Below are 57671 nucleotides of genomic sequence, written 5' to 3'. Positions count from 1 at the left end.
TTTATGGACATCCCGAGCCCGCTAAATTTACCAGGGAGCATGAACAGTTGGTATCGGGTGTGGCTACACAGGCAGCCATTGCGCTGGATAACACCAAACTATACGAGGAAATAAGAAAGCTTAATGATAAAAAAGAAGAATTTATAGGTTTGGCTAGCCACGAGTTAAAAACACCGGTTACCAGTTTGAGTGGTTATTTACAGATACTGAACCGCTCTCTTCCGGATACAGACCGTAATAAACCTTTCTTGCAAAAAGCACTGCTGCAGGTTAAAAAACTGTCGGAACTGATATCTGATCTGCTGGATGTTTCTAAAATAGAGACCGGTCAATTGCCTCTTTCTTTCAGTAACTTCAACATCACGCAGATTGTACAGGAAACTATTGAATTGATCCAGTATTCGACCAAAACACACCAGATCGTATTACAACAGCCAGAACAGGAAATCATCATTTCGGCCGACAAACAGCGGATAGAACAGGTTATTGTTAACCTGCTTTCTAACGCCATTAAATACTCTCCAAATGAAAAGCTGGTTAATGTAATCATTTCTATCCTGACAAATAAAGTTAGGGTTACTGTACAGGACTATGGTATGGGGATTCTAAAAGAGCACCAGGAACGGATATTCTCCCGTTTTTATCGTGTAGAGGAACTGGCTTCCCATATATCGGGTTTGGGGATAGGGTTATACATCAGCAAGGAAATTATAGGTCGCCACCATGGCCGGCTATGGCTGGAAAGCGAACCTGGAAAAGGCTCTTCATTCTTCTTTGAAATACCGCTGAATATATAGCTGTAAAAATAAATTTAATTTTTTTTCGAATAATGTCCAATTTCTAAGATCTCATTCATCATTGGAATATAAATCAAATATTCAATAATCATTAGAGATCAAAAAAATGGAAAAACGACTTAATGTACATCAAAAAGGCCAGGCCGCAATGAAAGCTATTTATGGTTTGGCTATTTACCTGGCTAAATCTCCGGTTGAGGAAACACTGTTACATTTAATTGAATTCCGGGTATCACAAATTAACGGATGTGCTTTTTGTTTGGATATGCACTCCAAAGACCTGCGTGCCGAAGGCGAAACCGAACAACGTCTGTATCTGCTGAGTGCCTGGCGCGAAGCTCCTTTTTATACCGATCGGGAACGCGCCGCATTGGCCTGGGCCGAAGCCCTAACCAAAGTGGCCGACGGGCCTGTATCTGATGAGCTTTATCAGCAGGCCAACAAGAATTTTTCGGAACAGGAGCTGATAGACCTCACTATGGCGGTTATCACCATCAACAGTTATAATCGTCTTAATATCGCATTCCCGGCGCAGGTTGGTACCTATCAGCCCGGAGCTTATAAGGTACAGGCATCATAAAATATTTGTTGAAAGAAGGGGTGTCACCCTGAGCCCCGGGTCGAAGGGTAGAGCGCAGAGGCCTGCCCATCATGCTTCGACGGTGCTCAGTATGACACCCTTTTGAGTAAATCCAACTTGCGCTCGTCTGTGACTAGTGCTTAACATCGGTTGGCGATTATATCGCCTCGTCAGCTTTTCATTATTTCCTGGGACGGTTACTGCTAAAAGAATCCCTGAACATTTTCCAGCCTTTAACTGTTTTTTTCCAAAGCACCAGGAATTTTCCATTATCAAAAAGCCGGTGCCGCGCATCAAATGATCGCCACACCCCTTCTTCCGTAACAAATATTCCTCCATCGCCATAAACAGCGGTGGTAATGAATTGGCCGTCACGTAAGCCAAACTGCTCATACGCCATTTTGAAAAACCGGCGCGCGCCGGCTGCACCATGCATTGGCTCCATATTGGGAGGCATGATCACGCAATTATCGGCATACCGGTTAATGAATATAGCAGGATCGTTTTTTACAAAGGCCTGAAAATAAATTTGATTACTTGCTGCTATAGCTCTTTTAGCTTCCGCTAAGTTTAATGATGTTTCGGGCTTTGGACTTTGAATGTTGAAACACATCATGAATATGGCCCATATGGGCATGGCGCTTAAAAAGTGGTTCATCTGTTTTTGAATTAATTTTACTGATCTGTTAAATAAGGTGATTCAAAAATAATAGCCTGCAGAATCCATAAATTGTACAAAACGGAACAGGTATGCCTGTAGTTAAATATTTTAATTCTTAGCGTAATTGCAGCAATTACCTGCGCTTTTTAAACAAGCGGGTTGTTAATTGCCCCCTCGTCTGCCAAAATGTTAATTATTTACGCCTCTTAACATATTTTGAGCTTTTTATTTACCTTCATAGTTCCATTTATATTAACTGAAGCATGAGGAAAGCACTTTTAACATTAGTACTGTTATTTGTTTTTTTACTAACATATTCCCAAAGTCTTACACCCCGGCAATTGTATCCGGGGTTATTTGAGGCTGTGCAGCTTACCGACATATTTCCGGATAACAAGATATTTGTTGATGCCACACCCAAGCGCGACCCCAAACTAATTATGGCAGATTATGAGGTGCAAAAAAGTAAACCCGGTTTTGACCTGAAGCAATTTGTAAACGATAATTTTTTTATTCCCGGCACGCATAATGATGTTTTTAAAAGCGATGTAACAGCGGGTATACGCAAACATATTGATACCCTTTGGGAGGTGCTTTATCGTAAGCATGACACAGTTTCTAAATACTCATCATTGTTACCATTACCGCATGATTTTATAGTTCCCGGCGGTCGTTTTCGCGAAACTTATTATTGGGACTCTTACTTTACCATGCTGGGTTTGCAGGAGAGCCATAAAACGCAAATTATTGAAAATATGATCGATAATTTTGCCTACATGATTGATAAATACGGTTTTATACCAAACGGTACCCGTACTTATTATTTAACACGGTCGCAACCGCCGTTTTTTTCGCTGATGCTTAATATACTGGCAAAGGATAAAGGCAAAAAGGTGCTGGTAAAATATCAGCCGGAGCTTTTAAAAGAATACGCGTTTTGGATGGAAGGATCCGAAAAATTGAAAATAGGACAGGCTCACCGTATGGTGGTGCGTATGCCTGGCGGCGAGATACTGAACCGTTACTGGGACGATTCCGATCAGCCACGCGAGGAATCCTATAAAAAAGATGTGGATGCCGCTAAAACCACCAAACAGAAACCGGGCGATTTTTATCGTAACATCCGTGCCGCGGCCGAATCTGGCTGGGATTTCAGCACACGATGGTTTGATACCTCGGGCAACCTGGCAAGCATTCAAACCACCAGCATCATCCCGGTCGACCTAAATTGTTTGCTTTATCACCTGGAGCTATCCATTGCCCAATCTTATCAATTAGCCGGAGACGGCAGCCACTACCGGGTTTATTTAGCCAAAGCCCAGCAACGTAAAAAAGCCATCCAGAAATACAGCTGGAGCGAAAGCACGGGCTGGTTTATGGATTATAACTGGCAGCAAAACAAAATCACCCCTCATCATACCCTGGCCGGTGTATTTCCGCTTGAGTTTAAAATTGCCGACGAGCGGCAGGCAAATATAGTGGCTAAAGCCCTGCGGATAAAATTCTTTAAATCGGGCGGTTTGGTAACCACATTTAACCGGTCGGGCCAGCAATGGGATAGTCCCAATGCCTGGGCTCCACTGCAATATATGGCTATAGATGGTTTAAGGAATTATGGTCAGAACGATTTGGCCCGTTCCTTTGCCGAAGCCTGGATACGTACCAATATTCGTGTTTTTGATGCTACCGGAAAGCTGATGGAAAAGTATAATGTATTGGATACAGGATCAAAAGCAGGAGGGGGTGAATATCCGCTGCAGGATGGCTTCGGATGGACTAACGGCGTACTGCTTAATTTGTTAAACCATTACCAGGTTGATCAGTTATAATAATTTTAACACCATTACCCCCTTTTAATGGTGTTGTAAGTAAACTACAGCACCAGTTTTTTTAAGACAAATTTTAAGCTATTGCAGTACACCATATCAGTTAATCGATTTACTATGAGAGTTTATATACTAATTTTATTTCTTGTGCTTTTTGGATATAGGGCCACCTACGCATCTTCAAAAACAGATAGTCTGCTGGCTGTGCTAAAACGGGAACTTACAAGGAAAAAAATTTACGACGATAAAAAAGAAGCCGACATACAAAAACTCAAAACAGTATTATCAACTACACCGTTAACCGATCAAAACAGCAGGTACAAACTGTGCAGCAATATATACGAAGAGTATAAAGTTTATCAATTCGATTCGGCCTTTGTTTATATCCATAAAATGCAGGATATAAGCGATGCGCTAAAGGACGCATCAAAGCAAAATGATTGCAAAATTAAGCTGGGTTTCATCTTGCTTTCGGCAGGCATGTTCAAGGAGGCTTTTGATTGCTTTAATGGCATCAATACGCAATTATTAAGTAACGATGGTAAAATTGAATATTACTCATTAAAAGCCCGGGCCCATTCAGACCTGGCAGATTATGACGATAATGCCTTTTACAGCCAGTATAATAACTCCTTATCCATTAAATACCTCGACTCTACCATTGCCCTTTGCAAACCAAACACCTACGAGTGGTTAAGGCATCAGGGCGATAAACAGGTAAGGTTGGGCGATATTAAAAAGCCATCGGAGTATTATATGCATTTATTTTATCAGTACCCGTTAACCACCCATCAACGGGCTATGATAGCTACGGGGCTTTCACAGTTTTACCGTGATCCTTCGCAAACACAGGAGCGTACCAACTTATTGATCATTGGGGCTATTAACGATATCCGCTCATCAACCAAAGAAACCCTGGCCAGTTTTGAGTTAGGCAATTTGTTGTACCGCACCGGGAATATTATAGATGGTTATACGTTTGTTGACCAGGCAATGAACGATGCGGAATACTACGGCGCCCGGCTCCGGAAAATAAAGATAGGGGCGGTATTACCCGTAGTAGCTGCTCAAAAATTGGTTATAATGGAAAAGGAAAAGAATAAATTCCTGGTATACCTTTTATCCATTACTGCGGTTTCTCTTTTAGTGCTCATGGTGGCATTTATTATATTTAACCAGCTCAAGCGCTTAAAAGCAAAAGAAAAGATCATCGAAGAAAAAAATCAGCAGTTGGAAAGCATCAACGATAAGCTGATAGAGGATACACACATTAAGGAAGAGTATATCGGCTATTTTTTTAATGTGATATCGGGCTATATCCTCAAGCTCGAGAAATTAAAAAGAAATATTGACAGAAAGCTGTTGGCCAGAAAATATGACGATATACAGCTGGCGGTTAATGAAATAAATATTAAAAAGGAACGCGAATTATTATTCTATACTTTCGATCATATCTTCCTGAAGATATTCCCCAATTTTATTACTGTTTTTAACTCTTTGTTTAAACAGGAAGACCAGATATGGCCTCGTGACCATGAAGTGCTGAATACCGATCTCCGGATATTTGCGCTGATACGCATGGGCATAAGCGATAATGAAACTATTGCTAATATTTTGGAATATTCTGTAAATACGATATACGTGTATAAAATGCGTATCAAGGCAAAATCCATACTTCCCGGCGAACAGTTCGATCAAAAAATAATGGCTATTAAAGCAATTGAGGTATTAAACAAAATGTAACCCATAAATAGCCGATTTAAGTATAATATGAGTATAAAATGAACTTAAAAATGCTTAAATTTTATTTATACTTTTTGAAGGTTATGCTTTTTTAAGTATCTTATTATCAATTTTTTACATTTTAAAAAAGCTATATATTTTTATATTTTAACAAAAAAAATAGGTAATACCCCCATCTGCATATTACTTTGTATGAGGTGATCTTATATCCTGTAAAATAATTTAAATATTATCAGGATGAATGATCCTTTCCTGATAATAAAATATAAACCCATAATAAATTAAATTTTCATGTGTGCAGCTTTTAAACTGCCAGCGTAGCAAGGGATATTGATCTTTTGTAATAAACCGGATGAAGTGCTTTTGCCTGTTTTTGGCATTTGGCTTTGACGTAATTTTTGATTTAAAACTAACCTGAATATGAATATAAAACTTACTAAAACCTCTAATTCCCCGTAATGCTGAAACTGTAACTGATGTAATAAATTAATTGTCAGTTACTTGATATTTATTAGTACAAAATAACATTTACGGTTATTTTATTTGATAAATTAATAGTTTACATTTATAACAAACCAATTAAACACTAAATCTAAATTTATGCAGCTAAAAAATTTACTTAAAGTAAGCTGTCTTGCCATTTTTTGCTTCTTTGCTGTGCCTGCACTGGCACAAAACAAAGTAATAACCGGCAAGGTTACAGACTCTCACGATGGTTCGCCAATGCCTGGTGTATCTATCGTAGCCAAAGGCTCAACCATTGGTACCAATACAGGGCCCAACGGCGATTTTAAACTCTCCTTACCCGCTTCAAATAATACACTGGTGGTGTCATTTATTGGTTATGCCAAGCAGGAAGTTGATATAACCGGCAAAACAACGGTAGATATTGCACTTGTGGGCAGTGCAACTGCCTTGAGCGAAGTGCAGATAGTGAGTGTGGGTTACGGTTCTCAACGCAAAAAAGATTTGACGGGTGCCGTATCAAACATTAGCGCTAAAGACTTTAACCAGGGAGCCGTTATTAACCCGCTTCAACAGATCCAGGGTAAAGTTTCGGGTGTGGTTATTACCGAAGGTAGTGGCGACCCGAACCAGAACATCAGTATCCGCCTGCGTGGTCAAACTTCCATTTCGGGAGATCAGTCGCCCTTATTTGTGGTGGATGGTGTACAACTGAATGATCCAAGTCAGTTTCAAAATATCGCGCCGGGTGATATCGAATCTTATGACGTATTGAAAGATGCATCAGCAACCGCTATTTATGGTTCAAGAGGTGCTAATGGTGTTATCATTGTAAATACCAAAAAAGGGAAAGCCGGCCGTGCAGAAGTAACCTACAATGGTTATGTAAGTATGGCCAAACAGGCCAATTACTATGACCTGCTAAACACTGCCGAATATCTGGCTACGCCACAGGCCAAAGCCAACCCGCAAACCCAACAGGGCGAAAGGGATGATGTTAATACTGATTGGCAAAGAGCCATGAACCGTACGGCAGCTATTCAGAGTCATAACCTGGCTATCTCTGGTGGTAGCGGCAGCTTTAATTACCGTGCATCGTTAAACTACCAAAATCAGCCGGGTATTATCATTAACAGCGGTAAACAACAATTAGGTTTAAGGTTTAATGCCGAACAAAAAGCGTTAGACAATAAACTGGATATAGTAATGGGTATATCAAACGTGAATACCAACAGGAGCCTAACCAACCTGGCTAACCTGGGCTATGTATTTAATGCGTTACCTACTATCCCGATTAGACTGGCCGATGGTTCATTTAATGATTTTGGCGCCGGCTATAATGCTTACAACCCGGTGTTATACCAAACGGAAATCTATAACAGGCATAATGAGTACCTGACCAATATCAATGGTACTGTTAATTACAATCTTTTACCAGAGCTTAAGATCGGGGTTACCGGTTCAACTGTTCGTAACAATGTGCAAACGCACTATTTTCAGCCGGCATTTAAGGCGCAAAACAGTGTGAGCAATGCCAATGATTATAATTACAATACCAACTCCTACAGCGGCGACATACACGCAAGCTATGATAAAAGCTTTGGCAAACACAACATTTCAGTTGTAGCCGTAGCAGAAAAAGATGTGTTTTATTATGATTATTTCTTCGCAGCAGCACAAAACCTGCTGGTTGAACAAGGTTTGGATAATAACTTAGGTACCGGTATTTCCCCGGTTTCTGTGCCTATCGGTTCATATAAAGAAGAGTATCAGTTAAGCTCATTACTGGCCCGTGTAAATTACAACTACGATAGCCGCTTTTACGCAACAGTATCCGTACGTAATGACCGCTCAAGTAAATTTGGTGCTAATTTTCAATCAGCCTATTTCCCGGCAGTTGCCTTGTCATATCGCCTTAAACGCGATTTATTTAAAAGCGTGGATTGGGTAGATGATTTTAAATTGAGAGCTGGATTTGGTGAAACCGGTAACCAGACCCCAATTGGCGACTACAGCAGCCTGGCACTGGTAGCACCAGGTAACAGATATTATGATGGCGCAACCGGTAACTATCCGGCAAGTTACGCACCTAACCAAAATGCTAACCCATACTTAAAATGGGAAACAAGGGTAGGCCGAAACATTGGTGTTGATTTCTCTTTATTTAACAACCGTTTAACAGGCGATATCAACTATTACAACGATAAAACAAAAAACCTGCTCTTTAACAGTACCGTGGCAACACCTCCAAATTTGGTTAACACCACTTTTGCCAACGTAGGTACAATGACTAATAAAGGTTTGGAAATTGCCCTTACCGGTCAGATATTAAAAGGCGATGGTCTTAACTGGACCGCGTCTGGAAATATCAACTTTGTTAAAACCAGAATAGCCAATCTTTCCGGAACTTTGGCCGACGGACAAAAAGTGAATACCAGCTTTCTGGATGTAGGCTTTGCACAGGGACAGGGCTTAAGCTCAACAGCTATTACGCGTTTTGTGCCAGGATACGCTCCTTATGTATTTTATTTGCCGCATTACACAGGTATCAATGCACAGGGTGTAGAGCAGTTTGATGGTAAAACAGTTAGTGAATACACTGGCAATATTCCGCCAAGTCATTATGTTGATCCAAGTGCCAAGTTTAATTATGGTATTACCAACAACTTTAATTATAAAAACTGGAGCCTTGGTTTCTTCTTCCGTGGTGTTTATGGTAATAAAGTATTTAACAACACTTTGTTAGATTATGAAACGGTTACCCGTTTACCATCTACAAACACTACCCGTGCTGCTTTAACCAACGGAGTAACCAGCGCGCCAACAGCATCTGACAGATGGCTGGAAGGTGCATCTTTCCTGAGATTGGATAATGCGTCATTAGGATATACATTTAACCATATTAAAGGGCTTAACTCTTTAAGGCTTTATGTAGCTGCCAATAACGTTTTTGTAATTACCAAATACAGAGGTCTGGATCCGGAAGTTGACGTTGCTCCGAATAACAACCCTAATCAAAATTATATTGATGCCGATTATGGTGGTTATGCTTATTATCCAAAAGCAAGAACATTCACATTTGGCGCAAGTGTTTCATTAAAATAGTGGCTGTTATAATTAAATTAAAAGAGATGAAAAAAAGAAATATATTATGCCTGCTCGCATCTGTAGTGGCGGGAAGCATACTTACCCAATCCTGCAAAAAGCTTGATCAGAACACTTATAGTGTGGTGCCGATAGAAAACTTTTACAAAACCCCGGCACAAATAGCTGCGGGTTTAGCACCGGCTTATGCGGCTTTGACCCCTTTGCAAACTGAAAATGTTTTTCAGCTGAATGAGGCCTCAACCGACGAAATGATCATCCCCACCCGTGGTAACGACTGGTATGATGGTGGTGTGCATACACAGTTATGGCAACATACCGTGGATGCCAACAACTCTAACGATAACGGCGGCTGGCAGGATCTGAGCAATGGTATAACCAAGTGTAATTTTGTGATAAACATTATCAATGGTTTATCAGATAAGCCTGCAAATGCGCCTGCGCTTATTGCGGAGATCAGCGTTTTAAGAGATTACTATTTATTTTTAATGATGGACCTTTATGGTAACATACCTGTAGTTACATCATATAGCACAAGCGCAAGTTTGGCCCCTGTAAAAAGAGCAGATGTTTATGCCTACTTGGAGTCGGATCTTTTGAAAAACGTTCCGTTGTTATCTACAGATAATGCTACAAGCAACCCGGCAGTGTATGGACACTTTAATCAATGGGCCGGTGACATGTTATTAGCCAAGCTTTATTTAAATGCACAGGTATATACAGGTACACCGCAATGGGCAAATGCAGCCAAATATGCTCAAATGGTTATCGACTCTAAAAAATATAGCTTACAGCCCAACTTTTTAGATAATTTCACCTACAGTAACCGCGGCTCAGTCGAAAATATATTCTGTATACCCTTCAACTATCCGTTAATTAAAGGCAACGTAATTCAGATGTATACGCTGAACTACAACAATAACCTGACCTTTAATTTAACCAATCAGCCTTATAACGGATTTTGCGCACCAACCGTATTCTATCGTTCATTTACAGCAGCCGATGTTCGTAAAAAAATGTGGCTTACCGGGCAGCAATTTACTGCAGCTGGAGCGCCTATTGTTGGTACTGTGTTGAGTATTTATGTTAATGAATTAAGTAACCCTGCTGATAGCTTTAAATATGCGGGCGCCCGTAGCGTGAAGTATCAGCCACAACCTGGCACCGGTAGTGATGGTACCAGTAATGACGGAGTTAGGTTCCGCCTGGCCGATGCCTATATGATGGTGGCCGAAGCTCAATTGCGTATGGGCGATATGGCTAATGCTTTAATCAATGTAAATTTAATAAGAGCAAGAGCCGGAGTTCCTAATTTTACCAGTTTATCCAATGACGATCTGCTGGCCGAACGTGGCCGTGAGTTTGCCTGGGAAGGCTGGCGCAGGAATGACCTGATCAGATTTGAAGTGGCAACCGGCACCAAATATTATACCGGTCCGCGCTCACCAAGCAAGGCGCAGGATGCTGCCGATAATCATACGTTTTTGTTCCCGATACCTCAACCTCAAATTAATACTAACCCATTGCTAAAACAAAACCCGGGGTATTAATTAATACATTTGATTTATGCTAATACAACAATGGAACAGCTCAAAACTGTTCCATTGTTTTTATAAAAAAACGCTGAATAAGATTGCAGGTCAATCCAAATAATATTGTAATTTCAGTGTGGTTCCTAAAACATGAAAATAACATTTACTGTAATCGTTCTACTCATTATTGCGGTCTTTATACCCTTTCACCAACAAGCCAGTGTGAGTATTAAGACTAGTTATTTTGAGGTATGTCAGCAGTTGATATCGGCCAATAATTGGAAACGCTGGCAACCAGATATCCGGAATGAGTTGGCTAATGCTAGGCAAATCAAATTAACTGCCGATGGTCGTACTTTTTTGATTAGTATCCCCGGACAATCTTTTGAAGTGGAAAATTTGAGCGCTAATAGTTTTAAGATTACAAAAACACGAAATCATATAGCGCATCAGTATAATTATACCGTAATGCCGGATGGGGCAGATAATAACACCACCATAGTTGTTGATGTTAAAAATAATGTGGGTAAATGGCTGCTTTCTAAATTTGATTCTGCCGGAAACATACTTGATGATCTTAATGCATTAAAAAAATTTATGGGCGATGCCAAGTTGTACTACGGATTTAACATTAATGAAAAAAACGTAGATGAAAGTTATTTAGCGATAAAAAAGGAAACGATACTTACTCAGAACAAATATGCCGCAATAGCCCGGGCGGCAAAAGATGTACATGATTTTATTGTTCAGAATAATCTGCAGGCTCAACAACCCTTAACTGGTGCTTACTATCCCCAAAAAACAGATTCGTTACAAATACTGATCGGGATACCTGTAAATAAACAGGTAAACTCAACGGGCGGCATTACTTTTATGCATATGCCAGGTGGGAAATGGCTTATAGGTGATTATAAAGGTAAATACAGCAACAGACAGCAGTTGTACAACGCTATGGAAAAATACATGCAGGATCATGCTTTATTAAAACAAATAGCACCAGTTGAAAGATATTTAGATAATAAACCTCCTGCGAATGATGATGATGTTATAAGCATGCAGGTTAATTACCCGGTGCTTTAATACAGTTAAAATAGGGAGGTACGGATGGCTTTATTAACAAAAGACAATAGATTGAAGTTTAACCCCTTCAATACTTGGCTTGTATGATACTCCGGTTTTTAAATAGGATAATTGATATGAACAGAATATATATATTGTTGATCGGCTTTTGTTGTTTAGATGCAACCATATTAAAGGCTCAGGATGCCTGGAAAATAAAAGCGGATAAGATAGACCCAGCCAATTATTATGGCATTACCGTGGCCAATGGCATGATCGGCATTGTGTCGTCGCCCGAGCCGTTTAAGGTGAAAAATGTAGTGCTTGCAGGGGCGTATGATTTGTATGGGCGCGGCCGGGTAAGCAATTTCCTGAACAGTTTTAACCTGTTAAACAGCTATCTTGAAATAAATGGCAAACGTGTAGAAACTAAAAACATCAGTAACTTTAAGCAGGAGTTGGATATGCAGCATGCAGCCTTCACCACCACATTTGATTATGGCGATATTGCTTCTGTTAAATACACTTACTACTCGTTAAGGCAGCTACCTTTTACGGTGCTGATGGATATCAGTATCACGGCTAAAAAAGCCATCAATGTTACGGCTGCCAGTGTAATGGAAGCACCCGATGCATTAAAGGAAGTGCAGAACTATTATAACGAGATTGACAGGCCGCACGTAACCATCAGTCTGCTGACGTCAACCGCTAAAAGTCCTACGGGTAAATTGCAGCTTTGCGCCTCTAACACTTTTTTGTTTAACGAGCAACATGGTCAGGAACCGCGTGTGATCCATGAGATGTGGGATAACAACATGCACCTGATGAAGTTTAGCAAAAGCATCACCGCTGGGCAAACCTATCAGTATGCTTTGGCTGGTTCGTCCATTACCTCGGCACACGACGCCGACCCGCTAAACCAGGCCGAGCGCCTCACCATGTTTGCCAAGCTCGAAGGTCGTGAGCGGTTAGTAAAATACCATGAACAGGCCTGGGACGAACTTTGGAAAAGCGACATTAAAATTGATGGTGACGCGCAGGCCCAGCAGGATGTACATAGCATGCTGTATCATCTATACTCGTTTTCGCGCGCGGGTACAGCCTACTCGCCATCGCCTATGGGCTTGTCGGGTTTAGGCTATAATGGTCACGTTTTTTGGGATGCCGATTTGTGGATGTACCCCGCTTTGCTGGTGATGCACCCCGATATCGCTAAATCACTGGTTGAATACCGTTTTCAGCGATTGGCTGCCGCAAAACAGAATGCCTTTTCGCATGGCTATAAAGGCGCCATGTTCCCTTGGGAGAGCGCCGACAGCGGAGTGGAAGAAACCCCGGTTTGGGCCTTGAGCGGTCCGTTTGAACATCATATTACCGCGGATGTAGCCATGGCGGCTTGGAGTTATTATTGTGTTACCCAGAATAAGCAATGGCTACAGGAGAAAGGCTGGCCGATACTATCGGCAACCGCCGATTTTTGGGCAAGTCGAGTAGAACGCAATGGCGACGGTCATTACGATATTAAAGATGTGGTGGCCGCAGATGAGTGGGCCGAAAATGTAGATAATAACGCCTACACCAATGCTGCCGCGAAAGCCAATTTGCAAGCCGCTGCAGCCGCTGCCAAAATATTGGGTATCACTGCCGATCCGGATTGGCAGCAGGTAGAAAAGAATATCCCGATCCTGCAATTTCCAGACGGTGTTACCAAAGAGTTTGCCAGCTATAAAGGCGAAGGTATTAAACAGGCTGATGTAAACTTGCTGGCTTACCCGCTAAAAACGATCACCGACCCGGCGCAGATTAAAAAAGACCTGGAATATTACGAAACCCGCGTGCCTAATGAAGGTACACCCGCCATGACGCAGGGCATATTTACTTTGCTATACGCCCGTTTGGGGAATGGCGATAAAGCGTATCATTTTTTTAAGGATGCTTATGAGCCCAACTTGTTGCCGCCATTCCGGGTTATTGCCGAAACTAAGGGTGGTACAAATCCCTATTTTGCAACAGGAGCAGGAGGCATTATTCAAAGTTTACTGATGGGTTTTGGCGGGCTGGATATTACCCCCGAAGGCATCGTGCAAATTAAAAGTAAGCTGCCTAAAAACTGGAAATCGTTAACCATAACCGGTGTGGGAACGGATAAAAAAACATATGTGGTAAAGTGATGTTGAAAAAGAGGGCGCATATTGGAATTATGCCATTGATCAAGCTCCCCTCTTGAGAGGGGGCGCGTGAGGTTGCGTAGTAGCAGGGGTGTGTTCATAAAGTAGCAGAACACACCCCTACACCCCTCTCAAGAGGGGAATCGCACAGCTCCTCTGCTTTTTGATCATCCTGCTAACAGTTATAATCAAGATCGGGTGACCACATAAAAGATTATTAAAGGCAAAGAACTTTACGATCAATCTTTTTGTTTACTATCTTGAACCTTGATTCTAATATCTTGATTCTTATCATCTATGAAACTGAATTTTATTGTCATTTCATGTATTGCTGGTGCCCTAACGTTGGGAGGCTGCCAAAGCAATCAAAAAAAAGCCGCAGTTAAGGTTGATACGGCCAATAACTGGGCTATCTTACCCTTTACAAAGCTCGATAGCGTTAATCCTGTTTTAGGTCCTGGCCGGGGCAATTTTATCGATCCGATATTAAAAACTAAAGTTTTATGGGAATCAAAAGATGTGTTTAACCCGGCTATCGTGAATCGTGGAGGCAAAATCTGGATGCTTTACCGGGCGCAGGATAGTACCGGCAAACCGGCAGGTACATCGCGCATTGGTTTGGCCGTAAGTACCGATGCTATACATTTTGTGCGCAAGCCAACACCGGTATTGTATCCAGATAAGGATGATTACCAAAATCTGGAATGGCAGGGCGGCTGCGAAGACCCGCGGGTGGTAGAGGATGGTCATGGAACTTATTACATGACCTATACTGCTTTTGACGGCACAACTGCCCGTTTGCTGATAGCTACCTCCACCGATCTCATCAACTGGAAGAAACACGGCAGCGTGTTTGCCAAATCTGATAGTGGTAAATACGCCGGTAAATGGAGCAAATCAGGTTCTATCGTATCTACCTATAAAAAAAGCGGGAAGGTGATCGCCACCAAAATTAACGGCAAGTATTGGATGTATTGGGGCGATACCCAGATATGGGCGGCAACATCAACCGACCTGATCAACTGGACACCTGTAAAAATGCAGGCAGGCGAAAAGCCCCCGGTAAAATTACGGTCGCAGGCACTCAACATGCCCGAGCTCAAGATTGCCCTGCCTACCCGCGAAGGTAAGTTCGACAGTGACCTGGTAGAATCCGGTCCGCCGGCTATCTTGACCGATAACGGGATTGTGCTGATTTATAACAGTCGTAACATGCCTTCTTTTGGCGATAAAACGTTGGCCGAGGGTACGTATACCGCCTCGCAGGCTTTGTTTGATAAGAACGATCCTACCAAACTGCTCAAACGCCTGGATCATTATTTTATGAAACCCGAAAAGCCATACGAGCGATCGGGCCAGGTGAACCAGGTTTGCTTTGTGGAGGGTTTGGCTATATTTGACAATCAATGGTACTTGTATTATGGTACTGCCGACTCAAAAATTGCCGTGGCCACAAGCCCTGTTAAATAACATGAAAACATTAGCCGAGCTGTTACTCCTGGGCGACCCCAGGTTATATGAAAAATGCGAACCCGTTTTGCAAACCGAACTCCCTCTGTTAGCCGATTGGGTGGCCGATATGGATAATGTGATGCGGGAGATCCGCGCTAAATACAATTTTGGGCGAGCCATAGCGGCTCCGCAGTTAGGCATAATGAAGAGGCTGATCTATATGAATATTGACCGACCAATCGTTTTTATCAACCCCAAATTTACCTGGTTAAGCGACGAAAAGTTTGAGCTTTGGGACGATTGCATGAGCTTCCCTAACCTGCTGGTAAAAGTGGCGCGCCACAAAAAACTCACCATCAACTATCTTGATGAAAACTGGCAACCCCGGGAGTGGCACATGCAAGATGACCTGGCCGAGTTACTGCAACACGAATACGACCACCTGGAAGGCATCCTGTGCATCAGCCGGGCTGTTGATCCCCGGGCATTCAAATGGCGGCTTTGAGCATGGCTTATAAAGGCCTGTCAGTCTGAGCTTGTCGAAGACACGCGTGTAGAGGCCTGCCCACCATGGTTCGACGGGGCTCACCATGACATCTCTCCCTCATGTCATTGCGAGGAGGAACGACGAAGCAATCTCCTCGCGTTCTCATGGATAGAGTAGCTACGAGATTGCCACGCTGCGCTCGCAATGACATATTTTCTTTGCAATCGCAAGGGGACGAGCAACTGTGTGGCGGCGGCGAAAACCTTAATTTGCCTTCTTCACCACATCCTGTATATCCCTGATGGCCCAGTGATCGGTGTATACGCCGTCTTTTAAATAAAGAATGTCCATAGTAGGTATCACCACTTGTTTGCCGCTGCCTTTTATGCCCATAAACTCACCGATATGCGTGCCATGCATTATTTTGTGGGTAAATACTTTATTGCCTTCAGCTACCATGTGTTTGATCTCCATCCTAAGATCCGGAAACGCTTTTCTAACCACCTGGTCTATAAAATCAAAAGTGGCCTGAAAACCATTGTCGGTACCTGCGGGAGCGCTGTGGTTTATAAAATCGGGGCTTACAATTTCCTGGTAAGCATTAAAATCACCTTGCTCCAAAACCTCGCGGTTAAAACGGGTTACTACCGCTTTGTTCAATTCCTGTTCTGTCATATTTTATTTTTTTAAGTAGTGGCAAAATTATCTGGAACGGCTTAAGGGATATGGTACAAAACTATGCATTAACGGTAAATTTCGAGGATGGATCTGCGATACTCGGTCGGAGTTAAATTTTCCAGCCGTTTAAAAAAACGGTTAAAATAGGCATCATCTTCAAAGCCAAGCTCAAAGGCAATTTCCTTAACGGATTGTCCGGTATGAAAAAGCAGGCGTTTGGCTTCAATCATCAATCGTTCATGGATATGTTGAATCGGTGTTTTGCCACTTTGTGCCTTCACAACGGAAGTTAGGTGCCCTGTCGAAATATTTAGCAATTGGGCATAGGGGGCTACTTCATGTAACTGTAAATAATGTTCGGCTATCAGGGTGGTAAACTGGCAGAGTAATTGGCGGTCGGTATTTTGCCCGTTAACCGTAAATTGCTGCTCATAAAGGCGACTAAGATAAATGAGCAGGTTATGCAGGTAAGCCTGCAAAGCAGCGTTTTTCCAGCTTTGATGCTGATGTTGCTCTTCCAGCATCAGGTCGATAATACGGCGTATAAAATCATGATCGGCGGCTTGCAGTTTCAATTCATGACCGTTTTGCGGATTGGTGATGATGGGCAGGTTCCGGAACAGGCGGTTACTTTCCAGTTCAATAAATTCGCGGGTAAAGCAAATGTTTACACCCATAAAAGGCTTGGCCTGCTCCTTGATATGTACCTGCTGCGGAGTAGAAAAATAAAAACAGTTGGGATCAAGCTGATATAAGGTAGAATCAACCCAATGCCTTCCATCGCCTTCATCAACCAGTCCTAGCTGGTAATAATTGCGCCGGTGAGGTGCCAGGAACATCGCTTTGTGTTTATTAAACTGACCATTGGCTTCAATCAGCTCAAACATGCCATTGCCCGCCGGAAACATTTCCTGGAAGGAGTACTGGGGTATGATATGATCTTTTGAGGGTGATGCCATGATGCAAATTAAAGAATAACGGGCATTAACACCAAGAGCCTGTCATTCTGAGCTTGTCGAAGGGTGTGTGCAGAGGCCTGCCCACCATGCTTCGACGGAGCTCAGCATGACACCCGATTCTTTTATCACCAATTATTTTCAAATCACAGTAAGGGTAAAAGCCTCTGTGCATGTTCTATAGGTGATAAGGTTTAATTTTTAATTTGTGTGAAGCAAACAGCCCGGCCCCCAACAAGGTTGGGCTGTTGCGTTTTTATCAGAACAGTTAAATCCAACCCGAAGTGTAAGCTATTTAGCAGTGGTATAATTGCATTAAATAATAATACACATATGAATAGCCAGGAAATTATCTGCTTAAATTTTAATGAAATAAGACGCCGGAGTATCAAGGTATGGCTCGGGATACCCGAAGATAAATACGATTGGAAACCCGATGGCGGTGCGATGACCTGTATTGAAACTATCCGTCATATCACCGAAAGCCAGTATATTTATCAGCAGATTGTGATTAACCGGGGAGATCTGGGAGAATTAATTACACCATGGCAGGATAAGCCATATAGGAGCGTTGAAGAGGAAATAGCGTTTGCAGCACCTCATCATGCTGCTTTTTTAGAAGTGATCCGCGGGTTTTCGGAAAAAGAACTGCAGGAGATAGAGATTGTAAGGCCTAAATCAAACTTGCGACGTAAACTGGGCGATTATTTATTGAGGATTGCCTATCACGAAGCTATACATACCGGGCAACTGTTATCCTATTTAAGAACAATGAATGTAGACCGTCCCCAAATTTGGGATTAATTGATAAAGTATGACTAACCTGAGTAGTTTTAAACAAGCGGCGGCACTGTTTGGGGAACCGGCCCGTGCCGCCATGATCTGGGAACTGTTTGACGGCAAACCTGTATCTGCCGGCGACCTGGCCATCGCGGCGAATATTACCCCGCAGTCGGCCAGTAGTCACCTCAAAAAACTGGTGGAGGCGGGGATACTCCAGGTGCAGAAACAGGGGAAACATAAATACTTTGTATATGCCAATCCCGAAATAGCGGTGGCTGTAGAAACGCTGAGCAATGTTTTTTCGACACCAAGGGAGATAAATCTTAGCCATGCTCAGCGGGAAGTAAGGGCGGCACGTAGTTGTTATGATCATCTGGCGGGACTAGCCGGGGTGCAGGTAACTGAAGCGTTATTGAGGAAAGGATTGATCACCGATCACCCTGACTATCTTAAACAATTTAGCGTTACACCACAAGGACTTAATTGGTTCAAAGCGCTGGGGATAGATATTCCACAGCTAACCGTTGCCAAAAGGCCGCTTGCCTTGAAATGTATCGACTGGACCGAGAAAACCCCGCATCTTGCCGGCGGTCTTGGCGCGGCCATGCTGCAATATTTTCTGAAGGAGGGCTGGTTCCGAAAAGTTTATCAAAAAAGGAGCCTGCTCATTACTTCCAAAGGCGAATTTGAACTAAAGCAACAATTAAACATCGATTTAAAGGGGTAGTAGCTCTAGCTTCTTAATATGCTCTGCCGCGTTGTTATTCTTAGGGTTTAGCTCCAGTGAACGTTTGTAATTTTTAAGGGCCAATTCCCGCTCGTCCAAGGCTTCATATGCTTCGGCCAGGCTGTCATAAGTATTGGCGCTGTTGGGGTATAAATTGGTATTTAGTTTAAATACTTCTGCTGCATCCTTTTTTTTGTTATCAGACATCAGCATATATCCCAGGCTGTTTAAATCATCCTCGGGCAATTGATAGGCGGGGTCTTTTTTCTTTTCTTTTTCTACTATTTCCATAGCGTGACTATAGCCCCGTCTGGCCAGTTTGGCACGCAACGCTTTAATTTCTTTCGGAGATTTAAATCCGTAAGCGAGCCATTGAGCCTGCCACCAGGTTTGTTTACCCCAAAAAGTATTCAATATATCGGCCGTAATATTTAGGCCATAGGGATTATGGGTAAAGTACACGAGGATTTCCTGCCGATCTGGAAAAGCGATAAAGAAACCCTTAAAATCGCCGTTATCGCCCCAATGCCATATGGATTTTCCCAGTTCATTTTGCTGTAGGCCTACACCAAGTCCCCAGTTAATATGCTGGTTGGCTTCTATTACAGGATGATCAAACCGGGTTCCCGAGCTTGATTTTTCAAACATCATTTGATGAGTGGCGGGTTTTAATCCCTGGCCGGCTAACAGGGCCTGTAAAAAAAGAGCATAGTCATGGGCTGTGGTCAACAAGCTATAAGCTGCATTCGCATTTTTATGCCGATTGATGGCTTCCGGGCTATTGCCAAATGCAGCCAGGGTGTCAAATTTACTTTCCCACACATAGCTGCTGCTGGTCATTTTAAAAGGGGTGAACACCTCTTGCTGCGCCAGTTCATTCAGTGATTTACGTGTTAGCTTTTCAACGGCTTTTTGTAAAAACACATAGCCCTCACCCGAGTAGGAGAAACAGCTATCGGGTGTAAATAATAGCCGTGCACCTTTATCGTCGCCCCAGTTGGGTAAACCTGTGGTATGTCTTAATACCATCCTCGCGGTTATTTTGGCGTACCGGGTATCTTTGGGATCAAAGCGCTCATAGGTGCCTGTATAATGTAATAGCGGCGTATCCAGACTAATGATGCCCCTGTCGTACAAACGCATTACCGTGTAAGCAAACACACATTTACTTAATGAAGCCGCCTCAAAAATGGTATTGGAGCTTACTTTTTTATCAGAACCTTTATTTACTGTGCCAATGTTGTAGGCCTGGATATGGCTGCCTTTAACATAAACCAGTTGTAAACCCTGTATGCCATATTCATCGGCAAAGGATTTTATTTTTTTCTCCTGTGAAAATGCATGGGTGAAAGCCAGGAGTAAAATAACAGCGCAGCTTATCTTTTTCATGTAATGAGGATTGGTATGGGAACTAACTAAAAGACGCCGGAATCTCCAATTCGTTACAGAGTATCCGGTGTGAATCAAATAAATTTTATGCTCCGGTAGGGGTAAAAGCCCAGGGGCGTGTTTTAGTGTAAATAAGCATTAATAAAACTATGAACAATACAAACCTATGCCAGCCAAACAGTTTTGACAGATTAAAGCAAGAAAACCAGCACCCGGTTAAAATAATGGAAAACCAGATAGACAGAGCCCTGAAAATGCTTCATTTTAAACTGGTTGACGATTTGCACATGATCATTTGGTATGTAACCAGCAGCTTATAGTTTACCAGTATGAACACGATGGATAGGTTACTAACAAAATATATGCTGGGCGAAGCCAAGCTTGCAGAAATAGAAGCGATTGACAAGTGGGTAGCTGCCAGCAAGCATAACCTGAGATACTTTACGCAGTTTAAACTGGTATGGGATATATGCGAGCTGGTAAAACCCGAAAGTAATATCAATATAGAAGAAGCCTGGGAAAAGTTTAAAAAGATGGCCAAAAAGGGCAAAGGACCGGCGGCTATCATCAATATGATATGCCTGATTGTGAAGGCTCCAACACTAATTGACTAACTAACAGATGGGTTACAGCCGACGGTCTGCTTCGTTAATAAGTACATCGTTAATGCTGGCATATCTTTTTTGCATCAGGCCATGTTCGTTAAATTCCCAGTTCTCGTTACCATAGGCGCGGTACCATTGCCCTGCGGCGTCATGATATTCATATTCAAAACGTACGGCTATCCGGTTACCGGTGAAGGCCCAAAGCTCTTTTTTTAGTTTATAGTCGAGCTCTTTTTGCCATTTGGTCGTCAGGAATTGTACAATCTCGGCCCGGCCATTGATAAACTGCGAGCGGTTACGCCATTCGCTATCGATAGTGTAGGCTAAGGATACCCTTTCAGGATCCTTGCTGTTCCAGGCGTCTTCGGCCAGCTGTACTTTTTGAGTCGCCGTTTCAAAGGTGAAGGGTGGTAGGGGTGGTTTTTGTTCCATGATGAAACAAATATAAGCAGGGCAATGGCAATCATTATGGTATCATTTACTGATTGTGTGGTACATAGAGTTAAAAAATATTTAAGGTTTGCAAACGAGTGCAAGCAGATTAGCGTGGTGTATGATTTTTGAATAATACCACGGTTAAGTATTTTTATCGCGTTATTATTTCCAAATTTATAATGTACTATAATTTTAGAATCGATATTTTGGCTAATTAATGCACGGTTAGGCGCATGCAGGCCCTGTCCTGCTCTTCCGTTGCCGTCATAAAATATTCAGGTACACTTTTAACATAGCTCAAAAATATCTTTATTAATAAAACTTAAACCCAATGAAGAAACTATACGCGGTACTGTTTTTGGCAGTACTTTGGCAAACAGGTGCCAGGGCACAAGACGCAGGGGCATATTTTACTTCAAACCCGGCCCTTACACCCAATGGTAAAACCGTTATTTTTAGTTACGAGGGCGATCTTTGGAAAGCCGACATCAATAATCCTACAGCGGTAAGGCTTACCGCCATGCAGGGCGAAGAGATAAATCCTCGTGTATCGCCCGATGGACAATGGCTTGCCTTTTCATCAAACCAATTTGGCAATTACGATGTGTATGTTATGCCTCTTGCCGGTGGCGATATCAAACAGCTAACTTATAGCGATGCCGCCGACAATGTTGATTCATGGAGCTGGGATTCCAAATCCATCTACTTTAATTCATCACGGTATAATGGTTTCAGCGAATATAAAGTGGCGGTTACCGGAGGTACCCCAAGCCGCTTGTTCGGTAATTATTTTAATACCATCCATGGCGTAGTTGAGCACCCCCAAACCGGCGAGCTGTTTTTCAGCAATACCTGGGAAAGTATCTATTTCTCAAACCGTAAGCATTATAAAGGTGCCTACAATCCCGATATCCAATCATACAATCCTAAAACAAAGGCTTACAAAAAATATACCGACTGGCAGGGCAAGGATTTCTGGACCACCATTGATCAAAAAGGCAATATCTACTTCGTATCCGATGAGGGTAACGAGGAGTACAACCTGTACACTTTTATCGATGGTAAAAAAACAGCGTTAACCCAGTTCCCTACATCAATCAAACGCCCTAATGTAAGTGCCGATGGCAGCAAGGTTGTTTTTGAAAAAGATTACCAATTATTTGTTTTCGATGTAGCTTCCAAACAAACCCAAAAGCTAAACTTACACCTGTTCCGCAATAATGTATTACCTAAAGACCAGGCTTTTGAGGTTGGTGGTAAAATTGAATCGGCAGCCCTATCGCCCGATGGTAAAAAGCTGGCTTTTGTATCGCGCGGCGAATTGTTTGTGAGCGATGTGGAAGGTAAGTTTGTTCAGAAACTTGAACGCAACACAAGCGAACGTGTTACCGAGGTGAGCTGGATGGCTGATAATAAAACGCTCATTTTTGCACAAACACTGGGCGGCTTCCCCAACTGGTACACCATTCCCGCCGATGGCACAGGTATCGAAAAGCAGGTAACTAACGATAAAGGTAGCAACCGGTTGTTGGCTATGAATAAAGACCGAACGCAGGCCGTTTACCTGAGCGGTCGTAACGAGCTCCGTTTAATGGATCTGAAAACTATGACTTCCAAAACAATTGTTACAGATGAGTTTTGGGGGTTTTATAACCCGCAGCCGCGTTTTTCGCCCAATGGCGAGTATGTAGTTTATAATGCCTACCGCAATTTTGAGATGGACATTTTTGTTTACGAGATAAAAACCGGGAAGGTATTGAACCTCACCAACAGCGGTGTTACAGAAGCGGCGCCGTTTTGGTCGGCCGATGGTAAGTACCTCTTCTTTGCATCGTCGCGTACCCAGCCCGAGTACCCGTACGGTTCAAAGGATGCGCATATTTATCGTATGCCGCTGCAAAAATATGATGAACCTTTCCGGATGGATAAATTCTCGGCCCTTTTCAAGGAGGAGAAAAAAGACGCTGACGATAAAAAAGATAAAGACAAAAAGACATCGACCAAAAAGAAACCACTGTCAGAGCAGCCTGCCCCTAAACCGCCTGCCGATATTGTTATAGATACTGACGAACTGATGAAACGGCTGGAACGCGTGAGCCCGGAATTTGGCCAGGCACAGGGGCCTTATGTTATTCAAAAAGGTGATAAAACGCTGGTTTATTACTCGTCAAACCATAGCGAAGGCAAAGCCGCCCTTTACCGCACCACGCTCGAAGCTTTTGAGCAGTCCAAAACCGAAAAAGTTGGTGGCGGTGATTTTGGCAACTATAATATTTTTGGCAATGGCGATAAATATTTTGTGCAGGCAGGCGGCAACATCTATACGTTAAATATTGATGCCAATAAGGTTGATAAAGTAGATATCAACTACGGCTTTACCCGCAACCTTGCCGGCGAATTTACCCAGATCTTTGATGAAACCTGGGCGGGTTTGGATGAGAACTATTACGATGGCCAGTTTCATGGCGCCGATTGGAAAAAGGTGCATGATACTTACAAAGCCTTTGTTCCCTACATAACCAATCGTGCCGATCTGCGCCTGTTGCTTAATGACATGCTTGGCGAACTTAACTCATCGCACCAGGGTTTTTACTCAAATGGCAGCGAGGAAACGAAAAATCTAACCTACCGTACTATGGAAACCGGGATCATATTTGATAACAACGCGCCATATAAAGTAAGCGGCATAGCTACCCGCAGCAATGCCGATAAAGCAGGCATTGATGTAAAAGCCGGGGATAAACTGAAAGCGGTAAATGGTGTTACTGTTGATGAAAAACAGGACCGTAATTATTACTTCACCAAACCATCGCTCGATAAGGAAATTGAATTAACATTTGACCGCGCGGGCAAGGACATTAAAGTTAAACTACACCCGGAAGCAAGCGGTGATTTTGTGGGCAACCTTTATGAAGACTGGATTGAAGGCAACGCCAAAGCCGTAGCTGAAAAAAGTAAAGGCCGCATTGCCTACTCCTACATGAAAAATATGGGGCAAGGCGCTCTTGAAGATTTCCTGGAGGATATGGTTGATGACGCCTACAAAAAAGATGCGCTGATCCTCGACCTGAGGTACAATACCGGCGGCAACGTGCATGATGATGTGCTGAAATTCCTTTCGCAAAAGCCATATTTGCAGTGGGCTTACCGAGATGGTAAAAAAACGCAGCAACCAAACTTCGCGCCGGCCAGCAAACCCATCATCCTGCTTGTAAACGAGCAAACCCTAAGCGATGGCGAAATGACCGCAGCGGGTTTCAAAGCCTTAGGCTTAGGTAAGATCATCGGCACAGAAACCTACCGCTGGATCATTTTTACCAGTGGCAAAGGCCTGGTTGATGGCTCGTTTTACCGCATACCGGCATGGGGCTGTTATACGCTTGACGGCAAGGACATTGAGAAAACAGGCGTATCACCGGATATTTATGTGAAAACAGATTTCGCCGACAGGATGGAGAACAAGGACCCACAACTGGACAGGGCTATTGAAGAGATACTGAAGCAGTTGCCCCCTTCTAAATAATCCATGATTGGACATTTACCTCAAAAGGGTGTCATGCTGAGCTCCGTCGAAGCATGGTGGGGAGGCCTCTGCGCTCTACCCTTCGACGGAGCTCAGGGTGACACCCCACTTTTTTGAACATTTTCATCCTTTTTGTCACATGATGGGCTTTTACTCCCTCTCCTTTGGAGAGGGCTGGGGTAAGGTTCACACCCTCGATGGCGCTACACCAAATGTTTTTTTAAAAGCATAGGAAAAATGCGACAGATCCTCAAAGCCCAGCTCCAGGTAAACATCGGATGGCGCCTTGCCTTGTTCCTTGATCTGATAGTGTGCCTCATGCAACCTTTTTTGTTGTAGCCAGCGGCTGGGGGTAATATGAAATATCTTTTCAAAATCGCGCTTAAAGGTGGCCAGGCTTCTGCCGGTTAAATAAGCAAACCTTTTGAGCTGCACATTGAAATGAAAGTTTTTGTTCATAAAACCTTCCAGGTCAATTTTGCCGGGTTCGCTAAAATCAAACAGTACATCTTTAAGCTCAGGGTTTCCCTGTAGTAATATCAGTATGGCTTCGCGTAATTTGACCGACAGCAGATTTTTATCAACGGGTTGTTGGATATGTTCATAAGGCTGCAAGGAGTCGATGAAACTTTTATAAAGCGGGTTGGGTTTTAGTATGATAATGCTATCGCCCTCATATTGTTTTTGTGCTTTGTAGCCATATTCCATGCTGAAATTACGGAGCGTTTGCTGGTCCAGGAATATCGACACCGATTTAAACTCGCCGCCGGGAGGTGGCTGTTTCAGAAATTTAACCAGCTGGTTCCTGCGGCTCAAACGGAAATCACCGGGACCGGAATGGTATACCTTATCCGCGTCGGTAAGCGTAAGATCGCCCGAGATCTGAAAGCTGAAAGCATGCTCCGGAATAAACTGTTCGCCGCCACGGCTCCTGGTATAATAGCAGGAGTAATGGATCTCTGATTGCTGACTAAGCTGATTCTCTTTAAGCATATAAATCAAATTTAAAAAAACAGAACAGCATTGTGATAAAAACAATGCTGTTCTGTTGTAATAATGATAATTACTTTTTAATATTCATCAGCAGTTTGCCTGCTTCTGATTCCAGGAAATTTTCTGCCTCATCGTGATCTGTGGAAAGACTTACCGGCATCCATTTTTCCATTTCGGCGGAGCGTAAGTTATCAGCATTTTTTAACAAGCCGATAGCTTCGCTGCCTAATATCAGGTGAGTAGGCGGTTCTGGATGATCAACCAGTTCCACCATTGCTTTAGCCGCTTTATCCGGATCGCCTACGGGTACAAATTTGCCGCTTTGGAAAAATCCAACCCGTGCATCTACGGTTGATTCATAGCCTTCAACAGATGGGGCGTAGGTCATGGAATCGCCGGCCCAGTCGGTACGGAAGCCACCCGGTTCTACGCTGGTTACATAGATGCCCAGGCCTGCTACCTCTTTGGCCAGCGCTTCGGTGAAACCACCCAGGCCAAATTTGGCAGCCTGGTATATGGTTAGTCCCATACTACCTACACGCCCGCCAACGGAGCTGATCTGCAAAATACGGCCCGAACGCTGTTTGCGCATATGAGGCAATACCACGCGGGTAATTTCGATAGGGGCATACAGGTTGGTTTCCAACTGGCTGCGTACCTGCTCATCTGTAAAAGCTTCGGCAGCGCCAATAATGCCAAAACCGGCATTGTTCACCAACACATCAATGCGACCAAAATGGGCGATGGTGCTTTCAACCGCTGCAACGATCTGCGCTTTGTTGGTCACATCCAGTTGTAGCGGAAATAACTGCCCGGGATATTGAGCGGCCAGGTCTTTTAATTGTTCGGGTTTGCGTGCTGTGGCGGCTACTTTATCGCCTTTAGCCAGTACTGCTTCTGTTAAGCTGCGTCCCAATCCGCGGGAGCTGCCTGTTATAAACCAAATCTTTGTCATTGTCTTCTGTTTTAATTTTGTATAACAAAGGTCGGCAGTATTTGAGGATGCCGCTTTGTTGAAACGTTCAAGTTACTTTGTTGAAAAGTTCATTGAAAAGGAGTAAGGATTTTTGGATTAAGGAGCAAATACTTTTGTCCGTTTATCTTTTGCTCCAAAAATCCTTTATCCAATAATCTTTGATCCATTGTCCCCCTGAGTTAATCCTTTTTTAATATTTTATTAAGCTCAACGGGTTTATTTGTATCACCAATTAACCTATTATTGTTATTCCAAACCAATTACTAACAACATTCCGCAATTAAAAACTATGTATAAAAGACAATTAGGCCTTGGCCTGTTATCGATTGCATTGGCTTCAACCACATTCGCCAAACCGCTTCAACAGGATACCCTGCTTAACCAATACAATGTAACCTGGGATACGCCAGGACCTACATCGGCACAATCCATGCCTTTGGGTAATGGCGATATCGGCCTCAATGTATGGGTAGAGAAAAACGGCGACCTGGTATTCTACATCAGCAAAACCGATGCCTGGGGCGGCGAGCTTAAAGAGCAAAAAGATCCCTGGATGCAGCAAGGTGGCGTACTGATGAAGCTGGGCGCTATCCATGTTTCGGTAAGCCCCAATCCACTGGCTAAAACATCAACCTTTAAACAAATACTAAAGCTTAAAAACAGCGAGATATTGGTACAGGAGGGCGAAGGCAAATCGGCAGTAAAGCTGCGGGTTTGGGTGGATGCCAATCATCCGGTGATCAGGGTAGAGGCATTAAGCGGCAGCCCGGTGAACGTTAATGTAAAGCTGGATAACTGGCGCGCGGGTATTACCGATACTGTATTGAATAATCAGCAAAACCAGATAGCCTGGTACCATCATAATTCTCCAACTACCGATCCTCACCTGGCTAACCTGACTTTTGGTGCTGTGATAAAAGGAAAAGGGTTGACGAGCAAAGATGCTTCGACATTACAATCAGGAAAAGTTACCTCACAGCTGATCTCTATTTATCCTTTAACCGCTGTTGCCGGTAGTGGAGAGCAATGGTTGTCGAAATTAAAACAACAGGTTGCCGGGATAGAAAAACTTGGGCTCGAACAAACCCGTACCGCACATCAACAATGGTGGCGGCAGTTCTGGAACCGCAGCTGGGTGTTTTTACAGGGCGATGATCAGGCCAAACAGGTTACCCAGGGCTACGTATTGCAGCGCTTTGTTACCGCCTGCGCGGGCCGTGGTACCGGGCCTATTAAATTCAACGGGTCGATATTTGTGGTGGATAACCCCAACTGGAAACATGATGGTAAGCCCGATCCGCAGAATGCCGATTTCAGGGCCTGGGGCGGGCAATACTGGTTTCAGAATACCCGTGCCATGTACTGGCCCAGATTGATGGCCGGCGACTTTGACATGATGCTGCCCTTGTTTAACATGTATGCCAAAATACTACCCGCCAATGCCGCGCAGGTAAAACAATTTTATAATCACGGCGGCGCTTACTTTGCCGAAACCTCGCCTTTTTGGGGCGGCTTGCAGTATATGGGGCCTGATGTAAAACCGCTATACACCAACCATTATTTTACGCCGATACTGGAACTGAGCATGATGATGCTCGACTATTACGAATATACCGGCGACACGAAATTTGCCCAGCAAACCCTGCTGCCCATAGCCACAGCCGGGCTGCAGTTCTTCGATCAGCATTTTGGCCGCGATAATGAGGGTAAGCTGTTACTTGATCCGGACAATTCCATTGAGATGTTCTGGAAGGTACACAACCCCGCGCCCGATATTGCAGCCCTGCATGCCGTGATTAGCCGGATGCTGAAATTACCTGCTACCCTGGTTGATGATAAAACCCGGGCGCAGTGGCAAAAATTGTACAGCATACTTCCACCGCTGCCGGTAAGCGACGATAAAAAATTATTGCTGCCTTATACCGGTCCGCAAACGGCCAAATCATTCAATAGCGAAAACCCGGAGCTGTACTCCATCTATCCTTTCCGGCTGTATGGCATCGGCAAGCCCGACCTGGAGCTGGCGCGCAATACTTTTGATGCCCGTAAACAACGCTCCAAAGGCTGCTGGGTGCAGGACCCGATACAGGCCGCCATGCTGGGCGAAGCCGATGTGGCAAAAGATTATGTGAGTTTCGCGCTTACCCGCAAAGCGCCTGATCTGAAATTCCCGGCTTTCTGGGCATCGGGCAATGATTATCATCCCGACGAAGATAATGGCGGCAACGGTGAAAACGGCTTACAGCAAATGCTGCTGCAAGCCGATGGCAAAAAGATCATCCTGCTGCCCGCGTGGCCTGCCGGTTGGAATGCCGATTTTAAACTGAACGCACCTTACAATACCACCGTTGAAGGCAAAGTACTGAACGGAAAATTACAAAACCTGAAAGTTACCCCGGCCAGCCGCACGGCCGATGTGATTGATATGAGCAAGAAATAAAATCACTATGAAAAACATTCTAGTTGTACTCATCGCCTTATGCCTGGTAGTCCCGGCAGCGGCCGTTACCCGCATCACTTGTATTGGCGCCAGCATTACCTATGGCGCAACGCTACCCGATCCGGCAACACAGTCGTTCCCGGCACAGCTGGGAGCTCTGCTCGGTAAAGGTTACCAGGTAAGCAATTTTGGTGTGAGCGGAGCCACATTGCTCAGTAAAGGCAACTTCCCTTATGTGAGCACACCAGCCTATCAACAGGCGCTCAAAAGCAATCCAGATATTGTGTTTATCGATCTGGGTGGTAATGATGCCAAAGCTATTAACCGTTCGCACTATAATGAGTTTGAGGGTGATTACCACGTGCTTATCAAATCATTCAGAGAACTGCCATCGCACCCGCGCATCATTTTACTGCAAGCCATGCCTTCCTTTGAAAAAGATAGTGTGGGTATTTATGACCCGGTTATCGTGAACCAGGTGAACCCGCACATCAGGCAGGTGGCCTATGACGAAAAGCTGGAAGTACTGGATATGCATTCGCCATTGATCAATCACGCAGAATTGATGCCCGACAGGATCCACCCTAATATACAAGGCTCGGCCATTGCTGCCAAAAAACTGTATGATGCCGTGCTATTGCCGCTGGATAACGGGTTCGATATTTTTAAAGCCATCAAACAGCCTTATAAAACCGACTCGTTTTATGGTTATCCCTGTGCCACTTTTACCCTTGATGGCCGCGAATGCAAAGTGGTAAAACCCAAACGGCCCGCCAAAGGCCGTCCCTGGATTTGGCGGGCACGTTTCTGGGGGCACGAACCACAAACCGACATTGCCTTGCTTGAGCATGGTTTTCATGTAGTGTACAGCGACGTAGCCGAGCTGTTGGGTAACGACGAGGCCATTATCCGTTGGAATAATTTTTACAAGATCCTGCACGATGGCGGTCTGGGCCAGAAAGCGGTGCTGGAAGGCATGAGCCGCGGTGGGATTTATATCTATAACTGGGCAGCCGTTAATCCAACTAAAGTAGCTGCTGTATATGCCGATAATGCCCTGCTTGATCTGCAATTCCGGTCGGATTCCACCTTGCTAAAAAAAGATTTTAACCTCAAACAAGTAAAAGATCTGGCCGCCTTAAAGGCAAGTCCGCTGGACAAAGTTTCGCAGATTGTAGCCGGTAAATACCCCATGCTGCACCTCTCAGCCGATGAGGATGAAGCCCTTGATCCCTCCAAAAACACGCTCCTGTTTGAGCAAAAGGTAAAAGCCCTGGGTGGTTCTATCACCGTGATCCACAAACCCGGTTTTAAACATCACCCGCATAGTTTGCCCAACCCGCAACCCATTGTTGATTTTATTTTGAAGGCCACAGGAAGTGTTAATTAGTGAGTTATTGATTTAGTGAATTAGTGATTTTTTGTCTGTTTGTTTGATAAAAGTAGATCTACCTGCGCTCGTTTGCAACGAGTGCTTAACATGGGTTTGCGTTTAAAACGCAATGGCGATGCAATCGCCACTCCACAATAAGCGCTCGTTGCAAACGAGCGCAAGTTGGAAGAGCAGAGGATTGCGCGATTCCCTCCCTCGGGAGGGTAGGGAGGGGTTTATGCCGCCTGCCTGCATCACGAATACCCCTCCCTGCTACCACACAATCCATCGCCCCCCTCTTAAGAGGGGGGCTTAAAAAGTTGATTAATGCAAACGAGCGCAAGTAGAAAAAGTGGGTTAACATGATTTTATTAAATTTTAACACAGTTAATTGATTTTCAATGTATTAATAAATAATCAACCGTAAAAAGTGTAAACCATGTAAACCCACTTTTGGGCCAAATAGCCAGCTTCCCAGCCAATCACTCGGCTCGTGTTAAGGGGCCGCTGAAGTACTTTCCTCCACGTGTCATTGTAAGGCACGAGGCAATCCCCAATAGGTAGAGCCACTCTGTGTAGTATAGAGATTGCCACGTCGTTCTTCCTCGAAATGACATGATGAGGATACCTCGGGTGTAGGCCTTGTACATTCCATCTGCATTCCTAAAAATCATCTCCATCCTTTAATCGTGTACAATAAATGTTTTGATTATCTTTAGCGATGCGTATCTTGTCATGTTGTCATAAGCGGTAGCTGTTGTAACAACGGTACGCCTTTTGTAATCTAAATTCCAAAACATCACTAAAAAGCATCATTAAATGAAAAAGTTATTATCGGTAATATTAATTATAACAGCGGCTATGTCATTAAGCTCATGCAGTTATAATAGCATGGTTAAAATGGACGAAAACGTAAAAACCAAATGGGCGGCCGTTCAAAGCCAATATCAACGCCGCAGCGATTTGATCCCTAACCTGGTGAACACCGTAAAAGGGGCTGCTAATTTTGAAAAAGGCACCTTAACTGCCGTTGTTGAAGCACGTGCCAAAGCAACATCTGTACAGGTTGACCCTACCAAATTGACCCCGGAATCCATCAAAGCATTCCAGTCCGCACAGGGCGAATTGAGTACTGCATTAGGCCGGTTATTGTCGGTAACCGAAAACTATCCGAACTTAAAAACCAACGAAAATTTCCTGGGTTTACAGGCACAGATAGAAGGTACAGAAAACCGCATACAGGTAGCCCGCCAGGATTTTAATGCTTCTGTACAGGAGTTTAACACCAAGATTCGTTCGTTCCCGGCCAATATCACCGCCAAAATGTTTGGCTTTAGCGAAAAAGGCTACTTCACCGCCGAACCCGGAGCCGATAAAGCCCCTAAGGTTCAATTTTAATTAATTATTGAATTACTGAGTTATTGAATTATTGATTGAGCTTCAGCAATGCCTTTCATTAATTTATTCAATAACTCAGTAATTATTCAATAAATCAATAATTCGATAATTCAATAATTAAAAAGATGCCCGTATTTACCGAAGAAGAGCAGCTGCGGATACGCAAAGCTATACAGGAAGCCGAAACCCGTAGTTCGGGCGAGATCAGGGTATGCATCGAAAAAAAATGCAGCGAAGATGTGCTCGACCGTTCTGCTAAGTATTTTTATCAGCTTAATATGCATAAAACCAAACTGCGTCATGGCATATTGATCTATGTAGCCACTGTCGATCGTAAGTTTGCCATTATTGGCGATGCCGGTATCAACTCGGTTGTCCCTGCTGATTTCTGGGATAGCACCAAAGAGGATATGCTGCAGCATTTTAAGTATGGCGATATTGTAGAGGGCATAGTTACCGGTTTAAAAATTGCCGGCGAACAATTGCAAAAGTATTTTCCACATACCGGAGACAATAATAATGAATTGCCCGATGACGTTGCCTTTATGGATGGCGATTAACCTTTAAAACTCATGTTCAAAAAAATCATATTGTTCTTTACCCTGGTGCTGTGCGCTTTTACGGTGTTTGCCCAGGATTTTCCGGAACGATCAAATACGCTGGTTACCGATTATACCAACACCTTATCGGCCGAGGACAAACAACGGCTGGAAAGTAAACTGGTGGCTTTTAACGATTCTACCTCTACCCAGATCGCCATTGTGATCATCAGGTCCATAGGAAGTTACGATGTTAACGAATATGGCGCCGCATTGGGCCGTAAATGGGGTATCGGGCAAAAAGGAAAAAATAATGGCGTGCTGATACTGGTGGCCATTAACGATCGTAAGCTCACCATACAAACCGGCTTTGGCGCCGAAGGCGCATTGCCCGATATTGTAACCCAGGAGATCAGGGTAAATGATATCAACCCACGCTTTAAAGCGGGCGACTACTACGGTGGACTAAATGCTGGCGTCGATCAGATTATTAAATATACCAAAGGCGAATACAAAGCCGACAAAAAGCCACAAGCCAAACATGAGAGCGGCGGCGGCAGCGTGCTCATTGTTATTATTATCGTTATTGTGATCATCATACTCATTTTCCGTAACCGCGGCGGTGGCGGCGGCAGGCAGATTATTGGCAGCCGTGGCGGCGCCAGTCCTTTCTGGTGGTTTTTAGCCGGCAATATGCTGGGCGGTGGAGGAAGAGGCGGCGACTGGGGTGGCTTTAGCGGCGGCGGTAACGATAGTGGCGGCGGCGACAGCGGAGGTTTCGGTGGTTTTGGCGGAGGCGATTTCGGCGGAGGCGGTTCCGGCGGCAGCTGGTAGGCTGCGTAATTACTGAATTATTGATTTAGTGATTTTTTGTCTGAACCAGAATTTTCAGAATTTATCTATCAACTTCACTCAATCAATAATTCATTAAAAAAAACCTCACCAATTCTTCCCACCACTAATTCACTAAATCAATAATTCACTAATTAATACATGGATCTCACCTGGAAACTACTTTCATCACATTATATACATAAAGGCCCCTGGGCCACTTTACGGCTCGACAAATGCGAAATGCCTGATGGCCGCATAGTTGATGACTACTACGTTTTAGAATACAGCAACTGGGTTAATGCCGTTGCCATAACCGAAAACAATAAAGTATTAATGGTAAGGCAATACCGCCATGCAGCAGGAATTATTTCGCTGGAGACACCCGGCGGCGTTATTGATGGTGACGAAAAACCCGAGGAAGCCCTGCGTCGCGAATTGCTGGAAGAAACCGGTTATCAGTTTGATAATTTTGAATTGCTGTGCACCGTATACGGTAACCCGGCAACGGCCAATAACCAAACTTTTACCTACCTGGCTAAAGGCGGCAAAAAAGTTCAGGGACAGGCATTGGATGCTCATGAAGAGCTGATCGTTGAAGAATACACCCTCGCCGAAGTAAAACAACTGCTGCTGGAAAACAAGATAGTACAGGCTATGCACTGCACCGGTTTGTTTTTTGGTATGGTGAAACTGGGGGTGTTGTAGGAAATAAAAAGGCATTAACCATCAATGGATTGGCGTAATTTTTTTATAGGGGTTGCTTTTTTAGTTGCAACATTTTTCTTTTATAAAAGTCGAAAATGGGGTAACTATAGCGGTGAATTAGCTTTTGTAAATAAGGTAAATGTTTTTAGAACTTGGCTAGTGCTTATTATGTGCTTATTAACCGGGCTTGTATTTGTTTTTAAATCATTGCCATTTTAAAAATACTCACGTTAAAAAAGTAACAGCCATAAAAAGGGTATCATGTAGGGCCCGCTATCCGAAGTCTCTGACTTCGGATCACTATGCTTGTAGTTTGCAACTACCCTGTAGTCTGAAGACTACGGGCATAATCGTTCGAAGTCTCTGACTTCGAACAGCGCGGTTAACTTTTCAAATCCCCTCTTGAGAGGGGGCGCGTGGGCTTGTGTAGTTGCAGGGGTGTGTTCGTAAAGCGAGAAACATACCCCTCCACCTTTCTCAAGAGGGATTCCTACCGCCTCTCACTTAATAACTACTCCGGGCAATTATCTTTCCGCCGCGTATCCACAATATAAATAACCTTCCAGCCATCTTTGGTTTTCATCAGCTGGAAAACATCCACACCACAATGGCTGAAAGTTTTGCCGAGATAAAATTTGTAGGGAGCCCAAACGCTGGCCAGGTCGCCATCAACTTTAATATCCTTGTAGGTAACCTGCTCATCGTATATTTCCTTATGCGGCGTGCCTATCTGCTTTATAAAATCGTTAGCTTTTTCGGTCACCTGGGTTACCGAGCCATCCTTTTTGTTGGCGATGCTCTGGAAAACAATGTCTTTTGCAAAGGTCGATCGCAGCAGGGTACTGTCGCCTTTCCGCATAGCGTCAAACAAAGTATTGATAGTTTGTTTGATCCCTTCCTGATCCGTTTGCTGGGCAAAGGTTTTGGCTGACAGGAGCAAGGCAAATAACAGGAGTGCTAAACTTTTCATGATTAGATTATTGAAAGTTGGGAAACTAAATATATTCAAATTATCTTCAACCCATAAATCTCTTTCGTGAAAAAACTAACCTTACTGTTGTCACTTGTTATAGGTGCCTGCTTGCCATGTATAGCCCAAACTGTTTATGAGCCTCAACTATTAATATTGGCTCCCGGCGATCAAAATTTTGACCCGGCTTTGCAAAAGGAAATTGATGCAAAGAATGCCGAGCTTAACAAAATTGCTTTGCAGGCCCAGGAGGCGATGAAAAACCCCAAACCCGAAGATAAAACCCAACCTGAGAATATGAAACTGATGCAGCAAAGTAGTATCAGCTTTGTTCAGCATATGGATATTTTTAAAATGATATCTTTTTTATCGCAGGAATATCTTACCTACCGTTTTTATGAGCGATTTACCAATTGCCTGGTTTTATTGAAAGACGAAAAATCAAAAAATAACCTGGCCGATCTGCAAAAGCTTGCCCGGGAACAACAAACACCTTATATATTAAACTTACCCAAAATCGCCTTTTATAAACAAAAGGGCCAAACCAGGTGCAACTTACAACTGCAGTTGTATGATCTTAAAGCTAATCAGTTATTGATTGATAAAGAGTATCAGGGCGACTGGAACAATCCCGGATTTGAATTTACATGCAAACAAGGTTCTATTGATTGCGCTATCAATAACGCCATGGCAGCTGCCATGCCCGATGTACTTTCCCAGATAGCATCACATAATACAACTTTAATTCACGAAAAAGAGCTGACCGAAAAAAGGAGGACATTTATTGAAACTAATATTTATCCACAGACTGTTGATGCCACATTAATAAAACAAGTGATCCCTGCTACAGATAAGAGTATCAACCTGAGCGATCTGTACCAGTGTTTTCACAATAGCGATAACTCAAAATTTGTGGGATTCTTTATCAAAACCATTGATAAAAAAGATGCTAAATCTTTACTGGAGGATAAAGAGGATCAACATGTTAAGGTTATAACCTCAAAAGACATCCATGAACCGGGCTATCTTGATCAAAAGCCGAAAACCTACGCCTATATAGTTAAGGGCGTATTATATAATGGCAAATGGTATTATGCAAAATCAGAAGTCACCTATTTTGATGCGGCCAATTTGAAGGAGGGAGAATTGGAATACCTGAATAATCTGCAGCAATGGGCCTTTTTCAAAAATGATACAACAGAACCTGGTCCTGCTTTTTGGGAAGCCAAGCTATTTGAAAAAATAGCGGATAAACGAAAAGACCCTAACTGGGAAAAATATAAAGATATGTGGGCCACCGAGGAAAGAGAAGATCGGGATTATATCGGCTTATATAATTTAGTAGCCGACCAGTTGAAAAAAGAAAGAGTAGCCGAAGTCGACACATTTCGTGAGCAGATATCCACCCGATATTTTCTCCCCTTTTATAACAAACAGGCAAAATTAAAGCTAAACCATATCATTAAATTTGATTTCAAAGATTTTAACCTGATATATCCGAAGGACAGGCATGTTGTCATCAACCCGGTATCAATCGCCGACGAAAAAGGAGCTATCACCATACGATATTTTGTATTGTTACCCCAAACCAATGAAATATTTGAGTGGCTATTAGTAAAGCCCAATCCCTTAAATAAAGATGATTATACCGATAACCCCATCAGCAATACTATAAGCGCGTTTACTAAATGGAATTTTTCCTACCCAACGCTTGATGATAATGCTTTTTGGACTGATAAGGTATTACTCAAAGAAAATGGCTATTATAAATACTTAAAAAAGCTTCAGTAACCCTACCTGCCCAATAAACATAGAATACTAAAATATAGTTATTTTAAGGCATCTTTAAATTTCGTATCTTTGTATACACAGCAGCCCGGTTTTCTTTCAAAAAAGAGGAACCGGGCTGTTTTATTAAGGGAAAAAGCAAGTCAAAAATTGCCAATTTCTCAACTAGTTATTTGACAATCAATTATTTAATACTTTTTAAACTTTAAAAAACGCATCAAAATCGAGCTAAAATTTGTTAAAAAGTGTTAAAATCGACATTTTTTGAGCGTTTTTCGATGAAAAACAGGCCTTTTTTGAGCAGAAATTTGTTAAAATTTGAGGTTTAAAAAGTTTTTGAAGCGTTAACAGCTTCCCAGATTTTCACCGCTTCCATGGCTTCTTTAACATCATGTACCCTTAGGATATTGGCGCCTTTCGTCAGGCCTATGGTGTTCAAAACTGTGGTGCCGTTCAGAGCTTCGGCGGCAGTGGTTTCGAGCAATCCATAGATCATCCGTTTGCGGGAGATGCCAACTAAAGTTGGGAGACCTAGCATATCAAAATCATGCAGGCGGTTCATCAGGGTGTAATTATGTTCGTTCTTTTTGGCAAAACCGAAACCAGGGTCGATAATTACATCGTGTACGCCCAATTGCTTTAGCTGCTGGTATCGGGATACAAAATAGTCCAGCACCTCGGTAAAAACATCGCCATATTGAGCCAGTTGATTCATGGTCTGCGGAGTACCCTTCATATGCATCAAAATATAAGGCACCTGCAAACGGGCAACGGTGGCAAACATACCCTCGTCCAAAGTTCCTCCCGATATATCATTGATGATATGCGCGCCAGCCTTGATAGCAGCCTCGGCAACCTGCGCTCGGAAGGTATCAATAGACAGCACAGCAGCGGGAAAGGCCGCTACAATGGCTTCAACCACAGGCAACAGGCGATCAGTCTCCTCGGCAATGGAAATATCTTCGGCATTAGGCCGCGAAGAGTATGCACCGATATCTAAAAAAGCAGCGCCGTCGGCCAACATTTTCCCGGCTTGCTGCAGGGCTTCGTCAACGCCAGGCTTGCGGCTGCCGGCATAAAAAGAATCGGGTGTAATATTGATGATCCCCATAACTTTGGGGCTAGACAAATCTATGAGTTTACCACCCGCGTTCAGGGTAGTTTTTTTATGAAAAAATGTATCTTGGGTCATGTGTTTTACAAAGTTTAAATATTGTAATTTAGTTTAACTTTGCAGCATTGGCGTAAGGGCGCTATATTCAAACGTTTCAACATTCAAATATTTCAACTTTTGGCTAATACATCAGCAGAGTACGACGCAGTAATTAACACATGTAAGGGCCTTTTCATGAAAAAGACCCGAGACTACGGAACCGCCTGGCGCATACTGCGCCCGCAATCCATCACCGACCAGATATTCATAAAAGCCCAGCGCATACGGACCCTGGAAGAAAAAAAAGTATCTAAAGTAGGTGAGGACATTACCGGCGAATATATTGGAATAGTAAACTATTGCGTTATTGCCATGATGCAGCTGGAAAGTACACCCGAAACCGCCATGGAGCTTGCCCCCGATCATGTGGAACACTTGTTTGACGAGCGGGTAAAAGAAACCAAAGAATTGATGTTTGCCAAAAACCACGATTATGGCGAGGCCTGGCGCGATATGCGCATTAGCTCATTAACCGATCTGATACTGATGAAATTGCTGCGTGTTAAACAAATTGAAGATAACCAGGGCCTTACCGAAGTATCTGAGGGCGTAAAGGCGAATTACCAGGACATGCTCAATTATTCAGTATTTGCTTTAATAAAATTAGGAGTATAATAGGACTTTTGGAGCAAGGACTTTTGGAATAAGGATTTAAAAAATAAAGAGCAGAGATCATTGGGAAAAAGAGCAAAGAAAAAATCCTTGCTCTTTGCTCCAAAAATCTTTACTCCCATAATAATAACTATGAAAAACAGCTTTATTTGGTTTTGCAGGATAGCGGTTGGCCTGCTCTTTATATTCTCTGGACTGATAAAAGCCAATGATCCACTGGGTTTTTCGTACAAGCTGGAAGAGTATTTTGAGGTTTTCCATATCATGTTCCTCAATAGCTTTGCGCTTACTATAGCTGTACTGCTGTGCACATTGGAAATGGTTCTGGGCTTTGCCCTGCTTATCGGTGTTCGTGCTGTAAAAGTAGCCTGGGGTTTATTGCTGCTCATCATATTTTTTGGCTTTTTAACTTTTTACTCGGCCTTTTTTAAGGTAGTACAAACCTGTGGTTGTTTTGGAGATGCTATCCCGTTAACGCCATGGCAATCCTTCAGTAAGGATATGATCTTGCTTTTGCTGGTATTGGTGCCTTTTATCAATCGCAAAAAAATACAGCCCATATTTAAACCAAAAACAGCTGATAAATGGTTGATCGGGGCCGCTGTTGTTGCATTGGGTTTTGGCATATACACTTATAATTTTATGCCGATCATCGACTTTTTACCTTATAAGATAGGCGCTAATATTCCTGACGAAATGAAAATTCCGCCCGGCGCAAAGCTGGATGAATTTGAGGTAACCTACAATCTTAAAAACAAAAAGACCGGCGAAACCAAAACCATGAGCGATAAGGAGTACCTGAAAACTAATATCTGGAAGGATGCGAATTGGGAAGTTGTAGGCAACCCGGAAAGCCGGCTGGTTAAAAAAGGCTTCGAACCTAAGATTCGCGACCTTTCCATACAGGATGGCCAGGGTAATGATTACACTAAAGAGCTATTATCCAATCCATTCTATAGTCTGGTTATCGTAGCTCATGATCTGGATAAAACCAATGCAGAGGCTATTAACCGCTTAAACGCACTGGCTATAAACGCTACCGAAAATTATAACATCCGCACGGTATTGCTTACATCCAATTCGGCGCAAAGCGCGGAGGCGTTTGCCAAGGCTCATAAACTGGTTACCGAAATTTTTTATGCCGATGGTGTTCCGCTGAAGGAAATGGTACGTGCCAACCCGGGGGTGCTGCTACTTAAAAACGGTACTATCGTTAACAAATGGCATTATCATACAGTGCCCACTTATGATGCTTTAGTAAAAAAATACTTTCAACAACAATAACCATGATCCGTTACCTCATCCGCAAATTATTTTACGGACTGGCGGTAATGCTGGGCGTGGTTCTGGTGGTTTTTTTCCTATTCAATATTCTACCTGTAGACCCGGCAAGGATGACGCAGGGCCAGCGCGCAGATGTACAATCATTACAGGCCGTACGCAAGGAATTTGGTCTGGATAAACCCATACCCGTGCAATTTGCCTATTATCTGAATGATCTTTCGCCGGTAGGCATCCACTTAAATAATACAGAAGAACAGCAACGCTATCATTACGCCAAACTATTTGCCGTAAGCGACACCAAAGTACTGGCGCTGAAATGGCCTTATCTTCGGCGGTCATACCAAACCCGTAAAGATGTGGCCAGTTTGCTCATGGATGTTATACCCAACACCTTAGTACTGGCTACCACGGCCATGATATTTGCTATTATTATCGGCGTGTTTCTGGGTGTATTAAGCGCGGTAAATAAAGATACCTGGATTGATAAGCTGGCCATCAGTTTTTCGACACTGGGTATATCGGCACCATCATTTTTTGCTGGGATCATTATTGCCTGGATATTTGGTTTTGAGCTGAGCAAGTACACCGGCCTCAACATGTCGGGTAGTTTATACAGCTATGATCCGTTCAGAGGCGAGGTGATCAGCATCCGGAATTTAATATTACCGATGGTTACTTTGGGTTTACGCCCGCTGGCTATTATTGTGCAACTCACCCGCAACGCCATGCTGGATGTACTGGGGCAGGATTATATCCGCACCGCGAAAGCAAAAGGTCTTGGTAGCCGCGCTATTATTTATCGTCATGCTTTAAAAAACGCGTTGAACCCCGTGATCACCGCTATTGCCAACTGGTTTGCCTCATTGCTGGCGGGTTCATTTTTTGTAGAATATATTTTCGGATACAATGGCCTGGGGAAGGCAACGGTTGATGCCCTGGAGATGTCGGATTTTCCGGTGGTAATGGGATCAATCCTTTTTATCGCCTTTATTTTTGTGGCGATCAGTATTCTGATCGATATTATTTATGTTTGGATCGATCCGCGGGTAAAATTAAGCTGATATATTATCATGAAGTACTTTTTAGTTGGTTTTATGGGTTGTGGCAAAACCACCTGGAGCCGTAAACTGGCAGCCAAATTAGGCTATGAATTTATTGATCTCGACCATGTGCTCGAAGCAAAGGCAGGCATGAGTATTGCCGAATATTTTTCGAGCTTTGGCGAAGATTCTTTTCGTAAACTGGAATCGGAAGTACTGAAACAAACAGAATACCCCGAGGATGTAGTGGTGTCAACAGGTGGTGGCTTACCCTGTTTTTTTGATCATATGCAATGGATGAATGCCAACGGTAAAACGCTGTACATTAAACTATCGCCAAAAAACCTGGCCGACAGGCTTAGCAATAGCAAAACTGTACGACCGGTATTGCAGGGAAAGCAAGGTGATGAACTGGTGGAATTTATAACCGGTAAACTGGCTGAGCGGGAGAGTTTTTATTTACAGGCGAGCCACATTGTGGAAGGCATTGACATGTCTGTAGAGAAATTGGAAGAAGCACTGGGGCTGAACCCCAACTTTGATCAACAATAAAACGGAATGGAATTAGATTTTTTTCAGATCGACAGTTTTACTGATAGAATATTTGGGGGGAACCCAGCCTGTGTAGTCCCGCTCAAAAGCTGGCTTACTGATGATGTACTTTTAAATATCACTAAAGAAAATGCCGTAGCTGAAACCGCATTTTTTGTCATTAATGATCATGGGATCCATCTGCGATGGTTCACCCCTGAAATTGAAATGGATTTATGCGGCCATGCCACTTTAGCTGCAGCCCATGTGCTTAAAACCATTTTTAACTACCCCGAAGAGAAAATAGTTTTCAATACTATCAGCGGAGATCTTATTGTAACTTTTAATGAAAGTGATGGCCTCTATTGGTTAAATTTTCCTTCGAGAAATCCAGAACCAGCTTCGTTACCAGCAACAATTAAAAACGCACTCAATATACAGCCAAAAACAACGCTAAAATCAAGAGACTTTGTTTTGGTTTATGAAAGTGAACAGGAAATAAGGGATATTAAAGTTGATAAACAACTTTTTGATCAGATTAATCTTGACCCGGGTGGTGTTATAGTTACCGCAAAAGGCGATAACTGCGATTTCGTATCCCGCTATTTTACACCGCAGGCATCCATATTAGAAGACCCGGTAACTGGCTCGGCTCATTGCTCGTTGATACCTTACTGGAGCAATAAACTCAATAAAAAACAAATGAAAGCGCTCCAATTATCTGACAGAGTAGGTGAATTAGTTTGTATTGATATCGGGGATCGTGTTTTAATCGGAGGCAAAGCTAAAACATACTCAAGAGGCAAGTTTTGCACCGAATAAATTACCTTAAATAAACGGCGTCTTCCTGGCCATCCTCATCCAATACTACATCTACATGTTCTTTGATCACGGTGGAAAGGGCTACACCGGCAAAGTCGGTAGTAACAGGAAAGCTTTTATGATTACGATCGATCAATACAGCTGTACGCAATTTTTTGAGGGGCACATCTAAAAACACGGCAAAACCGTAGGCCAGCGTTTTGCCACTATTCAGTACATCATCAACCAGAATCACTACTTTGTTGCTGCATTCCTGAACATCAAAATCAACTTTAGCCTGCAGGGTACTGCTTTGTTTTTCCAATTCAATGGTCAGTAATTTGCTGGTAAAAGGGGCGATACCATCTAAAATAGTTTTGATCCTATGGGCAATGTGATTACCACGGGGTAATATGCCTGCTATAATGATTTCCTGTTCGTCGAAGTTATCTTCCAGTATCTGGTAGGCAATACGGTCGAGCTTTTGCTCTATCTGGTGCTGATTTAGTATGAGAAGTTTCTTTTCAGACATCTGGCGAATCATATATTTACTGATGTAAATATAGAAAATTAACTATCCAACAAAAGCTTAATTACTACTTCCCATACGGGAAATAAACAAAATTCGCGCCCTCGGGCACAACCACAAAAACGCACATAAAATCGTTGGGATTTTTATAGCTATTGATAAAACGGTCTTTTAGTTCGGGCTTAATCACGCCGCGCTCTTCAAATTCTTCGAGGGTGGAGGCGTGGATACTCCAATCGGTGTTCAGCTCGTTTCTGTCCAGGATAACCTCGCCTAGTTTCAGTTCGTGCTGATGAGCTATAAAAATAGGATATGAAGATAATCCTTCCATCATAATTTCGACAGCTACTTCATGGATAGATTCCTTAAATATTTTAAGCTCTCGTTCCAGGCTCAACAGCGGACTGTCCTGGGCTGGTTTTGGGCTTTCATTGCCTTCGTTTAACAGATCTTCGGGTTGCATATTGACCGTTGATTTTTTTGATTACTCTGATTTCGTTGATATTTCTTTTGTCTGAATCCTGATTCGTTGAATTAAAGGATTGCCTCAATTTTTCTCTTTCAGCTCTTTTTACTATGAACCATGATCTATGAACTAATTGCCCCTTAACACCAGCAACACCACATTTTCCACATGCTGTGTGTGCGGGAACATATCAACGGGTTGTATTTTTACAGTATCGTATTTCTCTTTGAGTACCAACAGGTCGCGGGCCTGGGTAGCGGCATTGCAGCTTACATAAACAATTTTTGGAGCTTCAATTTCCATCAGGCGGTTCACCACATCGGGGTGCATACCTGCACGAGGTGGATCGGTGATGATCACATCGGGCTTGCCATGTTCGGCTACAAAATCGGCAACCAGTACATCTTTCATGTCGCCCGCGTAAAACTTGGTATTGGTGATGTTGTTGATAGCCGAGTTTACTTTAGCATCTTCAATAGCGGTAGGAACATACTCCACGCCTACCACTTCATTTACATGACCGGCGATAAAATTAGCGATGGTACCGGCGCCGGTGTACAGGTCATACACCAGTTCATCACCTTTAAAACCGGCAAAATCGCGGGTTATTTCATACAGGCGCAGTGCCTGGATACTGTTGGTTTGGTAAAATGATTTTGGCCCGATGCGGAATTTGATGCCATTCATTTCCTCGTGGATGTATTCGGGACCCTTAAAGGCGATCACATCCTGATCAAAAATAGTATCGTTCTTTTTTTGGTTGATGATATACAGCAGTGAAGTGATCTCCGGGAAACCGGCATCAATAAAGTTCATTAGCTTATTGATCTCTTCTTCGCTTACATAGGCAAACACTACAATAACCATTACCTCGCCTGTTGACGAAGTACGCACAATGAGATTACGCAAGGCTCCTTCGTGATTACGCAGGTTATAAAAAGAGTAACCCTGTGCTATCACAAAATCACGGATGCTGTTACGAAGTGTATTAGAAGGTTCTGCTTGCAGATAGCAATGCTTTACATCCAATATTTTATCAAAACGACCAGGGATATGGAAACCCAGGGCATTCATATTCAGGGTTTCATCTTCTTTGTTTTCGCCGTCGTACAACCAGCGTTTATCAGAAAATGTATATTCCAGCTTATTACGGTAATAACGATCCTCAGGCGACGGAACAATATCCATGATACCATCCACATCAATTTTAGCTATGCGGCTCAAGGCGTCGGCAACAGATTTTTGTTTAAACTTGAGCTGGCCGGTGTAATCCATGTGCTGCCATTTACAGCCCCCGCAGGTACCAAAATGCTCGCAAAAAGGTTCAACCCGGTATTCGGACGGCTGTTTAAGCGCGACTATCCGGCCTTCGCCAAAGTTCTTTTTACTTTTGTAAACCTGCACATCGGCTACATCGCCGGGAATGGCTTTATCTACAAAAAGTACAAAATCGTCGGTTTTACCTACACCTTTTCCCTCTTCGGCAATATCAATGATCCGGACATCCTCAAAAAACTTCTGTTTGGCAACTTTATTCATCAGGGTGCAAAGTTAACCGTATTTATTTAGGATAAAAACAGGAGGTTAGAGATAAGTAAAAAGTGGGTTTACATGGGTTTACACTTTTTACGGTTAACATCTACGCATTTAATTGATAATCAATATATTAAATTAATTTCAACACTAAAAAGTGGGTTAACATGTAAACCCAGGGTAAACGCATCTGGCTAAAGGGATAAGAGCCGGAAAATAACAAAATGGCTATTCCCCGACTCGCTTTTGATTAAGGTTTAGGATTTAAAAGTTTGGATTCATGAATTAACAGACAAAGGAATATCCGTTCCGCTTAAAAGCGGACCATCAGAAACACAAGAGGCAATCAGGCGAACAAGCTCAAAATATAGGATACAAAATCATCGGTATCCATATCGGCTATATCAAATTGCTCATCAATCATGTCTGAAAATTCTGTTAGTTCGGGACTCATGATAAAAAATTTATTATGCTAACATAGTAAATATTATACTAAAAACCAAATCGGTATACAGTATTTTACAAACAGGGGGGCAGAGAAAATCTGTCCCCTATCCATCAATGCTTATCCCAATTTATCTTGCGGGAAAAATACATGAGTATACTCACTATAATGAATAAAGCGATGCTGCCTATAATGAGGGCGAAATCTTCCAGTTGGATGATCACAAAAATGAACGCGTAGAAAACCGACAGGATAAACGCGAACAACCAGGTAGCCATTTTATTTTTTAACAGAGATGCTATAAATACCGACACCAATGCAATAGTTGATACCGAAGCAATGAGGTAAGCATAATTATAACCCACCTGCTCCGAAAAGGAAAGCAGCAGGGAATAATAAATGATCATAGCAAGACCAATGAGTATATAATTAAATATGTGTATCCTTTGTTTACGAATCACCTCGGTTAAAAACAAAGAGATGAATGTTAAAGAAATAATAAGCAGCGCATACTTACTTGTACGCATGGTTTTCTGATACTGGTCAACCGGCAGGCGCAATTTTACACCAAATACAGCATCGTCAAGCTTTTTATTACTACTTAGCAAAGTATCGTTATTAACCCATTGTTGCGGAAAAGGGCGGTTATAGTACAACATACGCCAACGCGCTTTAAAACCCTCTTTATTCACCGCACGTTCATCGGGCAAATAACGACCATCAAAGCTTGGGCTGCTCCAGGTGCCATTCGCTTCCACATCGGTAGTTTTACCCAGGTGTAAAAAGCTCAACCCCTGACTTCCTTTCAGATCTAAGGTATAATCAAAAGGTACATTCCCTTCTTTAGCACCCGAAATATCTACAGCCACCTGCAAGCCCCCGCCAAATACCGATGTGTTATCAAATACAGGTTCGGCAGTAAGCGTTTGATCATTGGCTTTGATCACCGGGTTGTTTTTCAATCCTTTTAAATCACTGATGCTAAATACGATCCGTGCTTTATTCAGCAAAAGCTGGTCAGGAGTTAGGGATAAGCTACCCAGATCGGCTTTGGAAAAATTACCCGATACTTTTACCAGTGAATTATAAACGGCAACATCAAATATCCCCCGGTGCAAAATCTGGGTGCTGAGCCCGGCTTTAATATGCAGATTATCAGGCAATACGTACAGGTTCCCGGTATGTTCCCTTATAACTTCTTTATTTGTCGCATCGGTTTCCTTAACCTCCTGCTTATAAGGGATAATCAGCACCGGCCCCTTGATCACCTGGCTGCCCGACCATTTATCAGATACATCGCGCATCATTTCATCCTGCCGGCCGGCCCGTTCATTTATCAGGTTATTAACCAGCGATGAGGGTATAAGCAATAACAGGATTAGTGTGGCAATAAAGAGCAATTTAACGGTTATCGACTCCTTGAGTCCATCCATTATTCCGTGTTTTTGTGATTCGTTTTCGGTCATGTATTTTCAATTTAAAGTACTTTGAATTTCAAAGTTTAAAGATCAAAAAGAAGGCCCGTCGGCCTTATTGCATTTTTTATATTACTATAAAGTACTTTGTTATTCAAAGTAACAAAGAAGAATTAAACAATCCAAATATTTTCTTTTAAAAAAATTTAAACTGAAATAGCTGCCTTCACCAGGTATGGAAGAATCTCCTTTTGAAAGGAAACAAAGTTCTTACGTACATCAGAATCACTCACCGAGGTGAAAGCAAAACTAAACACGATGCTTTTACTGCATTTAATTAAAAAACGCAGCCGTTGCTGGTAGGTTTCATGTTTACGAATGCCCGGTAATTGTATAAATGAGGCCATCAGCAGCTCCTCCAATTCATTGGAAAGATTTTTTAAAAAATCCTGTGAATTGGTTGATTCCCTGATAAAATCCCAGCCAATAAACTCGTTACATATGGTATACGACAGACGGCAGGTTTTCATGATCAGGTTGTTCAAGTACTCTTCCTCATCAATATCCGGGGCATTGTGTTGTACCAGATCGTCAACACTGGCTTTAATATAATCCATCAGCAGTATATGCAAAACTGCTTCTTTGCTATCAAAATATTTATAAATGGTAGCTTTGGCTATTTTAGCTTTTTTGGCTATTTCATTAACACTGGTCTTATGGTAACCGAATTTGCGAAACAGGTCCTGCGCCGCCCTTTTTATACTATCTTTTATTTTATCGGCTTCCATGTATTAATTAACAACTTGAATAGTGAACTGAGTGGTGATCACCTGGTATGACCTCAGCGACTTTGTAGCAGGGGCTTTTACCGGTGTACCATCCTCTAATGAAAATTTCGATCCGCTGCAGGGATCGGTAGCTGTAAGGCCGGTAGCATCAATGGTAACAGCGCATTTCTTTTCGGGCTGATAGCTGCTGCACCGGTCATAAGCAACAATTCCGCGGGTTTGTGAGTGATAAAGGATTAACCCCGAAACCCCATAACCATTAACTACAGCATAACCACCCGGGCTATTCAGCGCACTGTACGTAGGATTTATAGGCGCCTGAAAGTTTACCGGTATACTTGGAACAGGGTCTCCCTTTCCGCATGAAAACAAACAAATCCCTGTTAGTATAACCAGTATGAACTTTTTCATAGTATTTCTGTTTGAAACTGTTTTAAAAAGCGAACATCATTTTCAGAAAATAAACGCAAATCACGGATAACATATTTCAGGTTTGCTATCCTTTCCATACCCATGCCAAAGGCAAAACCGGTATATTTTTTACTATCGATACCGCAGTTTTCCAATACATTCGGATCAACCATGCCACAGCCCAATATCTCTACCCAACCACTGTACTTACACATATTACAACCCGAACCACCACAAATGGTACAGGAAACATCCATCTCGGCAGATGGCTCAGTGAACGGGAAATATGACGGACGGAAACGCACTTTGGTACCTTCGCCGTATAATTCCTGCACAAAGTGATATAATGTTTGTTTCAGATCGGCAAAGGATACATTCTCATCTACATATAAACCTTCTACCTGGTGAAAAAAGCAATGTGCACGGGCAGATATAGCCTCGTTACGGTAAACCCTGCCAGGCATAATAGCCCTGAACGGTGGTTTACCATGCTCCATCATCCGCACCTGAACCGATGAAGTATGGGTACGCAAAGCAATATCATCCTTACCATTGTTCTTTTTGATAAAGAAAGTATCCTGCATATCACGCGCGGGATGCTCTTCCGGGAAATTCAGGGCCGAGAAGTTATGCCAGTCATCTTCAATTTCCGGTCCTTCGGCAACCACAAAACCCAGGCGTTTAAATATATCAATGATCTCATTGCGTACCAGCGACAGCGGATGGCGCGAGCCAACAGCAAAATCTTCACCGGGCAAAGTAAGATCAAGTCCTAAATCCTGAGTTTTAAGTCCTGAGTCAAAGCTCTCTTTTAGCTCGTTATATTTGGCTTCGGCCAGTTGCTTAAACTGGTTAAGTACTTTACCAAAAGTGCGTTTTTCTTCGGGGCCAACGGTTTTAAATTGCTCAAAAAGGTCTTTTATAATTCCCTTGGTACCTAAAAATTTGATGCGGAATGTTTCCAGTTCATCGGCATTAGCTGGCGAAAAAGCGTTTATTTCGGCTGTATACTGATCAATTTGAGCTTGCATTGTTCTGGTGTTGTTAAAAATTACCGGCTGTAAAGCCAACTTTCTGATATCACCGGCAGAGCAGACCGCCCGGATTAACTGATATCAGCAAGTTTGCAAATATAAAAAAAACGCCTCTAATTTGGCTCATTGGTTTACTTGTTCATTAGTGGGTGGGAAGAAAAAACAAAAACCACGTTATTGCGAGGGAAAGGCGTATTATTTCTTTCTGCTGGCAGGAAAGAAAATTCGGTAATTCAATAATTAAGCCCTATTCCAGTATCGAATGAAAATCGCGTTCAAAACCTTCGCCGTAAATTACTTTGTACTCTTTGCTGAAATTCTCGAAGGTATTTTTGGCCAACGAATGTTTGCCCAGGAATGAGAGGGCCTTACATTTCAGTATCATGGCATCCTCATTTACCGGGTCGAAGTAAAAAATATCGTTGGCCAGTTTAATCAGGAATTCCGCGTCGTCGGCAATCTGAACCGACCCGGCGAATTGGATATAGGAGTCGATGATCTCGTTGGATACTTCTGATTTAAAGGCATCCAGCCATTCGTACTCAATGTTTGACAAAAAGTTACCACGTTGGGTAATGTGCGTAAGCTGGATGATCTTTTGTTTGTTGAGCTTGCTTTTGTTGGATACGATGTTGAGGTAATTGTGATAATCGACCATGATCTGGTTATAATCGATCTCAATTTTCCAATAGCCGGTATCTTTCGACAGATGGCAATGCCCCATTTTATCCAGCAGCGATTTGAGCTTGGCAATATTTACCGAGCGGTTGTTGCGCGCGCTTTTCTCTGATTTATCAAACCACAATATCTCGTTCAGCTTTTCGGAACTTACTCCCCGGCCCAGCTTTACCGAATACAGCAAAATAACCAGGAACAGTTCTTTAAGCAGCGGTGTAAAATATTTAGTGATTTCGAGCCCCTCGGGTGTAAACAATTGCAGGTCGCCAAATAAAAATATCGCGTTTTTATTGCTGTTCAGCTTGTTATCATGGTCGGGTTCAATAGGCGATTCTGCTTGTTCCTGATAATGTGGAACAGGCACCTCCGCCACAGGTTGTGGTAATAATGGTTGTCGCCGCGCCTTCTTTTTACGGCGAACCATTATTACCACTGCTACACCTATACCTACTGCAAACAGGCCACTTATCCACAAAAGGTAGTTGATACCGGCCTCGCTCAGTATCGGATTATCCAACGGTTCTGGCGGACTTAACAACGAGTACACCTTAACCCGGGTTTGATCCTTATCCTTAAAAAGGGTAACTGTTAAAAATTTATTGCTATGCGGGCAGTAGTAAATATCGGCATAGGCCCGGGCATCATGAAACAAATATGGGATGGTATCTCCTACCAACTGGTAAGCAGGTTTATCTAATGAGCCTTTGATGAGCTGCAGGTTGGAGTTAAACTTGTGCTGCGGAAAGATGAGTCCGTAATAAGCTCTGGTTTTACTGTTGATGATGAGCGAATTGGCAAATGCAAAGTCTTCACTTTTAACACTGATATTAAATAATTTCTTAAACGCTTTAGTCTTTACGTTAAACTGCATCATATCATACAGGTTACGCGGATTCACAATTTGCTGGCCCGAAGCGCTGCCATAACCACCTATCACGTATGCTGTATCACCTGTTGCGTTAACCCCCAAACCGGCCATATAGCGCGGGGTAAAAACATCGCCTTTGGTTTTGATCTCCTGCCAGGTACCGGTGTTTACATTATATCGTTTCACACTATCCTTATAAACCAACTGCCCGTAGCCGCCAATAGTGTATACCGATGAGTCGGTTGCACAGAAAAATTTATTCAGGTGACCGGTATTGGTTTCCTGGGGCATATTTTTAAAGGTTTTATCCCAGTGCTGATCCGTGATATTATAAGTTGCGATAGCTTTTTGATCGATAAAAAGGTAATACAGCTTACCATTATGAAACAAGGCCTGATCGCCGGGGATAAGTTGCTGCCTGCCGGTTTTATATGCTTCGCTTTTTAAAGGGGTTAATTTATTAACCGAATAGGAAATCAAAGAATCGGCAGCGATCACATAAACTGTTTCGGTAGCCGGATCAAAAGCTAAACTGGCATCGCCCTTCACACTAAATTCTTTTTCTATTTGCCAGTTACGATGGCGCGCTTTGATCCAAAGCGGATTGGTAACCGTACCGTTGTTCTCGTTAACGGTTTCGTGCACTACATCGCCCTGCCACTCGTTCAGCGGCCACCAACACAGCAGTTTGTCCTGCTGTTTTATCTTTACATCGCGCAGTTTAAAGGGCGGCAGGTCGGTGGTTTGGTATTGCCGGTAGGCATTGGCACCAAACAGCAATTTATAGTTTGAGCTCTGTTTCAGATGCACGCCTGCTTCACTGTAGGATGCTTTGCCGGCAGATACGATGAGCTTATCATTCTTAAAATCAATAAATATTTTGAGTTTGCTCCAGTTATCAAGCAGTTCTATATCACCGATATTGAATGATATTTTGGAAAGCTTTTCGCCAATGATGATCTTAAAATGTTTGGTATTGTACTGGTTATCATAAACCAGATCGATGTTTTGCTTATCGTCGCCCACCAGTCGGAGCATGTAGCCAAAGTATATTTGCTGATTGGGGATGAACGACAGATCGAAAGATACTTCGAGATTGTCTTTAGCAGCAACGTTGCTGATGCCCAGGTTTAAGGTGGTGCGCTTATCCTGTACTACTTCATGGCTATAAAAACCAAGCCCGTATGATTGTGCACGAACAGGTGATATCAATAGTATATTAAAAAAAATAACCGAAATTATTCCCGAAACAAAAAATCTCATGTTGATCAGTACTTACTATTAGGACTTAAGTACCCGTATTGTATTTATAATCTGGCCCCCAAAAATATTACGCTATTTAGCTGGCGGCAATGGCTAAATTACAATAAAAACAGCTTACATTCAAAGGTAATGTGATTATATCGGGATTGATACTGGTGTGGGTTCAAGTGGGTGGTGGCTGCATCCCACCACGCGTCATTTGCGAGGAGGAAGGACGAAGCAATCTCCTCACATGTAGATAAACGCGACTAGATTGCCGCGCTATGCTCAGCAATGACATTGTATATTAAAATTAAATGGGATAAGAGGATACCTCTTAGGATGACAAACAAGTATGGTGATTATGGGATAGGCTTTTATTGCTTACTAAGGTTAAGTTCAGGCGGGATGCCTGAACTGCGGCGGTGATAAGTATATATAGAAGAGAAGTTAAATTAACCTCTCTGCGGATGATTGGGGAGTTTAATAAAGGCAGGGTAAGGGATTGGTTACCCTGCCAGGCAATGTTGCTCGCGCATGGTAAGCTGACCGATCATGTCTTTTAAAATATTACGTGCACGGTATAAGGTAGTGCGTGATAATAATTCTGTCATGCCCAATGAACTGCCAATTTCCTGGTGCGAATAGCCCTCAATAGCATACATGCTGAATACAGAACGGTAAGTTTTTGGCAACTTTTGGATCAGTTTCATCAGGTCTTTTGCTTCCAGTCCGTTATCGTTATATGATTTGCTCATGGGCATGCTGCTTTCTGCAGAAAAATCTTCCACCAAAACCATGGGTTTTAATTTGCGGTAACGTGATATGGCACAGTGTACCATAATACGGCGGATCCATCCTTCGAGGCTGCCATCGCCCCGATAGTTGTTCATGTTTTTGAACATTTTTATAAATCCCTCCTGCAGTATATCCTGCGCTTCGTCTTTATCAGTTGCATAACGCATGCAAACTGCCAGCATTCTTGGTGCTAATATCCGGTATAATTGTTCCTGTTGCTTGCGGTCGTTTTTCAAACATCCTTCCCATAGGGTCATCAAGCGGTCTTCGGCGATATTCATTTTGTGTTGTTATTTTTACAATGAGCCTATGCCAATATGGATGCCATAATATAAGTTATTGATTTTCAATTAAATAAATTTTTATGATACTTTCAAACTGTTCGATAGCGGACGGTTAATGTGCACGGGCGAACAGTTTTGATTTTTTGCGATTTAGCGAGCATCACCCTTTTAGGGGGAGGAGAATGCCTGATCAGAGACACATGTAATGTGTCTCTACAAAAAAGCAAATGTAGAGACGCATCACATGCGTCTTCCGTTTCGTTTTTCCTTACCTTTGTACAGCTCCGGGATAAGAACCCGGCTTAAAACATGATCAAAGAAGTAGAAATAGTATGCCCTCCCGGGCAGCAGGAAGACGAGGCCGTAATAACCCGTTTGGCGGCGGCTTCCCTGAATATTCAACCCCAGAAAGTTTCGGCGGTAAAAGTTTTAAAACGATCTATCGATGCGCGCGGTCGTAAGGTAGTTTACCGCATGCAGGTGCAGGTGTTTTTAGAAGAGCCTTATCAGCCCGAAATATTTACCGTTAATTATGCCAATGTGCAGTTCGGCAGGCCCGTTATTATTGTAGGTGCCGGGCCCGCTGGGATATTCGCAGCGTTGCAATGTATCCAATCGGGACTAAAGCCTATTATTGTGGAGCGTGGTAAAGATGTGAAACAGCGTCGCCGAGATTTGGCGAATATTAATAAGCAGGGACTGGTCAATCCAGAATCAAATTATTGTTTTGGCGAGGGTGGCGCAGGTACGTACTCCGATGGTAAATTATATACGCGATCAACCAAGCGCGGCGATGTGACCCAGGTGCTCAAAATGTTTGTGGCACATGGTGCCGAGGAGAATATATTGATAGATGCCCGGCCGCACATCGGTACCAATAAGCTGCCGCAAATTATTACTGCCATGCGCGAGACGATATTGAACGCGGGTGGCGAAATCCTGTTTGATACCAAAGTAACCGGTTTGCTGGTGGAGTTTGGCAAAATAAAAGGCGTAAAGCTGTCTAATGGCGAAAAGCTGACAGCCGACGCGGTGATACTGGCTACGGGCCATTCTGCGCGTGATGTTTTTGAAATGCTGCATCATCAGCATATATTGATCGAGGCCAAGCCTTTTGCGCTGGGGGTGCGGATAGAGCATCCGCAGGAAATTATCGACCGGGCCCAATATCATTGTGAATATCGCGGACCGGATCTGCCGCCATCTTATTATAACCTGGTAGAGCAGGTGGAGGATAGGGGCGTATTTTCTTTTTGCATGTGTCCCGGCGGAATTATTGCACCATGTGCAACCGAAGCCAATGAAATTGTGGTGAACGGTTGGAGCCCATCTAAACGGAATAATCCTTTTGCCAATTCGGGAACGGTGGTGCAGATCAATATGGAAGATGTGGCCGGTGATGATACCGATCCGTTTAAGATGCTGCGCTTTCAGCAGGAAATTGAGAAAGCTGCTTTTGTAGCGGGCGGCGGTAACCTGGTAGCTCCTGGCCAGCGCATGGTTGATTTTGTAGAAGGGCGACTGTCGCGAGATTTGCCGATGAACTCCTATCTGCCCGGAACCAGGAGTACCGAGCTGAAAGAAGTGTTGCCTTTATGGATACACAAACGCCTGCAAAAAGCATTGCCTGCTTTTGGTAAAAAAATGAAAGGTTATTATACTAATGAAGCTATATTAGTAGGAGTGGAGTCGCGTACCTCATCGCCGGTAAAAGTTCCGCGCGATAAAGAAACGCTGCAGCACCCGCAGGTTCAGGGTTTATTTCCCTGTGGTGAGGGCGCTGGTTATGCGGGTGGCATTATTTCTGCTGCTATTGATGGGATCAATTGCGCTTTGGCAACTTTAAAAATATTAGCATGAGTACCTCGGAAAATCTTTCGCACGAATTGCAAAATGTATTGTCAGGCGATCCCTGGTATGGTTCGCCGGTTTATACTATATTAAAAGGCATCAGTTTTGAAACCGCGTACGAAAAACCGCCGGGCTCGGTACATAACATAGCCGAAATAGTACTGCACATGATTGCCTGGACAGAGGAGGTGATGGACAGGATGAACGGCCTGCCGTCGGGCATACCCACCAGCGGCGACTGGCCACCGATAGGTAAACCTGATGAGCAAAAATGGCAGAATTATGTTGAAGATTTGAAACTGGTTAACGTAAATTTGATTGGCATCATCCAAAACTTCCCTCCGGATCAATGGAATGAGCCAACAAACGACGAAAGAGATCGCGAATTAGGAATGGGTGTTACCTATGAAGAACTGATCAACGGATTGATACAGCATCATATCTATCACTCGGGCCAGATAGCGTTACTAAAAAGGATAATTACAAACTAAGATTTCACCGATTAAATAAGATTGCACTGATTATCGGTGAAATCAAAAAATAATCGGTGTAATCACCTAATAATATATGGCTGATAAAAAAACATTGGTATTGGGCGCTACGCCTGATCCCAGCAGATACGCTTACCTGGCCTCGAACAGACTGGTAAGCAAAGGGCACACCATTGTAAACGTAGGGATAAAAACGGGCGAGGTAGCTGGTGTACCTATCGAAAAGCCCGAAACCATCCACCACGATATTGATACGGTAACTTTATATGTGGGTCCGCAGCACCAACCGGAACTATATAACTATATATTAGATACCCATCCCAAACGCATCATATTTAATCCGGGTACCGAAAACGCTGAGCTGCGCCGCCTGGCCAATGAAAAAGGAATCCAAACTGAAAATGCCTGTACACTGGTGCTGCTATCTATAGATGGGTATTGAGCTGAAGCCCCCTAGCCCCCTGAAGGGGGAACTCTTAGCAGGTTACTTTATATATTTATATGAATAGAAACAAAAAGAGACACATTAATATGTGTCTCTTTTTGTTTAAACAGATCATGTTAATCAAAAGCTCCCCCTTTAGGGGGTTGGGGGGCTAATATCCTGATCTCTTTCGGATAATAATTATTGATACGGTTGGGTAGCAACTTAGCCCATCCGAGGGAGTGGCCTTCAAAATTCATGAGGCTCCAGCCTTTTTGGGTGGGATTCAAATCAATGTTGTCGCGGCGTAGGTATTGGATAGCCTGATCATAGTTAAGTTCGGTTTGTAGAACAGCATCTTTATTAATAATAGTACTCAAGGCCAATTCATGATCGGGTATCAGATCTTTTCCCATCAGCTTACCCATACGTACTCCCGATTTTTTGAGATATAGATGGCGGTGCAAAATATTCAGACTTTCCTTATGTGCATTATGAATGGCAAGCCAATCGTCGTTCACTTTAAAATAGTAGTGATCATCTGAATTGTTGACATAGGTTTTTACCTGGTCGATTTCCCTGGCCGCTAGTTTCTGCTGACTGTTATTTTTTGCAGATGGAAGTTCGCCGGTATTGTTTCGCTTGCGCAGGCATGATGCAAATAAACCTTCGCCCTTTACCTGGCCCGGGTAAAAGCGGTAACCCCATGCTTTCTGCAGCGGCGATTCGGCCTCCACAATACCCCACTCCTTATATATAGGTATGCGGATGCTTTCGAGATCAAATTCCTGGCACAGCCAATCCAGTATATCCTCATTTTCCTGGTGCGAGTAGGAGCAGGTACTATATATGAGGTAGCCATCCTCATTTAAGGCGGGGAGTATATCAGCCAGGATGCGTTCCTGCCGTTGATGGCAGAGATTGACGTTGGCCTCAGACCATTCGTTCATCGCCTGCGGGTCTTTCCGGAACATGCCAGAGCCCGAACAGGGGGCATCAACCAGGATAATATCAAAAAAGCTTTTCAGCCGGCCAATATCTTTCGGATCATTATTACTAACAATAACGTTGCTTTGTCCCCATCGGCTCAGGTTATCTGTTAATATAGGTACGCGTGTTTTGATGATCTCATTTGCCACCAGCAGATCGTCGGTCCCGATGGCCGAATTAAGCAGGGTGCTTTTGCCACCCGGTGCTGCGCAAAGATCAAGCACTTTTACAGATTGCTCCTTATTTTGCCTGATGTGTTTCATGATATGATCAATAAACATAGACGATGCTTCCTGTACATAATAACATCCGGCATGAAAAAGTGGGTCGAAAGTGAAGGATGGGCGGGTATCTAAATAAAAACCCTTGGCACACCAGGGCACTTGAGCGCCCGTTTTTAAGGCCGAAGGCTTAAAAGGATTTAACCTTATAGATGTAGGAGCCTCAGAATTTTCATGGGCTTTGATAAAATTTGGCTCATCAAATCCGTTTTCTGCGCTTAAAGAGGCCAGGAAGTTTTCGGGAAATGGGTACTTGTTCATATACTTTTCAAATATACAAATTAGGTAAATGCTATTATTATAAGCTGATGCTGGCGTGTTATGAATGAATTTAGGGGTAGTTTACAGGTAGTTGTAAGATAGTTTTAATTATTTCAAAATTTCTCTTGGAGCGTAAGTGTTTTTCTCTGTACATTTGTGGCCGCTCAAGGAAAAAGGGTGTTGTTTTTTGAAGATTTAGCGAATAAAAAAAAGTTTAAAAAAGTGAAAATCTCACTTGATAAATTAAAATAAGATTCGCACCTTTGCAGCCCGCCAAGAAGGAAGAGAAGAGGAGAGAAAAGGCGGTCAAAACTTAGAATAAAGAAAAGAAAAAAAAGTTTTGCAAATAAGAAAAAGGTTACTACCTTTGCACTCCCGAAACGAAGGAAGGAAAAAAGCGGAGACGCTGAGAGAG

At 43.1% G+C, this 57671-nt stretch carries 51 protein-coding genes (1 of these 51 running past the window's edge); 31 read left to right on the top strand and 20 right to left on the bottom strand.

What is annotated here, in order from left to right; genetic code table 11:
• Together G7092_RS26895 and G7092_RS26890 are read left to right on the top strand one after the other, a co-directional pair.
• Positions 1-797, top strand: the end of a protein-coding gene (locus G7092_RS26895) for a PAS domain S-box protein (RefSeq protein ID WP_166094699.1). Its footprint begins 1234 nt before the window's first position; the window shows 797 of its 2031 coding nt (coding positions 1235-2031); the start codon falls outside the window, past its left edge; its stop codon occupies positions 795-797.
• Between the two features lie 106 nt (positions 798-903).
• Positions 904-1377: a carboxymuconolactone decarboxylase family protein gene (locus tag G7092_RS26890; RefSeq protein ID WP_166094696.1), complete on the top strand. Its 474-nt coding sequence runs from the start codon at positions 904-906 to the stop codon at positions 1375-1377.
• A gap of 181 nt (positions 1378-1558) precedes the next feature.
• On the opposite strand, the gene G7092_RS26885 is transcribed toward G7092_RS26890, so the two are convergent.
• Positions 1559-2035 carry a YybH family protein gene (locus G7092_RS26885; RefSeq protein WP_202985439.1) on the bottom strand — a complete coding sequence of 159 codons (477 nt, stop codon included), beginning with the start codon at positions 2033-2035 and terminating at the stop codon, positions 1559-1561.
• A 266-nt stretch (positions 2036-2301) separates the two neighbouring features.
• Between G7092_RS26885 and treA the strand changes: the two genes are divergently transcribed.
• From treA to G7092_RS26845, 8 genes are all read left to right on the top strand, one after another.
• A complete protein-coding gene (gene treA, locus G7092_RS26880; protein WP_166094694.1) occupies positions 2302-3867 on the top strand; it encodes an alpha,alpha-trehalase TreA in 1566 nt (521 codons plus the stop codon).
• 144 nt (positions 3868-4011) lie between these two features.
• Complete coding sequence (gene susR / locus G7092_RS30925; RefSeq protein WP_166094692.1) at positions 4012-5607, top strand: SusR family glycan utilization regulator; 1596 nt, start codon at positions 4012-4014, stop codon at positions 5605-5607.
• A 600-nt stretch (positions 5608-6207) separates the two neighbouring features.
• Complete coding sequence (locus G7092_RS26870; RefSeq protein ID WP_166094690.1) at positions 6208-9177, top strand: SusC/RagA family TonB-linked outer membrane protein; 2970 nt, start codon at positions 6208-6210, stop codon at positions 9175-9177.
• Between the two features lie 26 nt (positions 9178-9203).
• Positions 9204-10727, top strand: a complete 1524-nt coding sequence (locus G7092_RS26865; RefSeq protein ID WP_166094687.1) for a RagB/SusD family nutrient uptake outer membrane protein — start codon at positions 9204-9206, stop codon at positions 10725-10727.
• 132 nt (positions 10728-10859) lie between these two features.
• Entirely contained in the window at positions 10860-11789 is a 930-nt protein-coding gene (locus G7092_RS26860) for a GyrI-like domain-containing protein (protein WP_166094684.1), read from the top strand.
• A 116-nt stretch (positions 11790-11905) separates the two neighbouring features.
• Positions 11906-13939 (top strand): kojibiose hydrolase, encoded by a 2034-nt coding sequence (locus G7092_RS26855; protein ID WP_166094682.1) that lies wholly within the window; start codon positions 11906-11908, stop codon positions 13937-13939.
• A gap of 294 nt (positions 13940-14233) precedes the next feature.
• Positions 14234-15406: a glycoside hydrolase family 130 protein gene (locus G7092_RS26850; RefSeq protein WP_166094679.1), complete on the top strand. Its 1173-nt coding sequence runs from the start codon at positions 14234-14236 to the stop codon at positions 15404-15406.
• 1 nt (position 15407) lies between these two features.
• Positions 15408-15893, top strand: a complete 486-nt coding sequence (locus G7092_RS26845) for a peptide deformylase (RefSeq protein WP_166094677.1) — start codon at positions 15408-15410, stop codon at positions 15891-15893.
• A gap of 246 nt (positions 15894-16139) precedes the next feature.
• Here the strand turns inward: G7092_RS26845 and G7092_RS26840 are convergent, their stop codons facing one another.
• Both G7092_RS26840 and G7092_RS26835 read right to left on the bottom strand, forming a co-directional pair.
• The gene (locus tag G7092_RS26840) at positions 16140-16550 is read right to left on the bottom strand and encodes an ester cyclase (RefSeq protein WP_166094675.1); all 411 of its coding nucleotides are present in this window, start codon (positions 16548-16550) and stop codon (positions 16140-16142) included.
• Positions 16551-16618: 68 nt separating this feature from the next.
• Positions 16619-17512, bottom strand: a complete 894-nt coding sequence (locus G7092_RS26835; protein WP_166094673.1) for a helix-turn-helix domain-containing protein — start codon at positions 17510-17512, stop codon at positions 16619-16621.
• A 330-nt stretch (positions 17513-17842) separates the two neighbouring features.
• Between G7092_RS26835 and G7092_RS26830 the strand changes: the two genes are divergently transcribed.
• Both G7092_RS26830 and G7092_RS26825 read left to right on the top strand, forming a co-directional pair.
• On the top strand, positions 17843-18313 hold the full coding sequence (locus G7092_RS26830) for a DinB family protein (RefSeq protein ID WP_166094672.1): 471 nt from the start codon (positions 17843-17845) through the stop codon (positions 18311-18313).
• Positions 18314-18323: 10 nt separating this feature from the next.
• Entirely contained in the window at positions 18324-19019 is a 696-nt protein-coding gene (locus G7092_RS26825; protein WP_166094670.1) for an ArsR/SmtB family transcription factor, read from the top strand.
• On the opposite strand, the gene G7092_RS26820 is transcribed toward G7092_RS26825, so the two are convergent.
• Complete coding sequence (locus tag G7092_RS26820) at positions 19008-20408, bottom strand: serine hydrolase domain-containing protein (RefSeq protein ID WP_166094668.1); 1401 nt, start codon at positions 20406-20408, stop codon at positions 19008-19010. The genes G7092_RS26825 and G7092_RS26820 overlap by 12 nt on opposite strands.
• 149 nt (positions 20409-20557) lie before the next feature.
• Here G7092_RS26820 and G7092_RS26815 point away from each other — a divergent pair, with 149 nt between their 5' ends.
• Together G7092_RS26815 and G7092_RS26810 are read left to right on the top strand one after the other, a co-directional pair.
• Complete coding sequence (locus G7092_RS26815) at positions 20558-20728, top strand: hypothetical protein (RefSeq protein ID WP_166094665.1); 171 nt, start codon at positions 20558-20560, stop codon at positions 20726-20728.
• A gap of 18 nt (positions 20729-20746) precedes the next feature.
• Entirely contained in the window at positions 20747-21022 is a 276-nt protein-coding gene (locus G7092_RS26810) for a hypothetical protein (RefSeq protein WP_166094663.1), read from the top strand.
• A 12-nt stretch (positions 21023-21034) separates the two neighbouring features.
• Here G7092_RS26810 and G7092_RS26805 read toward each other — a convergent pair whose 3' ends face one another.
• Complete coding sequence (locus G7092_RS26805; protein ID WP_166094661.1) at positions 21035-21445, bottom strand: nuclear transport factor 2 family protein; 411 nt, start codon at positions 21443-21445, stop codon at positions 21035-21037.
• 334 nt (positions 21446-21779) lie between these two features.
• On the opposite strand from G7092_RS26805, the gene G7092_RS26800 reads away from it, so the two are divergent.
• Entirely contained in the window at positions 21780-24971 is a 3192-nt protein-coding gene (locus G7092_RS26800) for a S41 family peptidase (RefSeq protein ID WP_166094659.1), read from the top strand.
• 186 nt (positions 24972-25157) lie between these two features.
• Here the strand turns inward: G7092_RS26800 and G7092_RS26795 are convergent, their stop codons facing one another.
• Together G7092_RS26795 and G7092_RS26790 are read right to left on the bottom strand one after the other, a co-directional pair.
• Positions 25158-25964: a helix-turn-helix domain-containing protein gene (locus G7092_RS26795; RefSeq protein WP_166094656.1), complete on the bottom strand. Its 807-nt coding sequence runs from the start codon at positions 25962-25964 to the stop codon at positions 25158-25160.
• 70 nt (positions 25965-26034) lie between these two features.
• Positions 26035-26919 carry an oxidoreductase gene (locus G7092_RS26790; RefSeq protein ID WP_166094654.1) on the bottom strand — a complete coding sequence of 295 codons (885 nt, stop codon included), beginning with the start codon at positions 26917-26919 and terminating at the stop codon, positions 26035-26037.
• A 310-nt stretch (positions 26920-27229) separates the two neighbouring features.
• Here G7092_RS26790 and G7092_RS26785 point away from each other — a divergent pair, with 310 nt between their 5' ends.
• The 7 genes from G7092_RS26785 (at position 27230) to G7092_RS26755 (ending at position 34447) form a co-directional block, all read left to right on the top strand.
• Positions 27230-29380: a DUF5703 domain-containing protein gene (locus tag G7092_RS26785; protein WP_166094652.1), complete on the top strand. Its 2151-nt coding sequence runs from the start codon at positions 27230-27232 to the stop codon at positions 29378-29380.
• Positions 29381-29387: 7 nt separating this feature from the next.
• Positions 29388-30770 (top strand): GDSL-type esterase/lipase family protein, encoded by a 1383-nt coding sequence (locus G7092_RS26780; RefSeq protein WP_166094649.1) that lies wholly within the window; start codon positions 29388-29390, stop codon positions 30768-30770.
• Between the two features lie 801 nt (positions 30771-31571).
• Complete coding sequence (locus G7092_RS26775) at positions 31572-32150, top strand: LemA family protein (RefSeq protein ID WP_166094646.1); 579 nt, start codon at positions 31572-31574, stop codon at positions 32148-32150.
• A gap of 125 nt (positions 32151-32275) precedes the next feature.
• A complete protein-coding gene (locus G7092_RS26770) occupies positions 32276-32710 on the top strand; it encodes a TPM domain-containing protein (RefSeq protein ID WP_166094644.1) in 435 nt (144 codons plus the stop codon).
• A 12-nt stretch (positions 32711-32722) separates the two neighbouring features.
• Positions 32723-33523: a TPM domain-containing protein gene (locus G7092_RS26765; protein ID WP_166094641.1), complete on the top strand. Its 801-nt coding sequence runs from the start codon at positions 32723-32725 to the stop codon at positions 33521-33523.
• Between the two features lie 159 nt (positions 33524-33682).
• Complete coding sequence (locus G7092_RS26760; protein ID WP_166094638.1) at positions 33683-34228, top strand: NUDIX hydrolase; 546 nt, start codon at positions 33683-33685, stop codon at positions 34226-34228.
• Positions 34229-34252: 24 nt separating this feature from the next.
• Positions 34253-34447 (top strand): hypothetical protein, encoded by a 195-nt coding sequence (locus tag G7092_RS26755; protein ID WP_166094636.1) that lies wholly within the window; start codon positions 34253-34255, stop codon positions 34445-34447.
• 292 nt (positions 34448-34739) lie between these two features.
• Here G7092_RS26755 and G7092_RS26750 read toward each other — a convergent pair whose 3' ends face one another.
• Complete coding sequence (locus G7092_RS26750; RefSeq protein WP_166094634.1) at positions 34740-35198, bottom strand: nuclear transport factor 2 family protein; 459 nt, start codon at positions 35196-35198, stop codon at positions 34740-34742.
• A gap of 66 nt (positions 35199-35264) precedes the next feature.
• Between G7092_RS26750 and G7092_RS26745 the strand changes: the two genes are divergently transcribed.
• Positions 35265-36989, top strand: coding sequence for a hypothetical protein (locus G7092_RS26745; protein ID WP_166094632.1), 1725 nt, complete (start codon positions 35265-35267; stop codon positions 36987-36989).
• 322 nt (positions 36990-37311) lie between these two features.
• Here G7092_RS26745 and folP read toward each other — a convergent pair whose 3' ends face one another.
• On the bottom strand, positions 37312-38178 hold the full coding sequence (gene folP, locus G7092_RS26740; RefSeq protein WP_166094630.1) for a dihydropteroate synthase: 867 nt from the start codon (positions 38176-38178) through the stop codon (positions 37312-37314).
• Between the two features lie 156 nt (positions 38179-38334).
• Between folP and G7092_RS26735 the strand changes: the two genes are divergently transcribed.
• The 5 genes from G7092_RS26735 (at position 38335) to G7092_RS26715 (ending at position 42488) form a co-directional block, all read left to right on the top strand.
• On the top strand, positions 38335-38814 hold the full coding sequence (locus tag G7092_RS26735) for a DUF1599 domain-containing protein (protein WP_166094627.1): 480 nt from the start codon (positions 38335-38337) through the stop codon (positions 38812-38814).
• Between the two features lie 129 nt (positions 38815-38943).
• On the top strand, positions 38944-40095 hold the full coding sequence (locus tag G7092_RS26730) for a BT_3928 family protein (protein ID WP_166094625.1): 1152 nt from the start codon (positions 38944-38946) through the stop codon (positions 40093-40095).
• A gap of 2 nt (positions 40096-40097) precedes the next feature.
• Positions 40098-41156: an ABC transporter permease gene (locus G7092_RS26725; protein WP_166094623.1), complete on the top strand. Its 1059-nt coding sequence runs from the start codon at positions 40098-40100 to the stop codon at positions 41154-41156.
• 9 nt (positions 41157-41165) lie between these two features.
• Positions 41166-41687, top strand: coding sequence for a shikimate kinase (locus G7092_RS26720; protein ID WP_166094620.1), 522 nt, complete (start codon positions 41166-41168; stop codon positions 41685-41687).
• A 6-nt stretch (positions 41688-41693) separates the two neighbouring features.
• A complete protein-coding gene (locus G7092_RS26715) occupies positions 41694-42488 on the top strand; it encodes a PhzF family phenazine biosynthesis protein (RefSeq protein ID WP_166094618.1) in 795 nt (264 codons plus the stop codon).
• 1 nt (position 42489) lies between these two features.
• On the opposite strand, the gene G7092_RS26710 is transcribed toward G7092_RS26715, so the two are convergent.
• From G7092_RS26710 to G7092_RS26670, 9 genes are all read right to left on the bottom strand, one after another.
• Positions 42490-42999 carry a phosphoribosyltransferase family protein gene (locus G7092_RS26710; protein ID WP_166094616.1) on the bottom strand — a complete coding sequence of 170 codons (510 nt, stop codon included), beginning with the start codon at positions 42997-42999 and terminating at the stop codon, positions 42490-42492.
• Positions 43000-43063: 64 nt separating this feature from the next.
• Positions 43064-43459: a hypothetical protein gene (locus G7092_RS26705; protein ID WP_166094613.1), complete on the bottom strand. Its 396-nt coding sequence runs from the start codon at positions 43457-43459 to the stop codon at positions 43064-43066.
• 132 nt (positions 43460-43591) lie between these two features.
• Positions 43592-45001 carry a 23S rRNA (uracil(1939)-C(5))-methyltransferase RlmD gene (gene rlmD, locus G7092_RS26700; RefSeq protein ID WP_202985437.1) on the bottom strand — a complete coding sequence of 470 codons (1410 nt, stop codon included), beginning with the start codon at positions 44999-45001 and terminating at the stop codon, positions 43592-43594.
• A 552-nt stretch (positions 45002-45553) separates the two neighbouring features.
• On the bottom strand, positions 45554-46906 hold the full coding sequence (gene creD / locus G7092_RS26695; RefSeq protein ID WP_235953951.1) for a cell envelope integrity protein CreD: 1353 nt from the start codon (positions 46904-46906) through the stop codon (positions 45554-45556).
• Between the two features lie 155 nt (positions 46907-47061).
• The gene (locus G7092_RS26690; RefSeq protein ID WP_166094611.1) at positions 47062-47643 is read right to left on the bottom strand and encodes a TetR/AcrR family transcriptional regulator; all 582 of its coding nucleotides are present in this window, start codon (positions 47641-47643) and stop codon (positions 47062-47064) included.
• Positions 47644-47646: 3 nt separating this feature from the next.
• Positions 47647-48054 carry a Rieske (2Fe-2S) protein gene (locus G7092_RS26685; protein WP_166094609.1) on the bottom strand — a complete coding sequence of 136 codons (408 nt, stop codon included), beginning with the start codon at positions 48052-48054 and terminating at the stop codon, positions 47647-47649.
• Positions 48051-49085, bottom strand: a complete 1035-nt coding sequence (pheS, locus tag G7092_RS26680; RefSeq protein ID WP_166094606.1) for a phenylalanine--tRNA ligase subunit alpha — start codon at positions 49083-49085, stop codon at positions 48051-48053. The genes G7092_RS26685 and pheS overlap by 4 nt, the downstream gene beginning before the upstream one ends.
• 250 nt (positions 49086-49335) lie before the next feature.
• Positions 49336-51897, bottom strand: coding sequence for a Kelch repeat-containing protein (locus tag G7092_RS26675; RefSeq protein ID WP_166094604.1), 2562 nt, complete (start codon positions 51895-51897; stop codon positions 49336-49338).
• Positions 51898-52385: 488 nt separating this feature from the next.
• Entirely contained in the window at positions 52386-52955 is a 570-nt protein-coding gene (locus G7092_RS26670; RefSeq protein WP_166094601.1) for an RNA polymerase sigma factor, read from the bottom strand.
• Positions 52956-53267: 312 nt separating this feature from the next.
• On the opposite strand from G7092_RS26670, the gene G7092_RS26665 reads away from it, so the two are divergent.
• The 3 genes from G7092_RS26665 (at position 53268) to G7092_RS26655 (ending at position 55742) form a co-directional block, all read left to right on the top strand.
• Entirely contained in the window at positions 53268-54818 is a 1551-nt protein-coding gene (locus G7092_RS26665; protein WP_166094599.1) for an NAD(P)/FAD-dependent oxidoreductase, read from the top strand.
• Positions 54815-55300, top strand: coding sequence for a DinB family protein (locus tag G7092_RS26660; protein ID WP_166094597.1), 486 nt, complete (start codon positions 54815-54817; stop codon positions 55298-55300). The genes G7092_RS26665 and G7092_RS26660 overlap by 4 nt, the downstream gene beginning before the upstream one ends.
• A 76-nt stretch (positions 55301-55376) precedes the next feature.
• Positions 55377-55742, top strand: a complete 366-nt coding sequence (locus tag G7092_RS26655) for a CoA-binding protein (protein ID WP_166094595.1) — start codon at positions 55377-55379, stop codon at positions 55740-55742.
• A gap of 119 nt (positions 55743-55861) precedes the next feature.
• Here the strand turns inward: G7092_RS26655 and G7092_RS26650 are convergent, their stop codons facing one another.
• Entirely contained in the window at positions 55862-57256 is a 1395-nt protein-coding gene (locus tag G7092_RS26650) for a methyltransferase RsmF C-terminal domain-like protein (RefSeq protein ID WP_166094593.1), read from the bottom strand.
• Positions 57257-57420: 164 nt separating this feature from the next.
• A partial coding sequence (locus tag G7092_RS30725; RefSeq protein WP_235953950.1) for a hypothetical protein occupies positions 57421-57671 on the bottom strand: 251 nt, incomplete at its 5' end.

Origin of the sequence: Mucilaginibacter inviolabilis (genome assembly GCF_011089895.1) — a bacterium.
GTDB classification, from domain to species: Bacteria; Bacteroidota; Bacteroidia; order Sphingobacteriales; family Sphingobacteriaceae; genus Mucilaginibacter; species Mucilaginibacter inviolabilis.
Note: the sequence above shows the minus strand (reverse complement) of the source record. Positions and strands in the feature narration are given on the sequence as shown.

What these genes read in the sequence shown, in the direction of transcription:
- G7092_RS26810 (WP_166094663.1), top strand. Translation starts at nt 20,747, where the DNA reads ATGGATAGGTTACTAACAAAATATATGCTGGGCGAAGCCAAGCTTGCA.
- G7092_RS26735 (WP_166094627.1), top strand. Translation starts at nt 38,335, where the DNA reads ATGAAAAAGACCCGAGACTACGGAACCGCCTGGCGCATACTGCGCCCG.
- G7092_RS26770 (WP_166094644.1), top strand. Translation starts at nt 32,276, where the DNA reads ATGCCCGTATTTACCGAAGAAGAGCAGCTGCGGATACGCAAAGCTATA.
- G7092_RS26725 (WP_166094623.1), top strand. Translation starts at nt 40,098, where the DNA reads ATGATCCGTTACCTCATCCGCAAATTATTTTACGGACTGGCGGTAATG.
- G7092_RS26795 (WP_166094656.1), bottom strand. Translation starts at nt 25,964, where the DNA reads ATGCTTAAAGAGAATCAGCTTAGTCAGCAATCAGAGATCCATTACTCC.
- G7092_RS26860 (WP_166094684.1), top strand. Translation starts at nt 10,860, where the DNA reads ATGAAAATAACATTTACTGTAATCGTTCTACTCATTATTGCGGTCTTT.
- G7092_RS26715 (WP_166094618.1), top strand. Translation starts at nt 41,694, where the DNA reads ATGGAATTAGATTTTTTTCAGATCGACAGTTTTACTGATAGAATATTT.
- G7092_RS26855 (WP_166094682.1), top strand. Translation starts at nt 11,906, where the DNA reads ATGAACAGAATATATATATTGTTGATCGGCTTTTGTTGTTTAGATGCA.
- G7092_RS26865 (WP_166094687.1), top strand. Translation starts at nt 9,204, where the DNA reads ATGAAAAAAAGAAATATATTATGCCTGCTCGCATCTGTAGTGGCGGGA.
- G7092_RS26815 (WP_166094665.1), top strand. Translation starts at nt 20,558, where the DNA reads ATGAACAATACAAACCTATGCCAGCCAAACAGTTTTGACAGATTAAAG.
- G7092_RS26805 (WP_166094661.1), bottom strand. Translation starts at nt 21,445, where the DNA reads ATGGAACAAAAACCACCCCTACCACCCTTCACCTTTGAAACGGCGACT.
- rlmD (WP_202985437.1), bottom strand. Translation starts at nt 45,001, where the DNA reads ATGAATAAAGTTGCCAAACAGAAGTTTTTTGAGGATGTCCGGATCATT.
- G7092_RS26780 (WP_166094649.1), top strand. Translation starts at nt 29,388, where the DNA reads ATGAAAAACATTCTAGTTGTACTCATCGCCTTATGCCTGGTAGTCCCG.
- folP (WP_166094630.1), bottom strand. Translation starts at nt 38,178, where the DNA reads ATGACCCAAGATACATTTTTTCATAAAAAAACTACCCTGAACGCGGGT.
- G7092_RS26685 (WP_166094609.1), bottom strand. Translation starts at nt 48,054, where the DNA reads ATGAAAAAGTTCATACTGGTTATACTAACAGGGATTTGTTTGTTTTCA.
- G7092_RS26820 (WP_166094668.1), bottom strand. Translation starts at nt 20,408, where the DNA reads ATGAAAAAGATAAGCTGCGCTGTTATTTTACTCCTGGCTTTCACCCAT.
- G7092_RS26890 (WP_166094696.1), top strand. Translation starts at nt 904, where the DNA reads ATGGAAAAACGACTTAATGTACATCAAAAAGGCCAGGCCGCAATGAAA.
- G7092_RS26730 (WP_166094625.1), top strand. Translation starts at nt 38,944, where the DNA reads ATGAAAAACAGCTTTATTTGGTTTTGCAGGATAGCGGTTGGCCTGCTC.
- G7092_RS26840 (WP_166094675.1), bottom strand. Translation starts at nt 16,550, where the DNA reads ATGACAGAACAGGAATTGAACAAAGCGGTAGTAACCCGTTTTAACCGC.
- G7092_RS26690 (WP_166094611.1), bottom strand. Translation starts at nt 47,643, where the DNA reads ATGGAAGCCGATAAAATAAAAGATAGTATAAAAAGGGCGGCGCAGGAC.
- G7092_RS26720 (WP_166094620.1), top strand. Translation starts at nt 41,166, where the DNA reads ATGAAGTACTTTTTAGTTGGTTTTATGGGTTGTGGCAAAACCACCTGG.
- G7092_RS26755 (WP_166094636.1), top strand. Translation starts at nt 34,253, where the DNA reads ATGGATTGGCGTAATTTTTTTATAGGGGTTGCTTTTTTAGTTGCAACA.
- G7092_RS26705 (WP_166094613.1), bottom strand. Translation starts at nt 43,459, where the DNA reads ATGCAACCCGAAGATCTGTTAAACGAAGGCAATGAAAGCCCAAAACCA.
- G7092_RS26775 (WP_166094646.1), top strand. Translation starts at nt 31,572, where the DNA reads ATGAAAAAGTTATTATCGGTAATATTAATTATAACAGCGGCTATGTCA.
- G7092_RS26760 (WP_166094638.1), top strand. Translation starts at nt 33,683, where the DNA reads ATGGATCTCACCTGGAAACTACTTTCATCACATTATATACATAAAGGC.
- G7092_RS26835 (WP_166094673.1), bottom strand. Translation starts at nt 17,512, where the DNA reads ATGGCATCACCCTCAAAAGATCATATCATACCCCAGTACTCCTTCCAG.
- G7092_RS26850 (WP_166094679.1), top strand. Translation starts at nt 14,234, where the DNA reads ATGAAACTGAATTTTATTGTCATTTCATGTATTGCTGGTGCCCTAACG.
- pheS (WP_166094606.1), bottom strand. Translation starts at nt 49,085, where the DNA reads ATGCAAGCTCAAATTGATCAGTATACAGCCGAAATAAACGCTTTTTCG.
- G7092_RS26830 (WP_166094672.1), top strand. Translation starts at nt 17,843, where the DNA reads ATGAATAGCCAGGAAATTATCTGCTTAAATTTTAATGAAATAAGACGC.
- G7092_RS26670 (WP_166094601.1), bottom strand. Translation starts at nt 52,955, where the DNA reads ATGAATATCGCCGAAGACCGCTTGATGACCCTATGGGAAGGATGTTTG.
- G7092_RS26885 (WP_202985439.1), bottom strand. Translation starts at nt 2,035, where the DNA reads ATGAACCACTTTTTAAGCGCCATGCCCATATGGGCCATATTCATGATG.
- G7092_RS26785 (WP_166094652.1), top strand. Translation starts at nt 27,230, where the DNA reads ATGTATAAAAGACAATTAGGCCTTGGCCTGTTATCGATTGCATTGGCT.
- G7092_RS26750 (WP_166094634.1), bottom strand. Translation starts at nt 35,198, where the DNA reads ATGAAAAGTTTAGCACTCCTGTTATTTGCCTTGCTCCTGTCAGCCAAA.
- G7092_RS26800 (WP_166094659.1), top strand. Translation starts at nt 21,780, where the DNA reads ATGAAGAAACTATACGCGGTACTGTTTTTGGCAGTACTTTGGCAAACA.
- G7092_RS26825 (WP_166094670.1), top strand. Translation starts at nt 18,324, where the DNA reads ATGACTAACCTGAGTAGTTTTAAACAAGCGGCGGCACTGTTTGGGGAA.
- G7092_RS26870 (WP_166094690.1), top strand. Translation starts at nt 6,208, where the DNA reads ATGCAGCTAAAAAATTTACTTAAAGTAAGCTGTCTTGCCATTTTTTGC.
- G7092_RS26650 (WP_166094593.1), bottom strand. Translation starts at nt 57,256, where the DNA reads ATGAACAAGTACCCATTTCCCGAAAACTTCCTGGCCTCTTTAAGCGCA.
- G7092_RS26845 (WP_166094677.1), top strand. Translation starts at nt 15,408, where the DNA reads ATGAAAACATTAGCCGAGCTGTTACTCCTGGGCGACCCCAGGTTATAT.
- G7092_RS26660 (WP_166094597.1), top strand. Translation starts at nt 54,815, where the DNA reads ATGAGTACCTCGGAAAATCTTTCGCACGAATTGCAAAATGTATTGTCA.
- G7092_RS26655 (WP_166094595.1), top strand. Translation starts at nt 55,377, where the DNA reads ATGGCTGATAAAAAAACATTGGTATTGGGCGCTACGCCTGATCCCAGC.
- G7092_RS26710 (WP_166094616.1), bottom strand. Translation starts at nt 42,999, where the DNA reads ATGTCTGAAAAGAAACTTCTCATACTAAATCAGCACCAGATAGAGCAA.
- G7092_RS26675 (WP_166094604.1), bottom strand. Translation starts at nt 51,897, where the DNA reads ATGAGATTTTTTGTTTCGGGAATAATTTCGGTTATTTTTTTTAATATA.
- creD (WP_235953951.1), bottom strand. Translation starts at nt 46,906, where the DNA reads ATGACCGAAAACGAATCACAAAAACACGGAATAATGGATGGACTCAAG.
- G7092_RS26765 (WP_166094641.1), top strand. Translation starts at nt 32,723, where the DNA reads ATGTTCAAAAAAATCATATTGTTCTTTACCCTGGTGCTGTGCGCTTTT.
- treA (WP_166094694.1), top strand. Translation starts at nt 2,302, where the DNA reads ATGAGGAAAGCACTTTTAACATTAGTACTGTTATTTGTTTTTTTACTA.
- G7092_RS26665 (WP_166094599.1), top strand. Translation starts at nt 53,268, where the DNA reads ATGATCAAAGAAGTAGAAATAGTATGCCCTCCCGGGCAGCAGGAAGAC.
- G7092_RS26790 (WP_166094654.1), bottom strand. Translation starts at nt 26,919, where the DNA reads ATGACAAAGATTTGGTTTATAACAGGCAGCTCCCGCGGATTGGGACGC.